This is a genomic window from Sphingobium sp. WR1 (genome assembly GCF_059693745.1).
In genome coordinates, this window is sequence record NZ_JCATID010000010.1 from 1 (window position 1) to 57,671 (window position 57,671).

The following is a 57,671-nucleotide window of genomic DNA, read 5'->3' on the forward strand; positions in this document are numbered from 1 at the left end:
GGTGATGATCGGCTTGCCCTTGTCGCCGATGGCGGTCAGCGCGACGCCGACGAACAGGGAGAAGACGACGATCTGAAGGATCTGGTTGTCCGCCATCGCCCCGATCATGGAGGTGGGGAAGACATGGAGGATGAAGTCGCGGAAGTTGAGCGCTTCGGTGCTCACCCCCGCATCCGCGCCCGACCGGACCAGGTTCAGCCCTTCGCCCGGCGCAAAGAAATTGACGAAGATCAGGCCCAGGGTCAGCGAAATCAGGCTGGCGATAATGAACCAGGCGAGCGCTCGCCCGCCGATCCGGCCCAGCGCCGCGCTGTCCCCCATATGGGCGATCCCCGCGACCAGCGTCGAAAACACCAAAGGCGCGATGATCATCTTGATCAGGTGCAGGAAGATGTCGGCCAGCAGGTGGAAATAACCCGCCACATCCTTCGCCAGCGCCTTGTCTCCACCGACCCAGAGATTGGCCACGAAGCCGGTGAGCACCCCCAGGACCATCCCAATGAGGATGAAGGCCGTCAGTCGCGATTTCATGAGATCACCAATATAGGAAGACTGCAATTGCCGGGCCAGCGATAAGCAAGGCCCGGCGCCGATGCAGGTCAGTCTTTTGCGGATTTGCGATAATCGAGCGAGGGTGCCTTGTCTCCCAGCAGCGAACGATAAACGAAGTCCGCTCCCCGGCGCTTGTCCAGCTCCGCCTTTGCCTCGACCAATGTGTCGGGACTTTGGAACAGCTGGGCAGCGGTCAGTGCTATCGTCTTCGCAGCCGTAACGGCGCCCTTCACGCCGACGCTGCTGCCGCTCGCCGCCACAGCCTGCCAACTGTGCGGCGGCGTCCCGGGCGCCCAGGTGGCCGCGACCATGCCCGCAGTGGGCGTCGTGTAGCTCACATCGCCCACGTCGGTCGATGCCGACGACACCTGTCCGCTGGTGTAGGGACCGACCGACCCGTCGCCCATGCGCGTCCCCTTGGGGAAAGTCGACTGGATCTTGCTGATGAAAGCCTGTTCCTCCGCCGTATGAGTCGGAAGGGTCAGGCTCTTCAGATTATCGTACATCACATGGCCGAGCGTGTCGTTGGGCAGCAGGTCGAACGTGCCGCCGACCTGGTCGAACTCGACCGTCGTGCCGGTCCCGAGAGCCGCGCCTTCCGCCGCCTTCTTCACGCGCTCCATGATGTCCGATACTATCTTCTGGTCCGGGTGGCGGACATAATAATAGACCTCAGCGGTATCCGGCACGACATTGGGCGCCTTGCCGCCATCCGTGATGACATAGTGAATGCGCGTTTCCTGCGGCACATGCTCCCGCATCATATTGACCATATTGTCCATCGCCTCCACGCCGTCCAGCGCGGAACGGCCGCGGTCGGGAGCGGCGGCGGCATGGGCGGCAATGCCGTGGAAACGAAATTTGCCGCTGATATTGGCAAGCGCCCGCCCCTGCGATGCGCTGTTGCTGTCGGCGGCATGCCAATGGAGCATGGCCGACACATCCTTGGTCAGCCCCTCGCGCACAAGGAAGACCTTGCCCGATCCGCCTTCCTCGGCGGGCGCGCCATAAAGGCGCAGTTCGCCCTTTATGCCGTGCGCGACCATCCATTTCTTGGTCGCGATCGCCGCTTCCACCGATGCCGCACCGAAGAGATTATGACCACAGCCATGGCCAGCAATGCCGGCAATTGGCTTGCGTTCGGGTTCGGCCGCCTGCGGCAGGCCGGGCAATGCGTCGAATTCCGCAAGAATGCCGATGACCGGGCCGTCACCCGTCTTGAAACTGGCGATGAAGGCGGTCGGCATACCCGCCACGCCCGCATTGATGGCGAAGCCGGCCGCCTTCAGTTCCTTCTGAAGCAGCGCGGAGCTTTTCGTCTCCTGAAAGCCGACCTCCGCATAGTTCCAGATCGCCAGCGCGTTCCTTTCCAAAGCGGGCGTGTTGCGATCGATGTCCGTCAGGATCGCCATGCGATCGCTTTCGGCAAGCGGACCGGCAAGCGCCGGAGCGGAAACACCTGCCGCGAGCAGGCTGAGCAAGGACCAGGCAATTGACTTCATGGACACGCACCCCTTGGATATTGGTTCGAAACAAAAAACGGCCTGCATGAGCAAAGCCCCATGCAGGCCTTGCCGGCAAGTCAGCGCGCGCCGAACGCCATGCGCAACTGCACGCCAATGACGCGCGGTTCATTATAGACCAGCGAAGTCGCCGTGATGGACGGCGTCACCACCCCGCCGGCGGCGGCATAAGTCACGTCGAACAGGTTGCGGACAAAGAGGCCAAGATCGATGCCCCGTCCTTCGATGTCATTCAGGTCGAACTTCAGATTGACCGTATCATAGGCCTTCTGGATGCCGTTGGTATCGAGCGGCCGTTCGACATACCAGACCTTGGAACTGTGGAACCAGTTGGCGTTGATGACCAGTTCCGCAAAATCGCCGAGTTCATGGGCGTAGCGCGCGCCCGCCCCCAGCGTCCATTTGGGCGTGTAGGAAAATTTGTTGTTGACCGGGTTGGTACCGAGCAGCGGCACGAAAGCCGCAGGCGCCGCATATTCGTCATATTTGGCATCGGTATAGGCGCCAAAGCCCGTCACGCTGAAACCGCGGACCGGCGTCACGGAGAAGTCGAATTCCGTCCCCTTGATGGTCGCTTTCGCCGCATTGATGATCAGATTGCCCGGATCGTTCGACGGATCATTGTCCCCGTCGAAGTTCGCGCCCGGGAAGATCGCGCGCTGGATATTGTTATATTTGCTGGTGTAGGCAGCGATGTTGAAGCGCCCCTTCACATCGCCGATCCGCCAGCTGCTCTTGATACCCGCTTCATAGTCCGTGACCTTTTCGGGCTTGAAGGTTTCAAAGCCGTCGAAATAGGAGGAAAGACCGCTCTGATTGAAACCGGCCGCGCGATAACCGCGACGGTTGGTAATGTAGAGGAAAAGATCCTCATTCACCTTATAGTCGAAGCCCAGGGTCCAGGTCGGCGCCTTCGACTTTTCGGCCCCCGTCTTGCCGCCCTGCTCTTCGCAAGCATCCGGGCCAATGCGATCGAGCGTGGACAGCATCGCCACCGAACAGCCCGACGACTTGTCCCATGTATAGCGGAAGCCGCCGTTGAAACGCAGGCCATCGGCAAAACCGCCAAAGGCATAGCCGATCTGGCCGAACAGCGCCTTGCTGGTCGCGTTGTTATAATTTTCATTATAGGTGAAGGTGCGGCCCGGAATGACCGCCGCATAGGTAACGCCGCCATTCACGCCTGTCGGATCGCTCTTCAGATAGAAGGCGCCTACGATCCAGTCGAGCTTGTCGTCGAACAGCTTGCCCATGATCTGGAACTCGTTCGAATATTGCTCGACGGCTGTGTTCGACAGGCTTTCGTTGAGCTGGAGATAGGTGCCATCCATGTCGCGCACGGCGTCGACCTTGCTGCTTCGATAGCCGAAGATATTCTTGAAGGTGACAGCGCCCACATCCAGCGTCGTGGTGTTCGCAATGCCCCAGAAGGTGCGGTTGGAGCGCGGTGCGATGCTGGTCGATACGTCACGCACGCCATTCGCCCGCTGCTCGGCTAGGGCGATGTCGATGTCGCAACCCGCGACGCCGCAATCGAAATAGGGGGCGTTGACCGCCGTGCGGGCATTGCCGCCGCCTGCGACCGCCGGGTTCGGATAGACGCCATTCAGGACGGTGCCGGTGCCATTTTCCTTTGCCTTATAATAGTCGAAGACCGTCACATTCTTGAGGCCATCGATCGGCTCCAGCAGCAACGAACCGCGGAAAGCATTGTTGTGACGATCGTCCAGATCGCCACCGACGCCATGATTCTTGGTATAGCCGTCGCGGCGGGCAATCTGCCCCGCCAGGCGCAGCGCCGCCTTGTCTGCGACGACCGGAACGTTCACCGCGCCTTCGAAGGTCCGCTCATTATAGGAGCCGAGCGTCAGCTGCCCATAGCCGCCAAAGTCGTAATTGGGCGCGACCGGATAGAGCAGCAGCGCGCCGCCCGTGGTATTCCGGCCGAACAAAGTTCCCTGCGGCCCCTTGAGCACCTGGATTGAGCCGACATCGAAGGTCGGCACGATGCTACCTTCATTGGGCAGCGGAACGTCGGCGAAATAGGTGACGACCGATGGAGCCGCCGCGCCCGCGGTGGCACGGCGCTGGCCGCGGATCACGATGCTCGGCGTGTCGCGCGAGGTTTGCGGCGCGACGTTCAGGCCCGGCGTGGTGTAGGTCAGGTCCTGGGTGCTGACCACGGCCTTTTCGCGCAGCATCTCTGCATTGAAGGCGGTAACGGAAACCGGAACGGTCTGCGCGCTTTCCTCACGGCGGCGCGCCGTGACGGTGATCTGCCCTCCCGGATCGTCGCTGACCTGCGGCGCGGTCTGGGCATGGGCGCCCGGCGCTGCGATTGCGACGAGTGAACTGGCGAGCAGCAATGCGGATGCTGTACGATAGGCCATAAGTCTGATTTCCCCTTATCGTGGCTCGGCCCTCATTTCGTTTTTCGGAAGGGCCGATGATCGCAAGACGCAACCGCGCGCCGATCATTCGGGGTCATGACAAAAATATTTCAGATGACGCTCTTCACCTCGCTCGGCTAAAGGGTCGGCACCGATCGACCGGAGCAAAGTGCCATTTTCTCGCTACGCAGGACATCGCCGGCCCCTGTCGCGCCCTCGCGCGATCTGTCGGCCTATGTGCCTGCGCTACGTCGTTATATCGCCAAGCGCGCCGATGCCGTCGATGTCGACGATCTGGTGCAGGACGTGCTGCTGCGTATGTATGTGCGCGGTCAGGCCGAAGCGATCGACAATATCGAAGGCTATCTGTTCCAGGTCGCAGCCAGCGTCCTGACCGACCGCGCACGGCGCGATCGGACCCGCGAGCGCAGCGCCCATTGCGAGTTGACGGACATTTTCCACCCGGTAGAGGATCGCACGCCCGAGCGCGTGCTGCGCGGGCGCGAGGATGTGGATCGGCTGGTCGAGGCATTGGAGGCGATGCCGGATCTGACTCGCGACGCCTTCGTCCTGCATCGCTTCGAGGAAATGTCCTACGACGCGATCGGCGAGCATCTGGGCATTTCAACGAGCGCTGTCGGGCGGCATCTGATGAAGGCCGTGCGTTTCCTCGCCGCGAGGGACTTACCATGAACAAGGCTTTCGACGCCCGCGCACTGGAACAGATCGATTCTCCGGAAGCGACCGCTGCGGCCTATTTCAGTCATTTCCGCTCTCCCAACGCCACGGCCGAGGATTATCTGACCTTCGAGCATTGGCATACTCGCGACGAGGCGCATCGCAAGGCCTGGGCGCGGGTCGAGCAGGCATGGGAGGAGGCCGGCAAGATGCGCGCCGACGCCCGGATCCTGGCCATTCGCGAAAGGGCGCTGGCCAATCGTCGTCCGCGCCGCAACTGGCGCCGCCCGGTCGCGGCGGCGGCAGCCATAGGAGCCTTGATCATCGGCGGCCTTGCCTGGCAGCGGCACCAGGATATGCCCTCCAAACTCGCCCAGGTGGAAGCGCGCACATTTTCCACCGGCATCGGTCAGCAAGCATCCTTCCGCATGTCCGATGGATCCATGATCACGATCAACACCGGATCCACCCTGTCGGTCAGCGAAAGCGACACGCGCCGCAGCACGCAGGTGAAGCAGGGCGAGGCTTTCTTCGAGGTGGCGAAAAATCCCCGCAAACCCTTTGTGGTGGAAGCGGAAGGCGTGACGGTGACGGCGCTCGGCACGGCCTTTGCCGTCCGTGATTTGGGCGAGGATGGCGTGCGGGTGACACTGGCGCATGGCCGTGTGCGCGTCGACATGCCCGCGGTGGCCGGACAGCCAGCCCAGTCGACCCTGCTTTCGCCCGACACCCAATTGACCTGGCGAGCCGGCCGCTACAGCATCGCGCCGGTGAATCTCCGCCAGCAGCTTGGCTGGCGGCAAGGCATGGTCGTCTTCGATCGCACGCCGCTCGCCCAGGCGGTTGCGGAGATCAACCGCTACAGCTCGCAGGAGATCGTGGTCGCCAGCGCCTCTCTTGCGCGCCGCCCGATCAGTGGCAGTTTCCGTGTCGGTGTCACGCGTGGCTTCCTCCAAAGCCTGGAGGCCAGCGGCATCGCCCGCGTCGCCAACGAAAGCGCCACAGGCGCCGAACTGGTGGAGCCCTGAACGCCACACGCCGCAAAGACTATTCGAAGCTATATCGCATCCGCAGGCCAAAGGTCCGCGGCGCCCCCGGAATGATCGTGGCGGCCGTAAATATCGGATTGAGCGTCCCGCCGGCGCTTGCATAATAACGATCCGTCAGATTGCGGCCCCAGATTTCCAGATCGAGCGGTCGCCCCCCTACCCGCTTCCAGCCGATGACCCCGCCCAGAAGACCATAGGTAGGCTGGATGCCGAAACGCTCATTCGCCCGCTCGGCGAAGCGGATCGTGCTGACATGGCTGTAGTCGACCCCCAGTTCCAGCCGCCCCAGATTGTCAGGCAGCGGAAATTCCCGAACCAGATTCACGATCCCGCTAAAGCGCGGCGTATAGGAAAAACGGTTGTTGATCGGGTCACTGCCCAGCAAGGGCGCCAGCAACGCAGGCGCATCGACTTTGGTATAGCGCGCATCGACATAGGACAGGCTGACCGTCGCGCGCAGATGAGACCCGATGCTGACCGCCAGTTCACTATCCATCCCCATCACGCGGGCGCGCGAGATATTGACGTAGAGGGAGATGGGATCATTGTCAGGATCGCCGTCGCCATCGAAGTCGGGATCGGGAAACAGCGCCCGCTGAATATTGCGATAGAGGCCTGCATAGACGGCGGTGGCGTAGGAGCCGTGGATTGGACCGATTGCCCACCGTCCCTTGGCTCCCACTTCGAGATCGGTGAAACTTTCCGGGCCAAACTGCTGGAACGGCGCAAGTCTGCCGCCCAAGGTCGGACTGTTATAGCCCCCCGACCGGAAAGCCCGCCGACTTGTCAAATAAAGGCTGCTTTCGCCCCGCCTCCGGGTCAGGGCGGCCGTCCAGGTCACTCGCCCGGATTGGAAGGAGGTCAAAGATCCTCCCATGTCGATGCAATCAGTCCGCGACAAGGGCTGTGCGTCCACGCTGCGCAAGGAACAGCCTCGCACCCGTTCTCCGGTATAGCGCAGTCCCAAATCCGCCGTCAGTCTGGGCGCCAGAGGAACAGTCACCTGGCCAAAGATGGCCGTACTTCGAAAGGTCTGATAGTTGGCGATGCTGCTGACCGGTTTCCCCGGTCGAACGAATTGCGCGCTCCTTTGCAACATGGTCCCCGCCGGCGCGCTTTCGAGGAAGAAGACCCCGGCGATATAACGCGCTCCGCCCAGCCGGCCCTGCACCTGAAATTCCTCGGTCAGCTGCCTCAGATTGGCGCGGCCGCTCAGGTCATTGATCGCCAGCGGCGTTCCGTCGCCATCCAGCGCGTTGACGATCCGGGTCGACCGCCAGCCTGCGATATTACGCAACAGCAAATCGTCATCGCCATATTCTGCGATGTTCGTCACCCCGCGGAAGCGCCGTCTGAAAAGCGGCGAAAGCCCCGATTGGGACGTCCTCCTCCCAAGCCCCTGTTGCCGTTCCAGCAAGGCATCGACATCACATGCCCCCTGACCACAATCGAAGTAAGGCGTATTTTCTGCCGTGCGAGCAGTCCCACCGTCATAGACGCCTGTCAGTATCTGGGCGGAACCCCGCTCGTCGGCATTGAGCATATCCAGCGTAAGGAGTGATCGAAACATCCCTTCCGGCGCGAAACGCAGCACCGCACGAGCGGCATCGCTATGCACGTCATCCGCCCTACCGCCCGATGCCATGTGGACGAAGCCATCCCTTCGCATCCGCTGCCCCGCAATCCGCAGCGACCATAGACCCATCGGGGGCAGTTCTACTGCTCCCTCGATCCGGTTCATGCCGTAATTGCCGACATCGGTCTCGACATAGGATGGCATGTTGTTGCCCGGCTGGACGGAATGGAGCAGAATCGCGCCGCTGGTCGTGTTGCGGCCGAACAATGTTCCCTGCGGCCCCCGCAGGATCTCGATGGAGGCCATGTCGTAAAGCGGTGAAAGGGCCGCCTGGTTAGGCAGCGGCACCTCTTCTTGATAGACCACCAGAGGAAGGCGGTTTTCGTCACTGATCGATCGCCGTTGCCCACGCATGACCAGTAGCGGCGTCGCGCTGGACGTCTGGCCGGTGGCGACAAATCCCGGTGTGACGCGCGCCAGATCGGCCAGCGTCCTGACCGCCTGCCGGCTGAACTCATCGGGACCATTGCGCGCCACCAGCAGCGGCACCTCTCCCCCCTTTTCCAGCCGCCGCCGCGCCGTGACCAGAATGTCAGTATCGCTCGCCGGGCCGGGGGCTTCCACACTTGCCGAACGGGATAGGGCCGGCTGCACGATATACAGGTTCCTGCCGACGCGAAGAATGTTTACGCCCAGCCCTCGGGTCATGTGCCTCAGCGCGCCCTCGGCCGCCATGGCTCCATGCACCGGCCTTGTGCGCTTGCCCTCCAATCCGGGGGCATTCAACAATATCTCGACCTGTGTCTGCCTGGCCAGTTCCGCGATCGCGGCGCTCAGCCTTTGCGAAGGCACATCCACTGCGCCGGTCCTTGCTCGGGCGTCCATGGCCATTGTCGCAGCGGCGGCCGTCAGGATGGAGGTGCAGACGATGCGAACGAACAACCGGCTCTATCCCTGATGTCCCCTGCTTGCCAGGTAAGACATATGTTATCCAGGGATCGGTATCGGCGAAACGGTCCGATCGCAAGCCGTCGCACGCCTTGCAACCCCGTCCAGATTTGGAGCGTCACGATCCACTTTGTCCTGACTGGCTTCCGGCTCCGGTCGATTGCGGTCAGGCAGCTTTGTTAGCGAACATCCAGCAAAGCTACCATCAAGGATGATCTGATCGTCATCCGGCAACTATTGACGCTTGAGAAGGCGTTCCGCCCAAAGGCCGAAGACGATGCCGATCGTGGCCCAGAGCAGCAGTTGCGTGGCAATCGACCCTATCCGGAAATCCCATAGCAGCGTTGCCGGGAAGTCTGCAGGCACCTCATCAATTGTCGGCAGCAGGAACTGACCCAGTCCGACCAATATGAGATAGGCCCCGGTCGCCAGCAGAGTTGCATCGAAACCCCGCCATGTGCGCAGCAGGGAGGAACGCAGCTTGCCGGCAATGACAGCCCCGCCCAGCGACAGGATTAGCATCCCGAAATAGGCTGCGGTGCGAACGCCCACGGTCTCATGCTTGCCGACGGCAGGGGGCGTCTGGGGATATTTGATCCCCGGAACGATCACGACCAACAGGAAAGCGAGGCCTGCAAGCAGGAGGGCGAAGCTGCGCGGCCCGAGCTGGCCGACGCGACCATAGCCATAAGCGAAAACCAGCGAGAATATGCCGCCAACCGCCGCTCCATAGAGGGCAAGGGCAGTGAACAGGCCCGCCCCCTTCTGCGTCTCGCGACTGACGAGTTCCTCCCCCCCGTTACCACCCATGGCGCTCATATCGTGCGCCGAATGGGACTGTTCATAGGCGATAGCCAGATCGATCTGGGGTTCGGCCACCATGCGCGCGCACAGGGTCGACAGCAGGGCCGCGAGAATGCCGGCGAGCATCCCGCGCCACAAAAGATCCTTCGTCATGGAAAGGCGGCATCAATGGCAGGGAAAGCCGAGGAGATGCCGGCCGTCATGCACATATTCATGCACATACATGCCGCCGAAAAGCGCATAAGCGCCTTGTTCCGTGCTCACAAAGTACAGGAAGATCATGGCGATCAGCGTGCCTAACACCCCCCAGGGCAGAATATCTTTCAGCGGGATCGAGCTGCTTCCGCGGACGGGAATGAAACCATCGTCGAACAGGGCGGCGGTTATTGCCATCATCATACTCCGTTGCGGGATTGCGCGTCCCGATAGGTCATCAACTCAGGCGAAGGTCTGACTCTCGACGCGGCAAGCCGACATCGATTACAGTGGCGCGACCGTCCCGGATTTTCACCGGCTTCTTCATCCTGAGCGCTGCCGCCCCTTTGAACCCTTAGGCAGACAGCGTCAACTTGTTCGGAGGCATTTCTGACCGCATCGCTCATCCTGCTTTGCGCCGCTTCCACCCGAATGAGCAGAATCGGTGGATTTGCCAACACCGATGAACCGCTCGATGCGCGCGGGCGCAAGGATGCCTCCGGCTTCAGACCGCCCAGGGCAAGCGATCGGTTCATCAGCAGTCCAGCCCTTGCAGCGGCGGAAACGGCCCTGGCCATGGGCGTGAGCGCCCAGCGCGAAGAGTCGCTTGCGGACATGGGTGCCGGGCGATGGGCGGGGCTGAGCTTCGCAGATATCCATGAGAAGGAGCCTGAATCATTGGCTGCATGGCTGGGCGATCCCGCGAATGGCGCGCCCGATGGCGAAACCCTGCCGTTCGCTCAAGAGCGGATCGGACGTTGGCTGGATCGGTTGGTCCATGATGACCGGGGCATATGCGCGATCACGCATCCCATGATGATTCGCGCGGCACTCATCCACATGCTGGGCCTAACCCAAAGCGCCGCGCTCGCAATCGATCTGGCACCGCTTTGCGCCGTTACCTTGTCCTATAACCGCATGTGGCGCCTGCAATCGATCGTGCCGAACAACTGATCTCTTGCGGCGCCCGGCCGCTCGCTGTAACAGCCCCGCGTTCGGCACGGCTCTGGGCTTTGCCGGATACAAGATCGCGCCGGTGTCCCGAAAGGGACTTAATAGGGAACGCGGTGCGGATGGCCTTCCGTATGGAATTCCATCCCAATCCGAGGCTGTCCCTGCAACTGTAAGCGGCGAGCGCGATGCACATGCGCGGCGGGGCAAAGCGTCCCACGCCGCTAGCCACTGGGCCGGACGCTAAGTCATGCGAGGCCTGGGAAGGCCGTGCATCAAGCGATGACCCGCGAGCCAGGAGACCTGCCGGCGTCTGGTCGCTCTTGCTTTGGTCCAGGGGATGGCCAAGGCACGGTGAACTCCGTTCGAGCGGCAAATAAGGTGGCGGCCTGGCCGCAACGGCGCATTGCGCCGGTCGCTTGCCTGCGTCCGGCTCACGCCCTTGCAACCGTTACGGAGGTTTTCCGTCACGGTGTCGGACCGTTCGTAACTTGCGACGGCAGTGGAGAGCGGAAAGCTCCCGATGTCAGATTTTGGGGGTTCGAACATGAAATCCATAACACAGATATTTTGCATAACCGCGTCCACCATCGCTTTCGCGACAATGGTCGGGATGGCCCATGCCGAAGAAGCAATATCCGATGGCGAAAGCATCGTCGTCACCGGCCAGAGCCTTGAAGAAACGCTGCCTCAAGAGCTGTCCGGTTACGGCCATGACATCGTGACGCTGGACGAAAAGCGCATCAAGGACAGCGGGGCAGTCGATCTGGCCCGAGTGCTGGAAGGCGTGCCCGGCCTTTATATCCGCTCGCGCAACGGTCCCTTCACCTATGTCGATGTGTCTCTCCAGGGATCGCGTACGCAGGACGTTCTTTTCACGCTTGATGGCATCCGCCTCAACAACCGCCTCTATGGCGGCACCTCACCCAACGACACGTTGCCAGCCAGCATGATCGAGCGGATCGAGGTGCTCAAGGGCGGTGAGAGCCTGTTTTACGGGACGCAGGCATCCGCCGGCATCATCAATGTCGTGACCCGCAGCTTCACCGACGATTTCAACGGTCAGGTCAACGCCGGTATCGACAGCCGCGCCGGCACGACGCTCGACGGCTATGTCCGCGGCGGTGTCAACGGACATCGCTTCGTCGCCTATGCCTCGCGCAGCCAGTCTGAAGGCTATACGCCGTTCAGCGCCTATCAGCCCAGCCTGACCGATACCAAGCTTGGGCACGACCTCTGGTCGGCCGGCGTCAAATATCAATATGAGTTCACGCCCGACCTGGCGCTGAACCTGCAATATCAGCACACCGAGGCAAAGCTCGACAATCTGTCGGCGACCCGGATCAGGGAAAGCCGGAACGATCGCAATGAGGAAATCGCCAGCGCCCGCCTCGACTATACCGCGGACGATGGCATCCAGTTCTTCCTGAAGGGCTATTTCCACGACTGGAAGACGGCCTATGTCCAGATCCGCAACCCCATTCCATCGGGACCGCCAATCGTGGTCTACCCGGCTGGAACATTCTGGGGCTATCAGGACTGGGGCGGCAGCGCCGTGGTCAAGCTGCACCTGCATCCGGGTCTCGAATATCTTCTTGGCTATGATTTCCAGAGTTTCAACGGCCGCGACGACGTCCTGCTGATCGCGCCGACCAATGAAAAGGTCCATGCCGGCATCTTCCAGGTCCGCACCACCGACGAATTGTCGGCGAAGGGCAAGCTGGCGGCGGGACTGCGCTACAACAAGACCGGCGGCGCCAAGAAGACGATCTGGAACGCCTCGGGTCGCTATGATTTCAGCAGCGCCTTCTTCATGGAAGCCAATGGCGGCACGTCCTTCATCCTGCCGGACGCATCGCAGCTTTACGGCAACGATCCCTGCTGCGAGATCGGCAATCCCAATCTCAAGCCCGAGCAGAGTCTGAACTTCAATGCGTCCGTGGGCGGCCTCCTTCCCGCAGGCGGGGCGGAGATTCGGTGGAAGGCGACCTGGTTCGAACGTCGGATCACCAACCTCATCGACTATGACTACGACAATCCGGCTTTCCCTGAAGGCACCTATTCCAACACGGAAGGCAAGGTGCGCTCGCGCGGCGCGGAGTTCGAGATCATCGCCAGCCTGGCTGGTGGCTGGAGCCTCAACGCGAGCTACACTTACGCACGCATCCGCAATCCGGGCGCCACAATCCAGCGCGATCGCAATCCCGAGCAATATGCCAAGGGGACGCTCGCCTATACGCCGGAAGACAGACCTTTCGGCGTGAACGTCGCCTTGAGCTGGATCGGCGACACCTGGTCGACGCTATCGGGCTTTGGCCGCCGCAACTATGGCAATTATGCGCTGGTTGATGCTGGCGCCTATCTTTACGTCGATGGCGATGCACGTCGGAACAGGTTCGGTATCAATGTCGAGAATATCTTCGACAAGGAATATGCGACACGGGGCTATTCCTCGGCTGTGACCGACGCGGGCGTGCTGGACGGGACCAATAGCCGCTTCTCCTTCTTCAACCGGGGCGTACCGCGCACGCTGCGTGTGACCTATGGCCTGAGCTTCTAAGGCCATGCTGAAGCCGATACTCTTCCTCCATCGCTGGCTGGGCGTCGTTATCGGGCTGCTCATGACGATCTGGTGCCTGTCCGGCTTTGTCATGATGTATGTGGATTATCCCCGCCTGATGCCGGCCGAGCAGCTGGAGGGGTTGGCGCCCCTCCAGCGGCCCGCACCGGAAATATGGCACAAGATCGACATGGCGCCCGAGAGCGCCCTGTCGTCCGTCCGCATCGAAATGATGGCAGGACGACCCGTGTTGCGGGTTACGCCGGCGCTGGACCCGACCCGGCCCATCGCGCAAATGCGCACCATCCCGGAAGCCATCGACCTGATCGACGGACAGCCGTTCAAGGGCGTCGGCAAACAGGATGTTCGGTCTATCGCCGGCGAATTTGCGGCGGGCAGGCATATTGAAGCCATGCCGGACGCTATCACCGAAACATCCATCGACCAGTGGACCGTGCAGACCTACCGCCGCAACGCGCCGCTCCATCGTGTGGATTATGCCGATCCGGCGGGCACGCAAATCTACATATCCGGCCGAACCGGTGAGGTCGTGCAGCAGACGAGCCGTTTCGAGCGCTTCTGGGGCTGGCTCGGCGCCGTACCGCACTGGCTCTACCCCACCTTGTTGCGTCAGGACGGAGCCTTGTGGAGCCAGGTGGTCATCTGGACATCCCTGATTGGCTGTTTCCTGACCGCCACCGGCCTCTGGGTGGGGGTTGCGCGGCTCAGGCGAAGGCGCGATGGCTCCATCGGATCGCCCTATCGCGGGATCTGGTGGTGGCATCATATGTTCGGCCTGTTCTTCGGCATCCTCACATTGACCTGGGTCGCGAGCGGCCTGTTCTCGATGAACCCATGGGGCTTTCTGGACAGCATGGCCGGCTTTGCGGAACGGAAGCAGCTTGCCGGCGAAATGCAGTGGAGCTCGGTTCGTTCTGCCCTGGAACATCTGCCCGGCTTGCCGAAAGAAACGGTTCGGGTCGAAACCGCGCCATTGGGTGGTAAGGTCTATCTCATCGTTATGGAACGGCAGGGCAAGTCGACGCGCTACGATAGCAACGGCCAGCTCTCGCCACTTGAGGAGGGCACCCTCAAATCCGTGATCGTCCGGTCCATGCCATTGACGAAGCTGGAACGGCTGACCCGCGAAGACAGCTATTATTACAGCCACAAATTCCCGGCGCCTCTGCCTGTCTGGCGCGCGCAGCTTGATGATCCTGAGCGGTCGTTGCTCTACATTGATGCCCGCTCCGGCCAGCTTGTCCGGGCCTTCGATCGCAACGGCCGGGGCTTCCGATGGCTGCAGGATGGGCTTCATAGCCTGGATTTCCCTGTCCTGCGCACTCGGCCAATCTGGGATCTGGTCGTCCTCCCCTTGCTGGCGATGGTCACGCTCATATGCGGAACCGGAACGTGGATGGCGTGGAAGAAAGCACAGCGCGACTTGCGCAGAATCCGCCGCCGGCTTCGTCCCCGGTTGTTGAAACAGTGAAGAGGCTGTTCCTTTGCAGCCTTGCGCAGGCCAAACCCCAAACCTCAAAGCGAAAGGTGGGCTTGCGCTGTAGCGCCTCGGTTGGCTGCAACGAGATACGCATGACACACCTGCGGCAATTCGCGGCGCAGACATGCAAAATTATCTTCGGAAGCGTCTGCTTCCATGACCACTCGGACGGAGCCTCCAAGCAAAGCTGCCAGCATGAAGGCGACCGAAGCCCGATCGGCAAAGTCCGCATCTGGTGCGACGGCGAGCAGGCTTTCGATCATCTGCGTCATGCATGTCGCCGCCCTGTTCATGAGTTCTGACAAATCGAACTCGGCGGCGATGCCATAGATGGCGCGGGACGCGACCATGTCCGCCATCTTCGCATCGAGCCAGGCCGTGGCAAGGCCTTCCGCAATCGCCTTGAGGCCGCATCCCATCAGACGCTCGGCTGCGTCCCGCATAGCGCTTTCAATCAGATCGAACTGGCGCTCGACCAGTGCAAACAGCAGCGCCTGTTTGTGCGGATAATATTGATACATCGTCCCCACCGATACGCCCGCCCGTTCAGCTACGCGCGTTGTCGTGAGCCGTCCTACGCCGCCCGCCAGCAAAACCTGAATGGTCGCGATGTGGATAGCCTCGATCGTCGCTGCGGAACGAGCCTGTCGCGGCGTTTTGCGGGGCCGGAGGACCGAAGGCTCGGGTCGGTTCATATGCGAATTCCAAAACTGAAGGATCGTTCATATCTTGGTGGCTCCGACGGTCCCCCGCAAGGAGTTTGACGATGAAGACGATATTCATAACCGGCTGCTCGACCGGATTTGGACGTGAAACGGCCCTCTATTTCCTCGACAAGGGCTGGAACGTCATCGCGACCATGCGCAATCCCGGCGCCAGCAGCTTGCCGACTTCAGACCGGATACGGTTGCTGCCGCTCGACGTTACCGATGCGAACAGCATTGCGGCCGCGGTCGCCGAGGCCGGCCCCATTGATGTGCTCGTCAACAATGCAGGCGTCGGCTGGCTCAACGCCGTCGAAGGCACGCCCATGGCAATAGTGCGGGATATCTTCGAGACCAATCTCTTCGGCGCCGTGGCGATGATGCAGGCGGTTCTGCCGGACATGCGCAAGCGAGGATCGGGCGTGATCGTGAATGTCAGTTCCAGTTCGACTTACAAGCCCTTGCCGCTGCTGTCCGTCTATCGCGCCAGCAAGGCTGCGATGAACGCGCTGACCGAATCTGCTGCGCTCGAACTGGCGCAGTTCGGCATCAGGGCGCGGGTTGTCATGCCCGGCATGGCCCCCTCGACCAGCTTCGCTTCCACGGCGCAGGGGCAGATCATGGAAGCAGGTGGCTTCCCCGAACCCTATGCCGAATTCGCGCAGCAGACGCTGACCATGATGCAGAGCGCCGGAACCGGCCCTGTCACCACGGCCCAGGACGTGGCGGAAGCCGTGTTTCGTGCGGCGACGGATCCTGATTGCCCTTCGGTATTGCCGGCTGGCGCAGATGCGATCGCCTGGTCGAGGGGCGAATGAAGGCGATCGGGAGCAGAGTTGCCGCCCGCGAAACCGTCACCATGCTGATCGATCAACTATTCGCCGAGCAACAACGGCGCATTTTCGCCGACACCGAACTGGACAATCATTCATCGATCGCCTTGCTCGCCTGAGACGGGCTGGCATCCTTGTCTATTTCGATGTCTATTTCGATGTCTGTGCGTGCCTTCCGAGCAGCAGCAGCGCCAGCGCGCCGACAAGCGAGCCGGTCGCCATCAACGCTGAAACCAGGTCAAGGCCGAAACCGGCGCTGAACAGGAAGCCTGCCACGATCGGCCCCAATGCCGCACCGCCCCGGCCAATGCCGATCACAAATCCTGTCCCGCCCGCGCGCACGGCGGTCGGGAAGACTTTCGCGAACAGAGCATAAAGGCCGACGACGCCCGCATTGGTGCAAAATCCTGCGACCCCCGCGACCAGCGCCAGTTCGGTCAGGCTATCCTGCCCCTGTCCGAACAGCGTCACCAGCGCAGTCGAAGCCAGCATGGCAATGATGACCAGCGCCCGAACGCCGATGCGGTAGGTCAGCAGGCTGAGGAAGGTCGCTCCGGCAAGTCCACCGACATTGGCCCACACCAGCACGTCGCCTGCCTGGGACGCGGCATGACCCATATCGACCACGATCTTCGGAATCCATTTCAGGATGAAATAGAAGGTCATGATGTGGCAGAAATAGGCGACGGTCAGCAGGATGGTGCTACGCGCAAGATCCGGTGCGAAGAGTTGGCGGATCGATGCCTTCGCCGCCTTCTCCGGCGCTGGGGGCAGGCCCGTCGCACGCTCATGCCCAAGCCGGCGCAAGGTCGCGTTGATCCGGTCCAGCGCATCAGGGCCGCGTTTCTGGACAAGGAAGCCGACCGATTCGGGCAGCAGGAACCATGCGATCGGCAGAAAGGCCGCCGTCACCACCGCGCCGAAGCTGAACACATCGCGCCAATGGCCCTCCGCCAGCAGGCCCGTGGCGATCGAGCCGCCAATGATAGCACCCATCGGATAGCCCGACGCCATGATCGCCACGGCGAGATTGCGGTGGCGATCATTGGAAAATTCCGCGACCAGCGCGTTGGTGCAGGCCAGCATTCCGCCTATGCCGAGGCCGGTGAGGAAGCGGATCGCCGACAGGCCCGCCACCGACGTCGCAAGCGTCGCCATCCCCATGCCGCCGGCCATGATGACGAGGCATCCCAAAACCGTGGGCCGCCGCCCGATCCGATCCGCGACATTGCCCAGAATGACCGATCCCAGGGCCATCCCGATCAGTTCCATCGACAAGACCAGGCCCAGCGCCGCACGATCGATGCCCCATTCGCTGGCGATGCCAGGCGAAGCGAAACTGATCGCGAGCACATCGAAGCCGTCGAGGGCGTTGAGCAGGATGCAAAGCGTAACCGCCGCAATCTGCAGCGGGCGCATCGCATTTCGGGAGAGGATGAATTGGGGATCTTGGGTCATATCATCTCTGAATCGACAGGGTGAAAATGGGCGCGGTCGATGCGGCCGTAGATCCTGTCGAGCAGCGCGCAGGAGAACAACAGCAACGGCGCGGGCAGGGAAAGGCAGAGCAGCACGGTTCCACTCGCCATTCCGATCATGACCAGATAGCCGACAAGCAAGGGGCCGCCCGCGGCGCCCAGCCGGCCTATGCCCAGCGCCCAGCCAAGGCCGGTCGAGCGGACGGACGGCGGGTAGAAGAGGGCCGCCGCCGCGATCACGCCCTTCTGCCCCCCGCCTATGCCGATCCCGGAGAGAAAGGCGGCGGCATGAAAGGGGAAACCGCCCCGTGCGGCGAAGCATCCAAGCAGGAGCACGCCCGCAAACCCCATGCCGCCCAGGGCGAGGAGCGCGCGGAACGGCCCCAGGCGATCGGACCACCAGACGGCCGGAACCGCGCCAAAGGCGGTGCCGAGGGTGAAGAAGCTCGTCGCAGCAACCCCGCTGCCATAGGATTGGCCTTCGCGCGCGCTCAATAAGGGCATCCATGCCTGCAGCGCGTAAAAGAGACCAAGCCCGATGGAGAAGATCAGCCAGAACAGCAGCGTCCCGACCCTTAACCGCGGCGCGAACAATATGGGGAGGGGCCTTGCAACCGGCCGGATTGGCGCGCCCGGCGGCAACATCTTCCACAGCAGCGCAGCGGAAATCAGCGCCACTGGAACGGAAAAACCCCATGGCGCCCGCCATCCCCAAAGCGGCACCAGCCAGCCACTCATCAGCCCGGCCACCAGAAAGCCGCTGGAGAAGGCCAGATAAATGCCGATGACCTGCGCGCCGCGCCATCGCCGCCTGCCATGGCGGCTGGCGATCGACACGGCACCGGGCACGGCGGCACCGACCGCCATGCCGGTCATGAGGCGGCCGAAAGCCAGCAGGGCCACGCCGGACGCCGCGAGACAGAGCAGGGTGGCGGCGGACAGGCCCAGCAGCGCGCCGCAGATCACCACCCTTTCCCCTACCCTGTCGGCCAGCGGCGCCACGAACAGATACCCCAGCAACAGACCGAAGATCGCAACGGACAACAACGGTCCCGCCCAGTTGCTTGCCAGGCGCCAGTCCCGCACCAGCCCCGGCATCGAAAAGCTCAGCGTCTGCAGGGCATAGCCGCTCACGAACAGCGTCATGGCGCAGCACAGGATCAATTTTGCGCTATCGGATCGCATCCCGACCACCGCACCTCTCTCCTCCCCTTTCCCGCAGCGCAACGGAGGACGGGCTCCTGTTCCGGCTGGCACGGTGATCGGCAACGGGACGGCGGCCACGGCGTCAGAACCGCAGGATCAACATTGTCTGGACAAACAGATTATCGCCATAACCCGCCCGGCGTAAGACTTTTCCGGCATCGGCATAATTCACGATGCCCGCCAGCGAGACATGGGGATTGATCGTCCAGTTCGCCTTGAGACGCGCAATATTGGCGACGTGCCTGCCCGCGACATTCTGCGTCCCGACATAGGGCTGCGCATTGCCGCGAAAGACGGCGTCACTTTCATCCGGCCGCCAGTATAAGCCAGCCTCACCCGTCAGTTGCAGGCCCTTCGCGACCGGCACCGCCAGCGTCGGCGCAACACCCATCATGTTGATCGCGCCCAGATAATTATCGTCGCTGAAGATGATGGTCGCATTGTAAAGGAAGTTGAACGCGCCGATCCTGCCGTCGCTGTCGAACGTGCCGCCGCCCGACGCAAAATCGGCATGGAAACCCAGCCGGGGCGCGGCGCCGCCCTTGCCGATCGCGATCGACTGGTTGGTGCTGACCGCCCAGGCGTCGACGGTGCGATGGCCGAAGCGGCCATCCTGCTTCATGGCCGTCCAATCGAAGGCGAAGCGCCCCACCCGTCCCCACAGACGCGCGCCATAGGTCTCACGCCGCTCCGAACCGGAAAGCTTGCCCAGCGTGCGGTCGTCATTCTCGAAATGATAGTAGAAGGGATCGAAATAGATTCTCCCCTTCCCTCCCATGATCGGGCCGTCGGCCGCGACGAAGCTGCCGTAGACGCCGCTCAGCGTTTCGCCGTTGCCGATCGCATCGTCAAACAGGGCAGCACCCTGCCGCGTCGGTTCGAACCGGAAGGCGCTGAAGCGGAAACGCCGCCAGTCCATCGACAGCCGCGCGCCGTTCATCGATACGCGGATATTGGGGTTCTCGCGCGGGCTGATGATGAAGCGCGGGCCGTCGAAAAATTCCTGCCGCCCGATCGTCACCCGCGCCACGCCGGATCCCACCGGCGCACGGAATTCACCGAACAACTGCTGCACGATGAGGTCATTGCGCTGGATCGGAATGGCATTGCCCTCATTCTTCCCGAAAATCTGCCCCGAAGCAAGTTCGCCATAGATGCGCACCGCCGGTCCGATCCGCAGATCCGCCGCAATGGCCGTGCGCGAGAGAAACTCGATCCGGTCCGCCTTGTCGTTGAGCAGCGGCCGGGTGGACAGGCTGACGCTGCTGCGATGATCGCCGTTCAGCGACAAGGACATGCTGCCCTCATCGTTCAGCGGGATATATTTGAGCGGCGACGCCCAATCTCTCCTGGCCTTCGGATCCTTCAGGAAACGCCAATCCTCGGCATTGCGCAGCATGAAATAATGGGGACCAAAACGGGGCCCCTGCCCATCCGCTTCGGCCGGATAGGGCGAGGTCAGCGGGTTGCGTTGCTGCTGCGCCGGGGCGACGGCCGGTTGCGCCGACACGCCTTGCCCGCCCGCAGCCGCCAAGGCGCAGCCCGGTAGGAACAAGGCAATGGTCAGGCATCCGGCAAGGCCCCGATCGCGCAGCCGGCATATCCGGTTGCGCATCGTCATCCTCTCGTCCGTTTATTTCAACGGGATTTCCATGAGATCGCGACCCACCACGATCTCGCCCCCATAATGTTTGGCGACCTCGTCGCGCCACATCGCGTCGGTAATCCAGTCCATGTCTCCAGGCACGAAATGGCTGAGCACCAGCTTCTTGGCCCGGGCGCGGGTCGCGATCCGGCCGACCTGCTCGGCCGTGGTGTGGCTTTCGATCAGATGGTTGCGAAAGGCAGGCGTCCCGTTGGCAAGCTTCACCAGCTGGTCGACGCCAGGAACATAGAGAACCTCGTGCACCAGCACGTCGACGTCGCGGGCGAAGTCCGCGAGCGCCGGATTGAAGGCTGTGTCGCCGGAATAGACAACGCTCCCATATTGCGTTTCGAACCGGTAAGCCAGATTGTCGAGCGGCGGATGGGGCGTGGTGAAGACGGTGACGCTCACGCCGTCGGCCGACATGACCGATCCCTGCCTTGCCGCAAGGTCATGCGCGCGCAGCAGCGTCGCCGGGTCGGCGCGCCCTTCATCAGCCATGCGCGTGGCGACATCCATGCGGTTGAGACGCCAGAAATCGGCCGCCATCGCCTCGATCCCGACCGGCCCATAGGCGTCGACCGGGCGACGCAAGGCGCCGGCCGCCCACATATTATAGACCAGATTGCCGAATTCGAGTTGATGGTCGGAATGCATGTGCGAGATGAAGATCGCGCGGATGTCGGCAAGGTTGAGCCCCGCCTTAACGATCTGCGCCGTCACGCCCATGCCTGTGTCGATAACATAGACATTGCCGTCCACCATCAGCGCATTGGCGGGGTTGGACCGGCTTCCGCCGACGCGCGGGCCGCCCTTCGTTCCCAGCAGCACCAGTTTCGCGCCCGAGGCGGACACGGCCTTTGGTGTGGTCGCCTGCGCGATCAGGGATTGCCCGGTGCAGGCCAGAAGCCCTCCCGCGGTGACGGCCAGGGTCGTTCGCAGCATCGAGCGACGGTCGGCCATGGGATTGAACGAGGCTGTCTTCATGCGATCCTTCTCCATCGAATCCCGATGCGGTCGGGCTCGTTGACGTCCGCCTATCATCGGATGCGGCATCTCGTCAATACGAATGAGATTCTTATTCTGTTTTTGGCCCCGATGGACAATCCGTGCGGGATCGGCAATGCAGAGCGGATGACCAAGGCCATTCTAGCACCCGATATCGACGAAGATCTTGTGCGGGTCGGGGTCATTCCCGCGCTTCAGTTGCGCAGCCGCACCTTGCGAGACCGGCTGATCCGGGAATCGCTGGCGATTGCGCGGAAACATGCCTTTGACGATATCGGCATCAGCGACATCTGCGCCGCCGCGGACTGCTCGACCGGCGCCTTCTATTCACGATTTCCCGACAAGATCACCTTGTTCAAGGCGGTGATGGTCTTTGCTGCCGCCGAGTCAGGACCATTGCTTGAAAATATCGTTCGAACTTCGCCGTTCCGGGAAATCCTGCCACGCCTGGTCGAGGCGCAGGTGGCCCGCTATATCGAGCAGGAGACGTTTTTCCGCTCGGCCTTCAAGGTCAGCCTGGATGCAAGCGAAGCCTGGGAGCCGTTCCGCCGCAATGCGCACAATCTTGCCAGCACTTATATCGAGCGATTGATGGGAGAGCAGGATATTGATCAAGGCAGCATCAGCACCGACAGCGTTCGTTTCGCCTTTCAGGTCATGTACGGCGTACTGAACAATACGCTCAGCAACCGCCCTGGGCCATTCATGCTCGATAGTGCGGAGTTCCCCCGATTGCTGGAAGAAGCGGTGGTCGCCACGATGCGCATACCGGGCCTTTCGGCCTAGCGCATTTCAGTTGCCCTGAGATCCGCTGTAGCACCGCGCGTAATCTTGGCGATGCCGGCCTCATATTTGAGATTATGGACCGAAATGGACGCCTCGACCCGCTGCACGCCGGGCAGCAGCCGAATATGGTCGGTGATCAAATCATTCAACTGCTCGATATTGGTGAACAGTCCCATGGCCAACAGGCTGTAACGCCCCAGCAGCGCCACCACGCAGGTGATTTCCGGAATATCCGACAGACGGTGCGCCAGATCGGAAATATGGGAGGGGTCCGCGTCGATCCCCAACATGCAAAGATTGGGCGCGCCAGCCATGCGGAAATCGGTCACGACGGTGAACTGGATCAGGCCTTCGCTCTGCAATTTCCTGATCCGCGTTCGGATCGTTCCTTCGGTCACGCCCAGTTCCGCAGCGATGGCGCGGTTGGAAATGCGCGCGTCGCGCGCGAGCTTTTCGACGATCCCCCGATCCAGCTTGTCCAGGCGTGCCCAACCTTCCGGCAAGCTCACAAGGGCACCACGTTGAATTCGAACTTCACAATGTCGACCGCGATGCCCGACGCGATGTGCGCCACTCCCTCGATTGCGGCGATATGGTCGAACAGAAATGTCTGAACCTCGGAGAAATCGTGGAGCACAACGAGCAGTTCGATGTCATGCTCACCGTTCATGATATTGACGCTGAGTATTTCCGGCAGCTCCGCCAGGTCGCGCCCGACATCACGAACATTGCGCCCCTGCACCTTTACCCCCAGGGCGATGATGACATTATAGCCATGGGCGGCAAAGTCGGTCACCGCCACGACGCGCATCACCCGCGCATCCTCCATCTTCTGGAGGCGGGCGGACACGGTCGCCGCCGTCACCGATAGCCGCTCGGCAATTTCCTGGTTGGTCGCGCGGCCATTGACCCGCAGTATATCGATGATGCTGGTGTCGAGACTGTCCAGCGACGGGGACATCGCCATCCGTCCGCTCCTGATCTGCATATAACCCCGTCCTTCCCCGAAGCCGCCTCGCCCCTAGCTGCACCGGAACGGAAAGCGCCTGACCCCGGCGCCCGCCTACTGGCATGATCGAGCGCCCATTCCCTCCTTGCACAAGAAAAACGTCGTTCGTCAAATATTCTACGACGAGCGGAGATTTTCTCCAAAAAATTGCTGCATATGCGTATTCTTTAATGGAATGGGAGACGCAGAAATGATCTCCGACAGGGCGCGGCGTGACCGGATGAGCATGTCCCCCCAACCCGTTCCAAGTCGTGAAAAATGGAGGGCGGCGGAGCGGGAAAGAGGATGGACCGCCGCCCCGTCCGTCAGGCCGGCACCGCCGGTTCGGCGACTGGCCGCAGGACATAGTCTTGCCAAACGGGCGCAGCCATGGCCTCGGCGAACGCCTCATAGCTCCAGGGCCAGCTGGCCGGGACGCCGGTCGCATCGAGATACCAGCTTGAGCAACCCGAACCGAAAATGGTGGTGCGCGCCGCCGTCACGCGCCGCTCCTCATAGGCCTCATGCGCGGCGATGCTCGGCTCCACCGTCCGCGACTGGCCATCCCACAGGGGCTGGAGCAACTGCGCGATATAGTCCCACTGCCGCTCGGCAATGTCGATCAACGAGAAATTGCCGACCGGCCCGGTCGGGCCATTCAACATGAAGAAATTGGGGAAGCGCGGGATCGTGACCGCATAATAAGCGGTAGGACGCGGCGACCAGACATCGTCCAGCGACAGGCCGTCCCGACCCAGAACCTCGGTCGGCCGGATGAAGCGGTCGGCCTGAAAACCGGTCGCCAATATCAGCGTATCCAGTTCCCGCAGTCGCCCATCCTTCAACCGGACACCGTTTGGCTCGATATGGGATATGCCTTCGCGCTCCACATCGACATTGGGCTCCTGCACAGCATCATAATAGCGCCAAGAGTAGATGAGACGTTTGCAGGCCGCGCGATAGTCCGGCCGCAATTTCTCCTTGAGAACCGGATCGCGCACGCTGTTTTCCAGATTGTCCAGACACAATGTTTCGATCATCGCGATATCCGGCCCGTCAACTTCCGTGATGGCGCGGGTAAAGCGATGAATATTGTTCCAATATTCCTCGTCATAGCGGATCGCGTCGATCAAACCCGGATCGCGGCGAAATGCCTCACGCTCCTCTTCGCTATAGCGGAAATAGGGGACGGGCATGATCCATTGCGGCGACCGCTGGAAATGCACCAGTGTATCGGCGCGATCGTGCAGCGCGGTGATGATCTGGACCCCGGTCGATCCGTTGCCGACCACCCCGACCCGGGCGCCGTCGATCCGCGCGTCGTCCTGCCAACGGGCGCTGTGGAAGACGTCGCCGGCAAAATTGTCCAGCCCGGCGATGTCGGGCATCCGGGGATGATGGAGCACGCCCGAGGCCGCGATGACGATATCGGCTTCCACAGTTTCTCCGGTGGAAAGGCCGAGGAGCCAGCAGCCGTCCGCCTCGTGCCAGACGCAGGATATGACTTCACGACCGAACTGGATGTCGGGCATGATCCCATGTTTGGCGGCGGTCAGTTCGAAATAGGTCCGCACCTCATCGCCCCGGGCATAATAAGCTTCCCATTCGGCATAAGGCTCGAAACTGTAGGTATAGGCGTGGGCCGGCACATCGCAGGTCAGCCCCGGATAGCGGTTGTCGCGCCAGGTGCCGCCCAGCCGGTCCGCCTTTTCATAGATGACGAACCTTTTCCCCGCTTCCTTGAGCTTGATGCCGGCCAGGATGCCGGCCATGCCGGCGCCGATGACGACATGGCGAAGGGGCTGACGGTCGATTGGGGTGGACAACATACTCTCCTGCCGATGGTTATGATTCGTGCCTACATCCCCCTGTTTCTTACGCATCCTCCAATTGGATTAACCGTTGCATGGTTGTCTGAGACGCTTCGGCGTTCCCGCCCGTCTTTGTCCGGACGCCGCCGTTCGGCTCAATTTTTTCCGACCTTGAGCGCATCTATAACCGCACGCAGGCCCGCCGAGAGATATTTGCGGGTCGGATAATATAGGTAGAGCCAGTCCTCCGGGACGATCCAGTCTTCCAGGCACGCAACCAAACGCCCGCTCTCGATATAGGGTCTGGCACGATCCTCCCAGATATAGGCCAGCGCAACCCCGGCGAGTGCCGCCTCGATCATCAGTTCATGATCATGAAGGGCGAGCGGCCCTTTCACCTCGATATCGATCTCTTCGCCGTTCCGCCCGAACGACCAGGGATAGCCGACGCTGCTCGGATACATGTTGCGGATACAGATATGATGGATGAGCTCGGCCGGGGATCTGGGGGCAGGCCGCTGCGCGAAATAGGCGGGCGAACCAACTACCGCGAAGCGCAATCGCGGGTTGATCTTCACGGCGGTCATCCCGTCGCGCAGACTCTCGCCCAGTCGAATCCCGGCGTCGAAACCTTCCTCGACGATGTCGACGAGGCGATCCGTCGCGACGATCTCCAGCTCAAGATTGGGGTTGGAGGCAATCAGCGGACCGATCGCCGGTCCCAGGACGAACGGAGCGATCGAATTGGGAGCATTGATCCGCACCTTTCCGAACGGCGTGTCGCGGAACTGGTTGAGTGCATCGAGCGCCGAGCCGATGTCGCAAAACGCCGGCGACAATTGTGTCAGCAGCATTGCCCCCGCATCCGTCAGCGAGACACTGCGCGTCGTGCGGTTGAGCAGTCGGATGCCGACCCTGGCCTCGAGATTGCTCACCGCATGGCTGACTGCCGATGCGGTCACGCCGCGCTCCTCGCTCGCGCGGCGAAAGCTGCGATGCCGCGCCACGGCGTCGAAGGCGGCCAATTCGGAGAGGTCGGTTGCACGCATTAATGATTCTCACTCAGTATTGATGCGAAAACTATTACCCTAATCGACGCAGTCGAAAAGGCGCAAATCGTCCCTGCCGCCAGCGAATGGCTGGCAACATTCAAGGGGACAACCGATGGCAAGAATCGCAGACAGTATGACCACCGATCAGGCCGCCCGCGTGATCGCCGCTGCCATGAACCAAGCCACCATCATGGGCGTCGCGGCCAATATCGCAGTGCTCGATGCCGGAATTCACCTCAAGGGCTTCGTCCGGATGGACGGCGCGGTGCTCGGCTCGATCGACATCGCTTGTGGCAAGGCCCGCACCGCCGCGCTGTTCGCCATGAGCAGCGAAGCCGTGTGGGATTATTGCCAGCCCGGTGCGCCGGCACATAATCTGGAGGCCAGCAATGGCGGCCTGATGCCCTTCGCAGGCGGCCTTCCGCTCGAAGCCTCCGACGGCACGCTGATCGGCGCGGTCGGCGTCTCGGGCGGCGCCCCCTCCCAGGATTTCGCGATCGCCGAGGCCGCAATCGCCGCGCTCAACGGCTGAGTCAGTTCGATCGACCACCATCCACATTGCATGAAAGGATTCTCAAGATGACCAAGACCATCCTCATCACCGGAGCCGGATCGGGTTTCGCCGAAGCCGCCGCGATCGGCTTGGCACAGGCCGGCCACTCCATCATCGCCACCACGCAGATCAGCCCCCAGGTGGCCGCGCTGCGCACCAAGGTCGCCAGTCTCGGCCTCGACAATATCCGTGTCGAGAAACTCGACCTCACCGACCCCTATGACGTCGCCTTTGCGCAGAGCTTCGACATCGACGTGCTGTGGAACAATGCCGGCTATGGCGAGAGCGGCCCGGTCAGCGAAATCCCGCTCGACCTGTTCCGCAAAAATTATGAGATCAACGTCTTCAAGCCGCTCGAACTGACACAGGGCTTCATCAAGAAATGGGTCGCCCAGGGCAAGAAGGCGAAAATCGTCTTCACCTCGTCAATGGGTGGTCTGTTCACCCCGGCGGGCTGGGGCACGTATGTCTCGACCAAGCACGCGCTGGAATCCGTTGCCGAGGCGATCGCGCAGGAAGTCGCCGCCTTCGGAATCAAGGTCCAGACGATCAACCCCGGCGCATATCTGACCGGCTATAACGAGACGATGGCGGACACCGCCTTCCGCTGGCTCGACGACGCGAAGAACTTCACCAAGCGTGATGAGTTGCGCGCCACGTTCGACGCGCTGCTGGCGTCTCCGCAAGGTCATCTCGATCCGCAGGAGATGATCGACCGCATGATCAGGATCGTTCCCGCCGATACCGGCAAGGTCCGCAACGTCTGCCCGCAATTCGTCGAGGATATGTTGAAGGACGCGCAGGCCGCCGCCTGGACTGCGCAAATCTAACGCCCCATCGGAGCGGCGACCAGCCATCGCCGCTCCCACGATTTCGGAGATTCATCATGACCAGCAACATCCGTTTCCTGCCGCGCTTCGTTGCGCACGCCGCGCTTGGCCTGATCGCCACCGGCATCGGTATCCTCACCCTCACGCCCCGCGCACAAGCGCAGACCTCGGCAGAGAATAAGGCGGCGGTCGCAGCCAGGTTCGATGCGTGGAAAGCCGGAACCGGCACCCCGTTCGAACTGCTCGCTGACGAGGCCAGCTGGACGATCGAGGGTCATTCCGCCGTCTCGAAGACCTATCCGACCAAGGAGGATTTCCTCCGCGATGTCATCCGCCCGTTCAACGCACGGATGTCGGTCGGGATCAAGCCGGCAGTGCGCAGCATCACGGCCGAGGGCGATCGCGTCATCATCCTGTTCGACGCACGCGGCACCGCTCGCGACGGTCAAGCCTATGCCAACAGCTACGCCTGGTTCTTTCGCATGAAGGGCGGCCGCGTCGTCGAGGCCAACGCCTTCTTCGATGCCCATGCCTTTGACGATCTCTGGCGCCGCGTCATGCCCGCCGGATGACCGCTGCTGACCACTACCCACTTTAATGCACCGGAGGCGGCCTTGGGCCGCCTCCCTTTTGATGTAGGCTCAGGCGAACCAGGCGCCGCCGTTCACCGTGACGATGCTGCCGGTGGCAAAGCTGCCGTCATCGCCCGCCAGAAAGGCCACCGCGCCTGCAATTTCATCGGGATGGGCCAGTCGCCGCATCAGGCTGTCGGCCGCGATCGCATCCTTCAGTTCGGATGGCAGAGTGGCGTAGATTGGCGTTTCGGTGGCGCCGGGATTGACCGCATTGACGCGGATGCCGCGCCCGGCCAGTTCGCGCGCCATCGCCCGCGTCATGCCCAGCACCGCCGCCTTGGCCGCGCAATAGGGCACCGGGCCGTCGCCCTTCACCCCGGACGTGGAGGCGATGTTGACGATCGCGCCGCCCCCGCCCTGCCCGGCCATCAGACGCACCGCCGCGCGGCTGCACCGGAAGGCGCCATCGAGCGTCACCGCCATCACCCCCGCCCAGCCTTCATCCGAACAATGGATCGTCTGGTCGATGAAAACCTCTTCACCAGCCGCCTGTCGTGCCTGGGCGGCATAATATTCGGCCATGCCGTCGCCCGGCGCGCTGCCGCGCCCGGCATTGTTGACCAGCACATCGACACCGCCCAGCGCAGCCGTCACCTGCGCAAAAGCCGCATCGACAGACGCGCTGTCCCGCACATCGCCGGCGATGCCGACATGCGGCGCGGGCAGCACCGATCCCGCCGCCGCCGCGTCGAGATCCAGCACCGCGACTGTCGCCCCCTCCGCCGCCAGCCGCCGCGCGATGGCGGCGCCGATCCCCTGCGCGCCGCCGGTCACGACCGCACGTTTTCCCTTCAGCCTCTCCATGCGATCAATCCTCCACTTCGGGCCGCCAGGCGACGCCATTGATATGGCCACCGCCATCGGCGAAGAGGGTATTGCCGGTCATGTAGCCGCCGCCCTCGCTCGCCAGGAACAGAGCTATGGGGCCGATATCCGCCTCTGCATCGCCGAAGCGCCCCGCCGGCACCTGTTGCAGGATCGCGTCCGCCATGGCCGGATTGGCGGCGAAATAATCCTGCGCCTGCGGGCTGGTGGCGGAAGGGCAGATGATATTGCAGGTGATGCCGAACGGCCCCCATTCGACCGCCGCCGTCCGGGTCAGCGCGCGCATCGCTTCCTTGCTGGCATTATAGGCGACGGTGAACATATGCGCATTGACGCCGTTCAGCGACCCCAGGTTGATGACGCGGCCATAGCCCTGCGCCTTCATGATCGGGAAGGCCGCCTTCATCGCCCGGAAGACCGCATAATAGTTGAGCGCGAAGGCCCCTTCCATGTCCGCGTCACTATGCTTTTCGATGCGCTTGGGGAAACTGCCCCCGGCATTGTTGACCAATATGTCGAGCCGACCGAACCGGTCATGCGCGGCCTCGACCATCGCCTCCACATCCGCGCGCTGCGTCACGTCGGTCTGGAGGAAGACGGCGTCGACGCCATAGGTATTGCGCAGATGACGCGCTTCTTCTTCGCCCTGATCCGCCTTGCGCTGGGCGATGGCGACATGCGCGCCGGCCTGGGCCAGCGCACGGGCGATGCCCTGCCCCACACCCTGCCCGCCGCCGGTGACGAGCGCAGTGCGCCCTTCGAGCAATTGGCCCATCTGTCTCTCCTTCCTGGGATTGCGGTCGTCCGGCTCAGGCTTCCAGCGCCGGATAGTCGGTATAGCCTCTGCGGTCGTCGCCTGCGCCGGTATAGAAATGGGCGCGATCGCCCCTGGCCAGCGCCGTGCCGCGCCGGAAGCGATCCGGCAGGTCGGGATTGGCGATGAAGAGATAGCCGAAGGACACAGCCTCCGCCTTCCCTTCCGCCAGCACGGTCCGCGCCTTGTCCAGCGTCAGTCCGTTATTTTCGATGACCGCGCCACGCCAGTTTTCGCGCACGAGATCCAGCGCATCCCGCCCGTCGAGCGGAATATGGATCAGGTGGCAATAAGCAAGGCCCAGACCGTCCACCGCCTTCAGCAAAGCGGCATAGGTTTCGTGCGGGTCTGCATCGTCCATGCCGTTGAAGGTGACGCCGGGACAGATGCGAAAGCCCACGCGCCCCGGTCCGATCGCGGCCGCCAGCGCCTCCAGCAGTTCGACGACGAAACGGATGCGATTTTCCACCGACCCGCCATAGCGGTCGGTGCGCCGGTTACTGTTGGAGGAAAGGAACTGCATCGGCAGATAGCCGCTGGCACAATGCAGCTCTACCCCGTCCATTCCCGCCGCCATCGCATTGCGCGCGGCCGCCACATATTCGACAACGACCTGGACAATCTCGTCGGTCGTCAGCGCGCGCGGCAAAACGGTGTCGACCGGCACCCCGTCCGGCCCCGCTATCCTGTCCGGGCAGGGAATGGCGGAGGGCGCGACGGTGTCCGCATCGGCATCCTTGTTGGCCTGCACCGCGGCACGACCGACATGCATGATCTGCATCACGATCCGGCCGCCCGCATCATGCACCGCATCCGCGACCCGGCGCCAGCCGGCCACCTGCGCATCGCTGTGAATGCCGGGGGTGCGCCAATAGCCCTTGCCCGTGGGCGAAGGCTGCGTTCCTTCCGTCACGATCAGGCCAGCCCCGGCGCGCTGGCGATAATAATCGACCATGATGTCGGTCGGCACATCCCCCGGCCCCGCCCGGTCGCGGGTCATCGGCGCCATGACGATGCGGTTGGACAGGGGAATGTCGCCGAGCCTGATCGGCGAGAAAATGTCAGCCATGGCGCTCAGCTCCGCACGCGCGGGCGCGGCAAGGGCGCGCCACGGCGCATCGTTTCGATGAATGTCTCCAGCGGCGCGGGCGGCTCGACCGGTCCGTCATGCGGCTGACCCTGCCGGTCCCAATAGCGTTTCCAGCTGGGAAACAGATCGTGGAAGCTGCCATGATAGGGCGGCACACCGGGCCAGCGCATCTTGCGATCGCCGATCGGCGGCCTGTTGAGGTCGGTCGCATACCAGTAGAGCGGCAGGCGGCGACGGAAATACCAGCGTCCCTCGATGCGCTCATACTGGTCGAAATACATCATCTGCATGATGACCCAGTCCGCGCCGCTTTCATGCTCATTCTTGGAATAGACGATGCCCTGCGCATGATCGGGATCGTCGAAATCGATGATGTGACCGCCGATATGGTGCGACGTGCCGTCGAACTGCATCGAATGGGTTTCGTCGAACCAGTCGCGCAGCGCCTTGCGCCCGGTCTTGCCGCCGCCCACACGGACATCCAGCGGGAACAGGTTCACCCAGGCATCGGAATCGCGCATATCGAGCGCCAGCGCATATTTGGCCGGCAACTGGCGGATCGCATCCAGCGATTCCAGCCGGTCGATCCGCGCCAGCAGGCTTTCCGTGTCGCCCATCCTCTCATTCCCTTATGATTGCCCTCCCTCTTTCTCCCATTTCAGCCCTGGCTGGAACGCCGAATTAGCTCAAAGGCCATGACAAAATAGCTCATCATATTCCGACGGGGACGGCCTATCCGCCCCCTTTTCCGCAAGTCAGACGCCGAAGCCGCCGGCGACCGAAATCGTCTGCCCGGTGACATAATTGGCGTCGTCGGACGCCAGGAACACGGCGGCCTTGCCGATATCCTCCGCCTTGCCCCAGCGCTTGATCGGCAGCAGCTTTTTGACCTCGCGCTCCCAATTTTCGTCAAAATAGCCTTCTGCCTGGCCGACCTTGAACTGGCCCGCGTCGATCACGCCGACCAGCACCGAGTTGGCGCGGATCTCATGCACGCCTTCTTCCTTGGCGATGCCCTTGACGAGGGATTCGTTGCACGCCTTGGGCGCGACCGACAGCCCGTCGAGATGCGGCCACCAGTCATGCCCCCCCGATCCCAGATGCACGAAAGACCCGCCACCTTTCGCGCGGAAATGCGGGATGGCGATGCGGGCGGCATGATAGAAACCGAATGCCTCGATCTCCATGGACGCGCGAAACTGGTCAAGCGTCCAGTCGGCGATCGGAACCTGCGCGACGATCGGTCCTGCGCCCCAGACGATGCTGTGGACGCGCCCATGCGCTTCCACCGCGCCCGCAAAGCCGGATTCCAGTTCGTCATAGCTGCGGGCGTCCGCCCGGTGGATACTCGCCTTGCGACCCAGCGCGCGGATCTCGTCGGCAACGGCCTCCGCCACCGCCTGCTTGGAGCGATAGAAGATCGCGACGTCGGTGCCGGCCTTCGCGAACTCCAGCGCGACGCCCTTGCCGATGCCGCCGCTGCCGCCGAACACCGCGACGGCGCCTTCGGGAAATGCCCTGCTCATTCTCATCCTTCCTTTGCGATTATCCGATGTCATCCGGCCGCGTCGACCAGCCCGGGCGCCCCAGCTATGCCGTTCGTATGGTGCACGCCATGGGCGCGCGCCTGATAGTCCGCCGCTTTCGCACGCGGATTGTAGAATTGCCGGTACCAAGCCCGGTTGCGATGAAAGGGACCGTCGGTCGGCAGGCGCAATATCGCAAAGGCCGGGGCCTTGGTCTTCCAGATCGCGAAATCCTGCGAGAATGCAGCCAGACCCGCGCCATGATATTGGTCGCGCAGTTCGATGTCGTCGGCCGTGGGCGGGGTGTTGCGCGCGCGCGTGATGATGCCGTGCCAGACCTGCGTCACCCCATCCTCTTTGGGCGTGTGGCAGATGATCTGCACCGCGTCCGTCTCGCCGGAAAAGCGGGCGATGAGGATGCCGGGACCGGTGTAGAAGGCATCGACGTCCAATATGCCGTCCTTGCTGGTCATCGTCTCATGCCCGCCGCCGGACAATTGCCTGCCGGTCACGCCATCGAAGACGGAGTCGAAATAGGCAAGCTTCTGTCCGTGGATCGGCCCGAAATGGCGCGTGTCGACCAGATTGTCGATTATTTCCTGCGGATGGACCGGCAGCGTTCCCAGATCGTCATAATCGCCGCGAACCCACCCGGTATCCGCCCATTCGGGCAAGTCGGGCAGCGCATGATCGGGCGCCTCGCCTTCGGGATCATGCCAGGCGAAGATGCAGCCGAACGCTTCCTCGACCGGATAGGCCCGCACTTTGGCGGCCGCGGGAATGGCCCCTTCGAAATAGGGGATATGATCGCAGCGTCCGTCGGGTCCGAAGCGCCAGCTATGATAGGGACAGCGGATGGAATCCCCTTCGATCCGGTGCGCGGCGGCACCCGATGTCTGGTCGGCGGCCAGATGCGCCTGCATGTGCGGGCAATAGGCGTCCAGCAACACGATGCGTCCCGACGCACCGCGATAGAGGACCAGATCGCGGCCGAACATCCTGATGGCGGTCAGCGCGCCGGTCACATCGCTGGCGCGCGCCACCATCAGCCAGCCGCGCGGAAAGGTGAATGCGCCCAGATTATAGTCCGCCGTCTTCGCCATCCTCTTTCTCCCCGGCGAGGCGCATCGCTCGCCCTTGTCGTTCGCCGGAACGATGACGGCGTGAAAGGCCGCTGACAATCTGCTTGTCCTTTTTTCTATCCCTATATGATAGGATCACATCTTTTACCGATAGGATGGGGAAATTGACCAAGACGCGCCGGCCGGGGATAGCCACCATCCTCTCCGAACTGAGGCGGGAACTCAAAGCGCGCGGCCTGCGCGTCAGCCATCTTGCCGAGCAACTGGACGTCGCCGAACCCACCGTCTGGCGATGGCTGCGCGGCGACGGGCTGACGCTCGACCGGCTGGACGCGATCTGCGCCATCGCCGACATCGATCTGCGCGATCTGCTGGGGCGCGGCGACGACGAGCGGCAGGAGCGTTTCACCCTGGCGCAGGAGCGAATCCTGGCGGCCGACCGCGCGCTGGCGCTGGTCTTTTTCGCGCTGCTCCACGGCGCCCAGCGGCGCGATATCGAACGGGAGTTCGGATTGCCCGCGGAACGGCTGGACAGCCATCTCGACCGGCTGAAGCGGCTGGGCCTGATCGACAGCCCGCCGCGCGGGCGCATCCGCCCGAAGGTCCGGCGGTCGGTCCGCTGGCGGCAGGGCGGTCCCCTCTCGATCGCGTTCGAACGGACGATAAAGCCGCTCTTCATGTCGATGGACTTCGGATCGGCCGATGCCCTCTATGTGTCGGACATGGTGCCGATGAGCGCAAACGGACGCGCCCGCGTCCAGGCCCTGTTCGAGGCCTTGCGCGACGACATTCACATGATCGGGGAGCAGGAACAGGCTGCTCATCTGGAAGAGCGGCAATGGAGCGGCCTGCTGATGATGGTGCGCCCGTTCGACATCGACGAAATGACATCGGAATGGCGGGCATGACGATACCACCGCAGGCAATGGTTAACCGGTGTTCGGTTGCCAGGATTCTGCGCGCGGCCATTATTTGCCGTCGTTCGCGCGGCAACTGCGCTCCAAAGCCGTCATTTCCTCAACTGTCACCCCGGATTTGACCCGGGATCCATCCAGCCCTTCCTCTCGACGTCGAACGTAGCGCCGAATGGATCCTGACTTTCGTCAGGATGACGGTCGAGGGTAAATGGCGACAAGCGACCAAGAGCGGACCTTCATAGCCCCTCCCCTTCAGGTTCAAACGAGCCACGTGCCTCGTTTTAAGGGTTGGGGTGGGGGCGTGCCTCATAAAGCAGCGCTGGTGGGATAGCCCCCACCCCCGGCCCCTCCCCTGAAGGGGAGGGGAGAATGAAAAGCCGTCAATCGCTTAACCACCCTTCCCGTCACCCCCCGCTGCTCCGCCGCACCACCAGCCGCGCCGGCAGCATGTTCGGCGGCAGCGGCCGGTCCTCCACCTGGGCCAGCACCGTGCCGACCAGCAACTCACCCGCGCCCTTCATGTCCTGCATGACCGTGGTGAGCGGCGGGCTGGTCAGGCTGGCGGCGGGAATATCGTCGAAACCGACGATCGCCACATCCTGCGGCACCGTCAGTCCCGCCTCGGCCAGCGCGCGCATCGCGCCGATGGCGATCAGGTCGCTAGCGGCGAAGATCGCGTCGAACGCCGGGCCACGCGCGATCAAGGTCCGGGCGGCGGCATGGCCCGCATCCTCGGCGGTCAGCGCGTCCACCTGCAGCGCCGGGTCGGGCGCGATCCCCTGTCCCGCCATCGCCTCGCACAATCCACGATAACGATCGGCGAACTCGGGATAATGTTCGTCGGCATGTCCGAGGAAAGCGATCCGACACCGTCCCAAAGCCAGCAGATGTTCGCCCGCCAGCCGCCCCGCGCCGACATTGTCCGACCCCACGGTCGCGCCGATATTGGCGTCGCCCACCGATCCCCAGCGCACGAAATGTGTGCCTTGGCCCACCAGTTGGTCCAGCCGGCTCTTGTAGAGCGTATAGTCACCATAGCCGAGCAGGATCAGGCCGTCGGCGCGATGGCTGTCCTGGTAGCGAACATGCCAGTCATCCTCCATCTTCTGAAAGGAGATCAGCAGGTCCAGCCCCCGCGCCGCGCATTGGCGGGTGATCGATCCCAGCATCGACAGGAAGAAGGGGTTGATGTTGGATTCGTCGGGCGTCGGGTCTTCGAAAAAGAGCAGCGCAATCGTGTTAGACCGCTGCGAACGGAGCGAGGAGGCGTTCTTGTCGACCGAATAATTGAGTTCCCGCGCGATCGCCTCGATCCGCTGGCGCGTGGCGAGACTCACCGAGCGTGATCCGCGCAGCGCGCGGCTGACCGTCGGCTGCGACACCCCCGCCAGATAGGCTATGTCGAAGCTGGTCGGCTTGCTGCTGCGCTGGCGGCCCATCTGTGTCTCCCGCGCGATGTCTGCGCCGCAGCCATGGTAGAAGCCCAGCGAAAACAACGCAATTGCGTCCTTTCGCGCCGGTTCGCCCGTTGCATTCCGGTCACAGCCCGACAGCCTGCATAATATGCGTATACGTATGCCTTCTGGTCGCCTCGATCGAACGCAGCGTAAGAACGCCGTCACCGCGGGAAAGTGGCGCTGCACGACCACGCCCGCGACAGAAGATTTCGCACCGGCACAGAGGGTCCGTCCGGTGTCTCAGGGGAGAGGATAAGTGGCCAACCAGTTCGACCGCGCCCGCATGTTGGGCGCTTCCATCTTTGCCATCGTCGCGGCGACCGGCGCGACATCGGCCATGGCGCAGGATGCGCAGGGCGCTCCCCAGGCGGATGCCGCTGCGCCGCAGGGCGACGCCAACGACACGATCGTCGTCACCGGCTTCCGCGCCGCGTTGCAAAGCGCCGTCAACGTCAAGAAGAACGCCCAGACGATCGTGGAATCGGTGTCGGCCGAGGATATCGGCAAGCTGCCCGACGCATCGATCGGCGAATCCATCGCCCGCCTGCCGGGCCTGACGTCGCAGCGCCTGTTCGGCCGCGCCAATTCGATCGCGATCCGCGGTGCCAGCGCCGACCTGTCCTCGACCACGCTGAACGGCCGTCCGCAGACCTCGACCGGCGAACAGCGCAATGTCGAGTTCGACCAATATCCCGCCGAAGTCGTCAACCGCGTCGACGTCTACAAGACGCCGCAGGCCAACCTGATCCACCAGGGTCTGGTCGGCACCGTCGACATCCGCACCATCCGCCCGCTCGATTATGGCAAGCAGATGATCGCCGTGGGCGCGCGCGGCGTCTATACCGACCTGGGCAAGGTCAATGCCGACAGCAAGGACAAGGGCTATCGCCTGACCGGCACCTATGTCGACCAGTTCGCCGGCGACCGGATCGGCGTCGCCCTGTCGGTCGCCTATAGCGACGAACCCTATCAGTCGAAGGAGTTCGAGGCCTGGGGCTATGCCGACACCAGCGACGGCCGCAAGGTGATCGGCGGCGTGAAGCCCTTCGGCGTGTCGACGCAGCTCAAGCGCCTGGGCGTCCAGGGCAGCGTGCAGGTGCAGGCCACCGACACGCTGATGCTGACCTTCGACGGCTTCTACGGCGATTTCAAGGACAAGCAGATCAAGCGCGGCGTCGAAGTCCCGCTGTTCTGGAGCAGCGCCGTGCCCGTCGTCGGCAGCGAGACGACCGACGGCAATTTCATCAACAGCGGCACCTTCACCAATGTCGAGGCCGTGGTGAACAACCATGGCTATGAGCGCAAGTCGACCATCTTCTCGGGCGGCTTCAACGCCAAATATACCGGCGACGACGGCTGGTCGGCCAGCTTCGACTTCGGCTATTCGCGCACCGACCGCAACGAACTCTCGCTCGAATCCAACGCCGGCACCGGGCCGGGCGCGGGCAACGGCGCCACCGACACGCTGGATTTCGTCAGCGACCGCAAGGGCACGCATTTCACCAGCCATCTGCTGGACTATAGCGACCCCAATCTGATGGTGCTGACCGATCCGCTCGGCTGGGGCGCGGGCGCGCCGCTCGGCCATCAGGAAGGCTATTACAATAACCGCATCATCGACGACGAGATCAAGAGCTACCAGATCGAGTTCGGCAAGGAGAATGAGGGCAGCTTCCTGTCGAAGGTCACGGTGGGCCTTGGCTATACCGACCGCACCAAGTCGAAGACGCCCGAAGAATATGTGCTCAATCTGGCGAACGGTGCGACATCGCTGGTCCTGCCGGAACAATATCGCATGGACCCGACCGATCTCGGCTTCATCGGCCTCGGCCCGATCCTGAGCTACGATCCGTTCAAGCTGCTGGAGGATGGCGTCTACCAGAAGGTTTTGAACCCCAGCAAGGACGTGCCGGCCAAGGCCTATTCGGTGACGGAGCGCGTCATGTCCGCCTATCTGATGGCGAATATCAAGCAGTCGGTCGGATCGGCCGAACTGACCGGCAATATCGGCGTGCTCGCCCAGAATACCGAGCAGAAGTCGCGCGGTTTCATCAACCTCGCCGCCGCCGATCTGGTGCCGACCACGCGCGGCGCCAATTATTGGGACGTGATGCCCAGCGCCAATCTGTCGCTGCGCTTCCCCAGCGACTTCGTCATCCGCCTGTCGGGCGCGCGCGAAATCCAGCGCCCCCGGTTCGAGGATATGAAAGTCAGCCTCGACTATGGCTATAACACCGCCAGCGGGGTCATCACCGGCACCGGCGGCACGCCGACGCTGCGCCCCTATCGCGCCTGGGCGGCGGACCTCAATTTCGAGAAATATTTCGGCACCAAGGGCTATCTCGGCCTCCAGCTCTTCTACAAGAAGCTGGAAAGCTATGTGTATCGGGAAACCGTGCCGTTCGACTATACCGGCCTGCCCATCACCCTGCCGCCGGGCGTGACCGACTTCAACGGCACCATCACCAGGCCGCTCAACGGCCAGGGCGGCAAGCTCTATGGCTTCGAGATCGCGGGCACAGTGCCGTTCGAGGTGGTGACACCCGCTCTGGAAGGGTTCGGCCTGACCGGCGGCCTTGGCTATACCAAGACCAGCATCAAGCCGGGTGCCAGCGCCTCGTCCGAAGACCTGCCCGACTATTCGCGCTGGGTCGCCAACGGGACGCTCTTCTTCGAAAAATGGGGCTTCTCGGCGCGCGGTTCGGTCCGCTACCGTTCCGCCTTCGTCGGCCAGTTCGTGGGCTTCGGCGGCGAGCGGGAGTTGCGCCGGGCGCTCAGCGAAACCATCGTCGACGGGCAGATCGGCTATGATTTCCAGGAAGGCAGCGCGCTCCACGGCCTGTCGGTCTTCCTCCAGGGCCAGAATCTGACCGACGAGCCGTTCGTGTCGGTGGACCCCGGCGCGTCGATCCAGATCCGCAACTACCAGACCTATGGCCGCCGCTTCATGGCGGGCTTCAACTACCGCTTCTGATGTGTAGAGTGGCCCGGCGGCCTCTCAGCCGCAGGGCCCTCACGGGTTCAAGCAAAGGGATGCCCCTCATGGGTCGAACGGCCACGAACTTTCTCGTGACGGCCGCCGGGATGGCTGCGGCCTTGATGGGCACCATGACAGCACGCGCGGACACGCTGTCCGACCTGCGCGCCCGCACACCCGAACAGGAGATCGTCTATTTCGTCCTGCCCGATCGCTTCGCCAATGGCGATCCGACGAACGACCGGGGGGGCCTCAAGGGCGGCCCGCTCCAGACCGGCTATGATCCGACCTCGCGCGCCTTCTTTCATGGCGGCGACCTCAAGGGGCTGACGGCGAAGCTGGACTATATTCAGGGCCTCGGCGCGACCGCCATCTGGCTCGCGCCCATCTTCAAGAACAAGCCGGTGCAGGACGCCAAGGGGCAGGAAAGCGCCGGCTATCACGGCTATTGGGTGACGGACTTCACCAAGGTCGATCCCCATTTCGGCACCGACGCGGATTTCAAGGCGCTGGTCGACGCCGCCCATGCGCGTGGGCTGAAAGTCTATATGGACATCATCGCCAATCATACGGCCGATGTAATACGGTATAAGGAAAGCCCGACCAGCGCGGCGCCCTATCGCAGCAAGGCCGACTATCCCTGGTCGCGCCGGGGCGGTGCATCGGGCAAGCCGATCAACGATGGCTTCTCCGGCGACCATGACGGCAGCGCCGCCAACTGGGCGAAACTGGCCGATCCGTCCTTTGCCTACACGCCGGTCGTGCCCAAGGGCGAGGAAAAGGCCAAAACCCCCGCCTGGCTCAACGATCCCCTCTATTATCACAACCGGGGCGACACCGACTGGAAGGGCGAGAGTTCGCAATATGGCGATTTTGTCGGCCTCGACGATCTCGCCACCGAAGACCCGCGTGTGGTCGCGGGCTTCATCGACATCTATAAGGGCTGGATCGACCGCTTCGGCATCGACGGTTATCGCATCGACACCGCCCGCCATGTGAACGCTGAATTCTGGCGCGCCTTCATCCCCGCCATCCGCGCCCATGCGGCGGCGAAGGGCATTCCCAATTTCCATATCTTCGGCGAGGTGGCGACCGGCGACTATGACCCGGCGCTGCTCGCCAGCTGGACCCACAACGCCGCCTTCCCCGCCGTGCTCGATTTCGCCTTCATGCGCGCCGCCGTCGACGCGGCCAGCGGCAAGACCGGCACCGACATGCTCGCGCGCCTTGGCGATGATGATGTTCTTTACGAAGGCGGCAAGGCAGCGGCGCTGCAACTGCCGACCTTCCTTGGCAATCATGACGCCGGCCGCTTCGCTTATTTCCTGCGTCAGGCCAAACCCGACATGAGCGCGGACGAGGAACTGGCGCGCGTCCTGTTGGGTCATGCGATGCTGCTGACGCTGCGCGGCGTGCCGACCCTCTATTATGGCGACGAACAGGGCTTCGCCGGCACCGGCAACGACCAGCAGGCACGGCAGGATATGTTCGCGTCCAAGGTGGCCGAATATAATGCGGACCGGCTGGTCGGCACGCAGGCGACCACGGCGACCGATAATTTCAGCACTGACCACCCGCTCTATCGCGCAATCGCGAAGCTCGCGAAGGTCCGCCGCGCCACCCCCGCCTTGTCGCGCGGCGCGACGATCCTGCGCGCCAGTTCGGACAAGCCCGGCCTCTTCGCCGTTTCCCGCATCGATCCCGATACGGGCCGCGAGATACTGATCGCGTTCAATACGTCCGCAACGCCTTTTTCGGGCAATGTCGCGGTCGATCCGGCAAGCGGCGGCTTCACGTCGCTGGCCGGCGCCTGCCCGGCCGCGCCGCAAGCGCCGGGAAGCCTTGCCCTCTCCCTCCCCGCCTTCGGCTATGCCGTCTGCGCCGCCAAACCCTGATGGAAGACGCGATGACCTCTGAACCGACTGCCGCCACGACCTCAGCCGACCTCCCCTGGTGGAAAGGCGCGGTAATCTACCAGATCTATCCGCGCAGCTTTCAGGACAGCAATGGCGACGGCATCGGCGACCTCAACGGCATCACCCAGCGACTGGACCATGTTGCAAGGCTGGGTGCCGACGCCATCTGGATTTCGCCCTTCTTCACCTCCCCGATGCGCGACTTTGGCTATGACATTGCCGATTATTGCGATGTCGATCCGATCTTCGGCACGCTCGCCGATTTCGACGCGCTGGTCGCCCGCGCGCATGACCTTGGCCTCAAGGTCACGATCGATCAGGTCTACGCCCATACGTCCGACCTGCACGACTGGTTTGCGCAGAGCCGCGCCAGTCGCACCGGCGACAAGGCCGACTGGTTCGTCTGGGTCGATCCCAGAGAAGACGGTACCCCGCCCAACAACTGGCAGTCGGTCTTCGGCGGCCCGGCCTGGACCTGGGACGGCCGCCGCCGCCAATATTATATGCACCAGTTTCTGAGCAGCCAGCCGCAGCTCAACCTCCACAATCCGCAAGTTCAGGACGCGCTGCTGGACGCGATGCGCTTCTGGCTGGATCGTGGCGTCGACGGCTTCCGCCTCGACGCGCTCAACCATTCGATGCACGATCCACTGCTGCGCGACAATCCGCCCGCGCCCGACACCGGCAAGCCGCGCACCCGATCCTTCGACTATCAGATCAAGAAGTACAGCCAGTCGCACCCCGGCGTGGTCGACTTCATCAAACGCATTCGTTCGCTGTGCGACGAATATGGCGCGATCTTCACCGTGGCCGAAGTCGGCGGCGACCTCTCCGAAAAGGAGATGAAGGCCTATACGGCGGGCGAGAGCCATCTCAACAGCGCCTATGGCTTCAACTTCCTCTATGCTGACAAGCTGACGCCCGCGCTGGTCGCCGAAACGATCGAGCGCTGGCCCGACGAGCCGGGCCTTGGCTGGCCGAGTTGGGCGTTCGAAAATCATGACGCCCCGCGCGCGCTGTCGCGCTGGTGCGCGCCCGACGATCGCCTCGCCTTCGGACGGCTGAAGGCGATGCTGCTGGTCGCGCTGCGCGGCAACGCCATCCTCTATCAGGGCGAGGAACTGGGCATCACCCAGGTCGATATCCCCTTCGAACGGTTGCAAGACCCCGAAGCGATCGCCAACTGGCCGCTGACCCTGTCGCGCGACGGCGCGCGCACGCCCTTGCCGTGGACAGCAAATGCGGCGCAGGCGGGCTTTTCCGACGCCGAACCATGGCTGCCGGTCGGCGACGACAATCTCGCCCGCGCGGTCGACGCGCAGGAGGCGGACGCCGCTTCCCTGCTCCATCACACCCGCGCGATGCTGGCGCTGCGCAAGGCCCATCCGGCGCTGCGTCATGGCAATCTGGAGATATTGGTCGCGGACGAGCAACGCCTGCTCTTCCGCCGCAAGGCCGACGGCCAGTCGCTGCTCTGCCTGTTCAACCTGTCCGGGGAACCGGCCGCATGGCCCGAAGAAATCGCGCCGACCAACAAGGTGCTCAGCGCCGTCAATGGCGCCGCGCCGGGCACCCTGCCGCCCTTCGGCGCGCTGATGATCGAAGAATAAGGAGTTAGACCATGCCCCGTCCGATGCTGCGCGCCTGCGCGCTGGCCCTGCCGTTCATCCTCATGACTCCGGCCCTCGCGCAGGAAGCCCGCCCCTCCGTGACGGCCGCCTCGCCCGATGGTTCGATCGTCCTCACCGTCTCGACCGACAATGACAGCCGGCCCACCTGGTCGCTCTCGCGCAAGGGCAAGCTGCTGATTGCGCCGTCCAAGCTGGGCTTCATCCTGACCGACGGCCTCAACATGGTGCGCGGCTTTGCGATTGCCGGGTCGGACAAGGGCCAGGGCAATGACCGCTGGGAACAGCCCTGGGGCGAGCGCCGCTTCGTCACCGACCGCTATAATGAGGTGACGGTGCGCTTCCGCCAGTCGGACGTGCAGGGCGCGCGGCTGATGAACGTGCATTTCCGCCTGTTCGACGACGGGTTCGGCTTCCGCTACGAACTGCCGGAGCAACCCGGCCTCAAGACGATGAAGATCGCCGATGAGACAACCGAGTTCGACATCGCGCCCAAGGGGACGGCCTGGTGGATTCCGGGCGGCGAATGGAACCGTTATGAACAGGTATATCAAAAGACGCCGATCGACGCCGTTTCGACCGCGCACACGCCCATCACCATGCGGCTGGACGACGGCACGCATCTGAGCTTCCACGAAGCCGCTCTGGTCGACTATTCGGCCTATTGGCTGAAGCGCGCCTCGGGCCAGACCTTCCGCACTACCCTCTCTCCCTCGTCGCAGGGCGCGCGGGTGATCCGCGACCTGCCTTTCAACACGCCCTGGCGTTCCATCCGCATCGCCGACAGCGCGGCCGGGCTGGTCGAGAATGATCTGGAACTCAACCTCAACGAACCCAACAGGCTGGGTGATGTCAGCTGGTTCAAGCCCGCCAAATATGTCGGCATCTGGTGGGGCATGATCCGCGGCGACTGGACATGGGCCGAAGGGCCGAAACATGGCGCCACCACTATCCGCACGAAGCAATATATCGACTTCGCCGCCAAGCATGGCTTCCGTGGCGTGCTGGTCGAAGGCTGGGACAAGGGCTGGAACGGCGACTGGTTCGGCCATGGCGACGAATTCAGCTATACGGAGGCGACCCCCGACTTCGACCTGCCGGGCCTCGCCGCCTATGCGAGGAAGAAGGGCGTCCACCTGATCGGCCATCATGAAACCGGCGGCAATATCGCCAATTATGAGGCGCAGTTGGACGATGCGATGAAGCTCTATGGCGGCCTTGGCGTCGATGTGGTCAAGACCGGCTATGTCGCCGACGCCGGCGGCATCATCGCGCCGGGCGATCGGCCGGGCGAGACGCGCATGGAATATCATGACGGGCAGCGCATGGCGCAGCATCACCTGCGCGTCGTGGAAACAGCGGCCCGATATCATGTCGCGGTCAATGCCCATGAGCCGATCAAGGACACCGGCCTGCGCCGCACTTACCCGAACTGGGTCGGACGTGAAGGCGCGCGCGGCATGGAATATAATGCCTGGGGCGCCTTCGCCAACGGACCGGACCATGAACCGACCCTGGTCTATACGCGGATGCTGTCCGGCCCGATGGACTTCACGCCGGGCGTGCTGAGCCTGGAGGGCGCGGACCATGCGCCGCTCGCCTCGACTCTGGCCAAGCAGCTCGGCCTCTATCTCGCCCTCTATTCGCCGATCCAGATGGCGGCGGACTTTGTCGAGACGCTGGCGAAATATCCGAAGGAACTGGACTTCATCACCAAGGTGCCGGCCGACTGGAGCGAAAGCCATCTGATCGCGGGCGAAGTCGGCGACTATGCCATCTTCGCGCGCAAGGATCGCAATAGCGAGAATTGGTATGCGGGCGGCGTCAATGACGCGACCGCGCGGACGGTGACACTCGCCTTCGATTATCTGGAACCGGGCAAGAGCTACATCGCCACCATCTATAAGGATGGCGAGGGCGCGACCTATCTGACCGACGCGCGCCACAAGATCGCCTATGAAACCCGCACCGTGCGCAAGGGCGACCACTACGACCTGTGGCTGGCGCCGGGCGGCGGTGCGGCGATGCGGCTGGTGGCCTCTGGCAAGTAACTTCCTGAATCCGGCCTTTGAGGCCGGTCTCCCCAGCCGCCGGATCGGACTGCACGCCGATCCGGCGGCACCCTTTTTTCAGGGCCGGTCCGACAGCACCCTGCGCGCCGCCGTCACGATCGCGGGCGGCGATGCCGCCATCGCCTCGGCCGTCGCGGCATAGATGAGGCCGATCGTCCGCCGCAGGTCGAACCCCGCCAGTTTCGGTCGAGCGACATCCGGCGCCTGATAGATGTCGGGCATCAGCGTGATCCCCACCCCCGCCGCGACCATCTGCATCACCCGTTCGTCATTGACCGACCGATAGGCGAAATGCGGCCGCACGCCGCGCTCGGTGAAGAAGCGGCTGGTGTCCGACAGCGCTTCGCAATGGCGCCGCACGATCATCACATCCTCGTTCAGCGTTTCGGCCGCGACCGACGCCTGCCCCGCCGCCGGATGATCGATCGGCACCGCCAGCGCATAGCCTTCCTGCCTGAGCGGCTCCTCCAGAAAGCGGTCGCTGCCCCGTTCCACCAGGGTCAGCGCGCAATCGACCCGCCCTCGCGCGACATGGCCGAGCAGTTCCCGCTCCGTCCCCTCGACCAGTTCCAGCCGCGCCGCCGGATCGAGCAGCCGCGCTTCCCGCGCGATCGCCGCGATGGTCGCGCCGGGCAGGCTTTTCAACACCCCCATGCGCGTCAGCGGCCCCTGCCCCGTGCCCGCCATCGCCTGCTGCGCCAGGTTGAACTCGCCCTCGATCCGTCGCGCATGGGCCAGCAGCCGCGATCCCGCCTGGGTCAGTTCGACCCGATGGCCCGAGCGAAGGAATAAAGGTCCGCCCAATGCGCGTTCCAGCTTGGCGATGCCCACCGACAGGGTCGGCTGCGCGACATTGCAATGGGCGGCCGCGCGGGAGAAATTGCCCTGATCCACCACGGCCAGGAAATAACGGAGCTGATAGCGTTCTATCATAGATGCCATCTATAACAGACCCGAAAATCTTTCAATTTTGATTTGAGTCGCGGCTGCGCTAGCCTGACGGGCAAAGGAGAGAGCCATGAGCAATTTCGACTTCGCCCTGGGCGAAACGGCGGACATGATCCGGGAGAGCACGGCCCGCTTCGCCGCCGACCGGATCGCGCCACTGGCGGCGGAGATCGATGCGAAGGACTGGTTTCCCCGCGACCTCTGGCCCGAAATGGGCGCGCTGGGCCTGCACGGCATCACCGTGGAGGAAGAGTTTGGCGGCCTCGGCCTCGGCTATCTGGAGCATGTCGTCGCGCAGGAGGAGGTCGCCCGCGCCTCCGCCTCGATTGGCCTGTCCTATGGCGCCCACTCCAACCTGTGCGTCAACCAGATCCGCCGTTGGGGCAATGCGGAGCAGAAGGCCCGCTACCTGCCCAAGCTCATCTCCGGCGAGCATGTCGGCAGCCTCGCCATGTCGGAGGCGGGCGCCGGTTCCGATGTCATCTCGATGAAGCTGAGGGCGGAAAAGCAGGGCGACCGTTACATCCTGAACGGCACCAAATATTGGATCACCAACGCCACTTATGCCGACACGCTGGTCATCTACGCCAAGACCGGGGAAGGATCGAAGGGCATCACCACCTTCCTGATCGAAAAGGACATGATGGGCTTGTCCATCGGCCAGAAGATCGACAAGGTCGGGATGCGCGGTTCCCCGACCGCCGAACTGGTCTTTGACGATTGCGAAGTGCCGGAGGAAAATATCATGGGGCCGCTCAATGGCGGCGCGGGCGTGCTGATGTCGGGTCTCGACTATGAGCGCACCGTGCTGGCGGGTATCCAGCTCGGCATCATGCAGGCCTGCCTCGACACCGTCATCCCCTATGTCCGCGAACGCCAGCAGTTCGGCAAGCCGATCGGCGCGTTCCAGCTGATGCAGGCCAAGGTCGCCGACATGTATGTCGCGCTCAATTCGGCCCGCGCCTATGTCTATGCCGTCGCCCGCGCCTGCGACGCCGGCAAGACGACCCGCTTCGACGCGGCCGGTGCGATCCTGCTCGCCAGCGAGAATGCGATGAAAGTCGCGCTGGAAGCCGTGCAGGCGCTGGGCGGTGCGGGCTATACCAAGGACTGGCCGGTCGAACGCTATATGCGCGACGCCAAGCTGCTCGACATCGGCGCGGGCACCAACGAGATCCGCCGGATGCTGATCGGCCGCGAGTTGATCGGCGCATGAGTGCCCCCGTCCTCGACACGAAGCTGTCGCCCGACAGTGAGAGCTTCCGCGCCAATGCCGCGCATAATCGCGCGCTGGCGGAGGAATTGCGCGCGAAGGTCGACGCCGCGGCGCAGGGAGGATCGCACGCCGCCCGCGACAAGCATGTCGCGCGCGGCAAGCTGCTCCCCCGCGATCGGGTGGAACGACTGCTCGATCCCGGCTCCCCTTTTCTGGAAATCGGCCAACTCGCCGCCAATGGCCTGTATCATGATGAGGTGCCGGGCGCGGGCATCATCGCCGGTATCGGCCGCGTCTCCGGCCGGCAGGTGATGATCGCCTGCAACGACGCCACGGTGAAGGGCGGCACTTATTATCCGCTCAGCGTCAAGAAGCATTTGCGCGCGCAGGAAATCGCGCTCGAAAACCGCCTGCCCTGCATCTATCTGGTCGACAGCGGCGGCGCGAACCTGCCCAACCAGGCGGAGGTTTTCCCCGACCGCGACCATTTCGGCCGCATCTTCTACAATCAGGCGAATCTCAGCGCGCGTGGCATCCCCCAGATCGCCTGCGTCATGGGCAGTTGCACCGCGGGCGGCGCCTATGTCCCCGCCATGTCCGACGAGACGGTGATCGTCCGCAATCAGGGCACGATCTTCCTCGCCGGCCCGCCGCTGGTGCAGGCGGCCACGGGCGAGGTGATCAGCGCCGAGGATCTGGGCGGCGGCGATCTCCACGGCCGCAAGTCGGGCGTGGTCGACCATGTCGCGGAAAATGACGACCATGCACTGACCATCGTGCGCGACATCGTCTCGACGCTCCAGCCTGATCGCAGGCCCGATCTCAACCTGCGTGATCCGCGCCCGCCCAGGTTCGACGCCGCCGATCTCTACGGCATCATCCCCGACGATGTCCGCGCACCCTATGATGTGCGCGAAGTCATCGCGCGGATCGTCGACGGCAGCGAGTTTCATGAGTTCAAGCCGCTCTACGGCACCACGCTCGTCTGCGGCTTCGCCCATATCTGGGGGATGCCGGTGGCGATCCTGGCCAATAACGGCGTCCTGTTCAGCGAAAGCGCCCTGAAAGGCGCGCATTTCATCGAACTGGCCTGCCAGCGGCGCATTCCCCTGCTCTTCCTCCAGAATATCTCCGGCTTCATGGTGGGCGGCAAATATGAGGCGGAAGGGATCGCCAAGAATGGCGCAAAGCTCGTCACCGCCGTCGCCACCGCGCAGGTGCCGAAGGTCACGCTGCTGATCGGCGGCAGCTTCGGCGCGGGCAATTACGGCATGTGCGGCAGAGCCTATCAGCCGCGCTTCCTCTTCACCTGGCCCAATGCCCGGATCAGCGTGATGGGCGGCGAGCAGGCGGCGAGCGTGCTGGCCACCGTCCACCGCGACGCATCGAAATGGACGCCGGACGAGGCGGAGGCGTTCAAGGCACCGATCCGCCAGAAATATGAGCATGAAGGCAATCCCTATTACGCCACCGCGCGCCTGTGGGACGATGGGGTCATCGACCCTGCCCAGACCCGCGACGTCCTTGGCCTCGCCTTCGCCGCCACGCTGAACGCGCCGGTGGAAGACCGGGCGCAGTTCGGCATTTTCAGGATGTAAGGCTGATGATCACTTCTCTCCTCATCGCCAATCGCGGCGAAATCGCCTGCCGCATCATCCGCACCGCGCGGGCCATGGGCATCCGCACGATCGCCGTCTATTCGGACGCCGATGCCCATGCGCTCCATGTCCGGGATGCCGATGAAGCCGTGCATATCGGCCCTTCCCCCGCGCGCGAATCCTATCTTGTCGGCGAGAAGATCATCGCCGCCGCCAAGGCCACCGGGGCGGAGGCGATCCATCCCGGCTATGGGTTCCTGAGCGAGAACGCGGCGTTCGCGCAGGCGGTCATCGACGCCGGGCTGATCTGGGTCGGTCCCAACCCGTCCAGCATCACCGCCATGGGCCTGAAGGACGCGGCCAAGGCGCTGATGCAGGCGGCCGGCGTCCCCACTACGCCGGGCTATCTCGGCGAGGATCAGTCCCCCGAGCGCCTCGCCGCGGAAGCCGATGCGATCGGCTATCCCGTCCTTATCAAGGCGGTGGCCGGCGGCGGCGGCAAGGGGATGCGCAAGGTGGACGGCCCCGCCGACTTCGCCGATGCGCTCCTCTCCTGCCGGCGCGAGGCGGCATCCAGTTTCGGCAACGACCATGTGCTGCTCGAAAAATGGATCACCAACCCGCGCCATATCGAGGTGCAGGTGTTCGGTGACAGCCATGGCAATGTCGTCCACCTGTTCGAACGTGACTGCTCGCTCCAGCGCCGCCACCAGAAGGTAATCGAGGAAGCCCCCGCGCCGGGGATGACCGAACACACGCGCGCCGCCATCTGCGATGCCGCCGTCCGCGCCGCCAAGGCGGTCAACTATGTCGGCGCCGGCACGATCGAGTTCATCGCCGATGGGTCCGCCGGCTATATAAAGCCCGATCGCGTCTGGTTCATGGAAATGAACACCCGGCTTCAGGTCGAACATCCGGTGACGGAGGAAATCACCGGGCAGGATCTGGTCGAATGGCAATTGCGTGTCGCGTCGGGCGAAAAGCTGCCGAAGAAACAGCATGAACTGTCCATCAACGGCCATGCGATCGAGGCCCGCCTCTATGCGGAAGATCCCGCCAAGGGGTTCCTGCCTTCGATCGGCAGGCTGGAGCAGTTCGAACTCGACGGCAGCGTGCGTATCGACAAGGGCGTCTGTCAGGGCGCGACCATTTCGCCCTTCTACGACCCGATGATCGCCAAGATGATCGCCCATTGGAGCGATCGCGAAGGGGCGCGCGAGGATCTGGTCCGCGCCCTCAACGACAGCAGGATATGGCCGGTCCGGACCAATGCGGCTTTCCTCATGAACCTGCTGGATCATCCGGATTTCGTCGCGGGAACGGTTGATACCGGATTGATCGAGCGGGCCGGCGACGCATTGATGCCGCCCGCCATGCCGTCCGACGAAGCCCTCTCTGACGCCGCACAACATTATGGGCGGCAGGCGCTGGCGGGGTTCCGGCTGAACGCCCCGCGTCGGCAGGATATTGTGCTTTCGGTCAACGGCCAGACCATGTCCGCGCACATGCCGATCTTCGACTATGTGGATCAGAAGCCGCTTGCCGGTCCCGCGGAACCGCCGACCGCCTCCTGGCTGAGCGAGGAGGGCCAGACCTGGCATATCGAACCGATCCGGGCGTCGGGCACCGCCACCGGCGCCGCCTCCGACGGTGCGATCCTTTCGCCCATGCCCGGCCGCATCATCGCCGTCGCGGTGGCGGCGGGGGACAAGGTCGCCAAGGGTCAGAAGCTGCTGACGCTGGAAGCGATGAAGATGGAGCATAGCCTGATCGCGCCGTTCGACGGCATCGTGGCGGAAATCGACGCCGAAGAGGGCGGGCAGGTCAGTGAAGGCGTGCTGCTGGCGAAGATCGAGAAGGAAGAGACAGCCTGATGGCGGGCAAATTTTTCGACCAGTGGAGTATCGGCGATCATATCGTCCATGACATCCGCCGCACCGTGACGGAGACGGACAATCTCCTCTTCACGACGATGACCCATAATCCCCAGCCGCTGCACCTGGACGCCGAGTTCGCGAAGGCCAGCGAGTTCGGGCAGATCCTCGTCAACGGCACCTTCACCTTCGCACTGATGATCGGCCTGTCGGTCGGCGATACCACGCTGGGCACGCTGATCGCCAATCTGGGTTACGACAAGCTGGTCATGCCCAAACCCGTCTTCATCGGCGACACGCTGCGCTGCGAAAGTGAAGTGACTGACCTCAAGCCGAGCAAGTCGCGCCCCGGCGCGGGCATCGTCACCTTCACCCACCGTCTGCTGAACCAGCGCGACGAAATCGTCTGCCAGTGCCTGCGCATGGCGCTGCTCCAGGACAGCGGCGGCATGTGACGTAAGAAAATGGCGCAATGACTCCATAAAAGGAATAATATGTTTCACAGGCTCGCCCCAGCCTGTAGAGGGGCCGCGAGTTTTACCCGAAGGACCCGAGTCATGCCTGCCTATCGTTCCCGCACTACCACCCACGGCCGCAACATGGCGGGCGCCCGTGGCCTCTGGCGCGCGACGGGCATGAAGGATGAGGATTTCGGCAAGCCCATCATCGCCATCGCCAACAGCTTCACCCAGTTCGTGCCGGGCCATGTCCACCTGAAAGACCTGGGCCAGCTCGTCGCGCGGGAGATCGAGGCGGCGGGCGGTGTCGCCAAGGAATTCAACACCATCGCGGTCGATGACGGCATCGCCATGGGCCATGGCGGGATGCTCTATTCGCTGCCCAGCCGCGATCTGATCGCCGACAGCGTCGAATATATGGTCAACGCCCATTGCGCCGACGCGATCGTGTGCATTTCCAACTGCGACAAGATCACACCCGGCATGTTGATGGCCGCGATGCGCCTCAACATCCCCGTCGTTTTCGTGTCGGGCGGGCCGATGGAAGCGGGCAAGACGGTGGTGCGCGGCAAGAAGGTGGCGCTCGACCTGGTCGACGCGATGGTGGTCGCCGCCGACGAAAGCTACACCGACGAGGAAGTGCAGACGATCGAACGCTCCGCCTGCCCGACCTGCGGCAGCTGCTCGGGCATGTTCACCGCCAACTCGATGAACTGCCTGACCGAGGCACTGGGCCTGTCGCTACCGGGCAATGGCTCGACGCTCGCCACTCACGCCGATCGCGAGCGGCTGTTCCGCGAGGCCGGCCATTTGATCGTCGACATCACCAAGCGCTATTATGAGCGGGATGACGAAAGCGTCCTGCCGCGCAGCATCGCCAATTTCGCCGCGTTCGAAAACGCGATGAGCCTGGACATCGCCATGGGCGGCTCGTCCAACACGGTGCTCCATCTGCTCGCCGCCGCCTATGAAGGCGGGGTCGACTTCACCATGGCCGACATCGACCGGCTGTCGCGCCGCGTGCCGTGCCTCTGCAAGGTCGCGCCGGCCAAGAACGACGTCCATATGGAGGATGTCCACCGCGCCGGCGGCATCATGGCGATCCTGGGCGAACTGGAGCGCGCGGGCCTGATCGACGCCAGCTTGCCGACCGTCCACAGCCGCACCATGGCCGACGCGCTCGCCCGCTGGGACATTGGCCGCACCAACAGCGAGGATGTCCGCAATTTCTACCGCGCCGCGCCCGGCGGCGTGCCGACGCAGGTTGCCTTCAGCCAGTCGGAGCGCTGGGAAGAACTGGACACCGACCGCGAAAAGGGCGTGATCCGCTCGGCAGACCATGCCTTTTCCAAGGATGGCGGGCTTGCCGTGCTGTTCGGCAATCTCGCGCCCGAAGGCTGCATCGTGAAGACTGCCGGCGTGGATGAAAGCATCCTCGTCTTCCACGGCACCGCGCGCGTCTATGAAAGCCAGGATGCGGCGGTCGCGGGCATATTGGGCAATGAGGTCAAGGCGAACGACGTCGTCGTCATCCGCTATGAAGGACCGAAGGGCGGGCCGGGGATGCAGGAAATGCTCTACCCGACCAGCTATCTGAAGTCGAAGGGGCTGGGCAAGGCCTGCGCCCTCATCACCGATGGACGCTTTTCCGGCGGCACGTCGGGCCTGTCGATCGGCCATGTCTCGCCCGAAGCGGCCGAAGGCGGCCTGATCGCGCTGGTCGAGACGGGCGATCCGATCGTCATCGACATCCCCGCGCGCGTCATCAAGGTCGATCTGGACGACATGGTGCTGGCGGCCCGCCGCACGGAGATGGAAGCGCGTGGTGCCAAGGCCTGGAAGCCCTTCGGCCGCAAGCGCGAGGTCTCGCCGGCCCTGCGCGCCTATGCCGCGATGACCACCAACGCCGCCAAGGGCGCGGTCCGCGACGTCAGCCAGATCGAGCGCTGAGGGGTGGGGCTGCGCGGCGTCCACCATGTCGCCATCATCGGCTCGGACTATTCGCGCTCGCGCCATTTCTATACCGACATTCTGGGCCTTCCCGTCCTGCACGAAGTCTATCGGGAAGCCCGGGACAGCTGGAAATGCGATCTGGACGCCGGCAATGCGCGGATCGAGCTTTTTTCCTTCCCTTCGCCGCCAGCCCGGCCTTCGCGCCCGGAGGCTTGCGGTCTGCGCCATCTGTCCTTCATGGTCGCCGACATCGACGCCGAAGTCGCGCGGCTGGCGGAGCATGGCGTGGAATGCGAACCGGTCCGCGTCGACGAATATACTGGCCAGCGTTTCACCTTCTTCGCCGACCCCGACGGCCTGCCGCTGGAATTGTACGAGGACGCCTAGCCCGCGCTGAGCGCCAGCGGCAATTCGCGCCGCAACAAAAACTTTTGCCAGAAGCCCCCTTTATCACCCGACAGCAGAAGCGCTAGGTCCACATCACGCCATCAGGAGACATCGCATGAAGACCCGCGCCGCCGTCGCGTTCGAAGCCAGGAAGCCGCTGGAGATCGTCGAACTGGATTTGGAAGGCCCCAAGGCAGGCGAGGTTCTTGTCGAAATCATGGCCACGGGCATCTGCCATACCGACGCCTATACGCTGGACGGGTTCGACAGCGAGGGCATCTTCCCGTCGGTGCTGGGCCATGAAGGCGCGGGCATCGTGCGCGAAGTGGGTGCGGGGGTGACCAGCGTGAAGCCGGACGACCATGTGATCCCGCTTTACACGCCCGAATGCCGCCAGTGCAAAAGCTGCCTGTCGGGCAAGACCAACCTCTGCACTGCGATCCGCGCGACGCAGGGCAAGGGGCTGATGCCCGATGGCACCACCCGTTTCAGCTATAAGGGCCAGTCCATCTATCATTATATGGGCTGCTCCACTTTCTCCAACTTCACCGTCCTGCCCGAGATTGCGGTGGCGAAGATCCGCGACGATGCGCCGTTCAAGACGAGCTGCTATATCGGCTGCGGCGTGACCACGGGCGTCGGCGCGGTCGTGAACACCGCGAAGGTGCAGGCGGGCGAGAATGTCGTCGTCTTCGGCCTGGGCGGCATCGGCCTCAACGTTATCCAGGGTGCGAAAATGGTCGGCGCCGGCAAGATCATCGGCATCGATATCAACCCTGACCGCGAGGCATGGGGCCGCCAGTTCGGCATGACCCACTTCATCAACTGCAAGGGCCTGTCGCGCGAGGAAACTGTCGCGCAAATCCTGGAAGTGACCGACGGTGGCGCAGACTATAGTTTCGACGCGACCGGCAATACCGACGTGATGCGCACCGCGCTCGAATGCTGCCATCGCGGCTGGGGCGAGAGCATCATTATCGGCGTGGCGGAAGCGGGCAAGGAAATCAGCACCCGCCCCTTCCAGCTCGTCACCGGCCGCGTCTGGAAGGGCACGGCCTTCGGCGGCGCGAAGGGCCGGACCGACGTGCCCAAGATCGTCGACTGGTATATGAACGGCAAGATCGCGATCGATCCGATGATCACTCACGTCCTGACGCTGGAGGAGATCAACAAGGGCTTCGACCTGATGCACGCGGGGACAAGCATCCGCAGCGTCGTGGTCTTCTGATGGAAACGCTCTTCGCCAACCGCGCTTTCGACGGAGAACAGGGCGTCTATCGCCATGCCTCCACCAGCACCGGCACCGACATGACCTTCTCGGTCTATGTCCCGCCGCATGAAAACGGGGCAAGCCTGCCGGTGGTCTGGTATCTGTCGGGCCTGACCTGCACCCATGCCAATGTGACGGAGAAAGGGGAGTTTCGCCGCGCCTGCGCGGAACTCGGCCTGATCTTCGTCGCGCCGGATACATCGCCCCGCGGGGAAGGCGTTGCGGACGATCCGGCCGGCGCTTATGATTTTGGCCTTGGCGCGGGCTTCTACGTGGATGCGACGCAGGCCCCCTTCGCCGCCCATTACCGCATGTGGTCCTATGTGACGCAGGAATTGCCCGCGCTGGTTGCGGCGCATTTCCCCGCCGACATGGATCGCCAGTCGATCATGGGACACAGTATGGGCGGCCATGGCGCACTGACCATCGGCCTGTCCATCCCCGATCGCTTCAAGGCGGTGTCCGCCTTCGCCCCGATCGTCGCGCCGGGGCAGGTGCCATGGGGCCAGAAGGCGCTGGGCGGCTATTTGGGTGATGACAAGGCCGCGTGGCGCAGGCATGACGCGGTGGCGCTGATCGAGGATGGCGCGCGCCTGCCGGCACTGCTGGTGGATCAGGGGACGGCGGACCAATTTCTGGCCGAGCAACTCAGGCCCGAATTACTGGAAGCCGCCTGCTCGAAAGCGGGGATCGACCTTAATCTCCGTCTTCGGACCGGCTATGATCACAGCTATTATTTCATCTCGTCCTTCATGGAGGATCATCTGCGTTGGCACGCGGCGCGGCTCTGACCTTTCCCTTTCCTCTCGACCGAAGCGCGCCAGCGCCCTATCAGCGAATCGACCACTATCCAAATAGTGCGGGACAGGCATTGTTCGAAAAACTGCGAATAGGCAGCAGAGCCGCCCGGAGAATATGGACAAGATTTCCTTTACCGTAAATTGGTGGCCCGACGTCAGCCCATATTGGTGAATCACCAATCTCCCTGTCGAACTCCGCGTCGGACGGAATCATGTGATCTTGATCAAAAAGCCTCCGTTCATCGCTAGATCTCTTGACTCATTGCCCTTCAATGTTGCTTTGCAGCAAGGATTTCGTTACTCGTATTGGCTAACGAGCGCCAGGGCTGGAGGCTGTTAACCCGTCCTATTCACCAGGTTTGCTTGTCAAGCGAGGTTGCTGCGTTTCACCGGCGCCCGATTGAATCGAGCGGACAGGACCGTGGCGTCTCTTCCACCGCGGTATTTCGATAGGCTTGTCAGGCTGAGGTACAAGGTTGGGTTACTCGGCGGCACAGCCGCGCGGGCGTGAGGTGGGCGACGACGGCACGGAAGGTATCAGCGTCTGGACAGGCTGACGCAAAAGCAACGCGGATTCTGGAGGCAGTCTCGATGACGCGTGCGGCGACTTTGAGAAGCCGCAGGCGCAGGGTCGCGAACTGGGCGGTGGCGAGCGCGGTGGCCTTGGGGATGGCCTGCTGGATGCGCCACATCAACCAGTAGGCGGCAGTGTGGAGGATCAACCGCATCATGGAAAGTGAAGAGTTCGCCGCCAAGCATGTCGTCCAGTAAACGGCTTTTCTCCACCCGGCGCATATCGCGCCGGGTTTCGTAAGCCTGGGCTGATGCTCAACTAACCGCTCGGCGCCTCAAGCGAGCGGCTCGCAATGTTCGGCTTCTCTGGTCCGCAGCTTCCGATCATCGACCATTATCGGTCAGGCTGGAAAGGCGTCGACGAGCTTCTCCACCTGCTGTCGGTCCGGTTCAACGGGTCGGACATGGGGACGCCCCATCTTTTGGACATCGCCATAGCGCAGCGCTTGTCCTCCGATTTCGAACGGTCAATCCCATATTCAGATGTCGGGCAGGTGCTGGGCGGCGAAGCCCCAGCCCTTGAGGCCGTTCGCTCGATCGAGCAGGGTTTCGATATCGTCGATGGCATAGGGATGGGCGTCCTTGATCGCGTCCAGTTCGTCCCACTCGATCGGCACGGCGACGGGCGCGCCTGCGCGGGCGCGCGCGGAATATGGCAGGATCGCGGTGCTGCCGCGCTGGTTGCGCAGCCAGTCGATGAAGATTCGGCCCTTGCGCTTGGCCTTGCTCATGGTCGCGACGAAGCGATCCGGCTCGGCGGTGCTCAATGCCTGGGCGAAGCGGGAGGCGAAATCCTTATGCGCCGCCCAGTCATGACCGGGGGTCAGCGGCACCACGACATGCACGCCCTTCCCGCCCGAGAGCATGGCGAAGGAGACGAGGCCAAGATCGCTCAGCGCATCGCGTATATCGAGCGCCGCGCGCTTCACCCGGTCAAAGTCCATCCCCTCGTCGGGATCGAGGTCGAAGATCATGCGGTCGGGCCGTTCGACCGCATCGGCGCGGCTGGCCCAGCCATGGAATTCGATCGTCCCCATCTGCACGCAGGCAAGCAGACCGTCGGCATCCTCAATATAAAGATAATCCTCCGCACCGCCATCCTTCTCCCGGATCGCCACCTGATGCACCGCCTTGCCGAAGGCGCCGCTGTCATGCTTCTGGAAGAAGCATTTCTTGGCGCGTCCCTGCGGGCAGCGGACCAGGCTGATCGGACGATTGGCGGCGAAAGGCAGCATCAAGGACGCGATGTGGGCATAATAGTCGGCCAACTGCCCTTTGGTCTGGCCGCTTTCGGGGAAGATGACGCGATTCCCGCTGCTGATCCTGACCCCGCTTCTGGAAGCGGGTGTCGGCGCGGGTTGTTCGGGCGTCACGTCCTTCGCCTTTTTATCCATGCGCAGGCCGAGGAAGCTGCCGTGGCGGACGCGGCCTTCGGCGGTGAATTCGGCGAAGGCGACCTCCGCCACCAGTTGCGGCTTGATCCAGTGCGCGCCGCGAGCCTCCGCGGCGGGCACCTCGACCGGCGCCTCGTCGGTCGCGATCCGGTCCATCGCCTCGGCCAGGTCGCCCATATTGGCGGCGTTGAAGCCGGTGCCGACCTTGCCCTTGTAGACGATCGCCTTGCCCTCCTTCTGCGCCAGCAGCAGCGAACGGAAGGGACGGCCCTTGGCATTGCTTCTGATCCAGCCGACAAGAATGAATTCCTGTCGTCGGGTGCATTTCACCTTGACCCAGTTTTTCGTCCGCGCCGATCGATAGGGAGCGTCGGCGCGCTTGGAGATGATGCCCTCCTGCCCCGCGTCGCACATGGAGCGATGAAGTTGCTCGCCCGCGCCGATGACATGGTCGGCGACGTGGATCGGCGGCACCGCGTCGCGCAGCAGCGCCTCCAGCCTTTCCTTGCGCTCGATGGTCGACAGCGGCTTCAGGTCCATGCCCTCCAGCGAGAGCAGGTCGAAGGCGAACAGGCTGAGCGGCGCATCCTCGCGCTCGGCGCCATGGCCGCGTTTCAATACGGCCTGTAGCGCGGAGAAA

At 63.3% G+C, this 57,671-nt stretch carries 48 protein-coding genes, 1 pseudogene and 1 riboswitch (1 of these 50 running past the window's edge); of the genes and pseudogenes, 24 read left to right on the plus strand and 25 right to left on the minus strand.

Annotation, left to right across the window (positions count from 1 at the left end; translation table 11 throughout):
• The 3 genes from AC58EF_RS13135 to AC58EF_RS13145 all read right to left on the minus strand — a co-directional run.
• Window positions 1-531, minus strand: a 531-nt coding sequence (locus tag AC58EF_RS13135) for a dicarboxylate/amino acid:cation symporter (RefSeq protein WP_497276779.1), incomplete at its 3' end; no start/stop codon positions are given.
• A 68-nt stretch (window positions 532-599) separates the two neighbouring features.
• On the minus strand, window positions 600-2,054 hold the full coding sequence (locus tag AC58EF_RS13140; RefSeq protein ID WP_497276780.1) for an amidohydrolase: 1,455 nt from the start codon (window positions 2,052-2,054) through the stop codon (window positions 600-602).
• Between the two features lie 80 nt (window positions 2,055-2,134).
• Window positions 2,135-4,465: a TonB-dependent receptor gene (locus tag AC58EF_RS13145; RefSeq protein WP_497276781.1), complete on the minus strand. Its 2,331-nt coding sequence runs from the start codon at window positions 4,463-4,465 to the stop codon at window positions 2,135-2,137.
• A gap of 237 nt (window positions 4,466-4,702) precedes the next feature.
• Here AC58EF_RS13145 and AC58EF_RS13150 point away from each other — a divergent pair, with 237 nt between their 5' ends.
• Window positions 4,703-5,158, plus strand: a complete 456-nt coding sequence (locus AC58EF_RS13150; RefSeq protein WP_497276782.1) for an RNA polymerase sigma factor — start codon at window positions 4,703-4,705, stop codon at window positions 5,156-5,158.
• A complete protein-coding gene (locus AC58EF_RS13155) occupies window positions 5,155-6,171 on the plus strand; it encodes a FecR family protein (RefSeq protein ID WP_497276783.1) in 1,017 nt (338 codons plus the stop codon). Before AC58EF_RS13150 ends, AC58EF_RS13155 begins: the two co-directional genes overlap by 4 nt.
• A 19-nt stretch (window positions 6,172-6,190) precedes the next feature.
• Here AC58EF_RS13155 and AC58EF_RS13160 read toward each other — a convergent pair whose 3' ends face one another.
• The 3 genes from AC58EF_RS13160 to AC58EF_RS13170 form a co-directional block, all read right to left on the minus strand.
• The gene (locus AC58EF_RS13160; protein WP_497276784.1) at window positions 6,191-8,710 is read right to left on the minus strand and encodes a TonB-dependent receptor; all 2,520 of its coding nucleotides are present in this window, start codon (window positions 8,708-8,710) and stop codon (window positions 6,191-6,193) included.
• Window positions 8,711-8,950: 240 nt separating this feature from the next.
• Complete coding sequence (locus AC58EF_RS13165; RefSeq protein ID WP_497276785.1) at window positions 8,951-9,673, minus strand: CbtA family protein; 723 nt, start codon at window positions 9,671-9,673, stop codon at window positions 8,951-8,953.
• 12 nt (window positions 9,674-9,685) lie between these two features.
• Window positions 9,686-9,913, minus strand: a complete 228-nt coding sequence (locus AC58EF_RS13170; RefSeq protein WP_497276787.1) for a CbtB domain-containing protein — start codon at window positions 9,911-9,913, stop codon at window positions 9,686-9,688.
• A gap of 234 nt (window positions 9,914-10,147) precedes the next feature.
• Between AC58EF_RS13170 and AC58EF_RS13175 the strand changes: the two genes are divergently transcribed.
• The 3 genes from AC58EF_RS13175 (at window position 10,148) to AC58EF_RS13185 (ending at window position 14,718) form a co-directional block, all read left to right on the plus strand.
• Entirely contained in the window at window positions 10,148-10,669 is a 522-nt protein-coding gene (locus tag AC58EF_RS13175; RefSeq protein WP_497276789.1) for a histidine phosphatase family protein, read from the plus strand.
• Window positions 10,670-10,732: 63 nt separating this feature from the next.
• Window positions 10,733-10,991: riboswitch (cobalamin riboswitch) on the plus strand.
• Between the two features lie 222 nt (window positions 10,992-11,213).
• Window positions 11,214-13,226, plus strand: a complete 2,013-nt coding sequence (locus tag AC58EF_RS13180; RefSeq protein WP_497276790.1) for a TonB-dependent receptor plug domain-containing protein — start codon at window positions 11,214-11,216, stop codon at window positions 13,224-13,226.
• Between the two features lie 4 nt (window positions 13,227-13,230).
• Window positions 13,231-14,718 (plus strand): PepSY domain-containing protein, encoded by a 1,488-nt coding sequence (locus AC58EF_RS13185; protein WP_497276792.1) that lies wholly within the window; start codon window positions 13,231-13,233, stop codon window positions 14,716-14,718.
• Window positions 14,719-14,762: 44 nt separating this feature from the next.
• Here the strand turns inward: AC58EF_RS13185 and AC58EF_RS13190 are convergent, their stop codons facing one another.
• The gene (locus AC58EF_RS13190; RefSeq protein WP_497276794.1) at window positions 14,763-15,422 is read right to left on the minus strand and encodes a TetR/AcrR family transcriptional regulator; all 660 of its coding nucleotides are present in this window, start codon (window positions 15,420-15,422) and stop codon (window positions 14,763-14,765) included.
• Between the two features lie 71 nt (window positions 15,423-15,493).
• On the opposite strand from AC58EF_RS13190, the gene AC58EF_RS13195 reads away from it, so the two are divergent.
• Window positions 15,494-16,249: an SDR family oxidoreductase gene (locus tag AC58EF_RS13195; protein WP_497276796.1), complete on the plus strand. Its 756-nt coding sequence runs from the start codon at window positions 15,494-15,496 to the stop codon at window positions 16,247-16,249.
• The gene (locus AC58EF_RS13200) at window positions 16,246-16,383 is read left to right on the plus strand and encodes a hypothetical protein (RefSeq protein WP_497276798.1); all 138 of its coding nucleotides are present in this window, start codon (window positions 16,246-16,248) and stop codon (window positions 16,381-16,383) included. Before AC58EF_RS13195 ends, AC58EF_RS13200 begins: the two co-directional genes overlap by 4 nt.
• A 31-nt stretch (window positions 16,384-16,414) precedes the next feature.
• Here AC58EF_RS13200 and AC58EF_RS13205 read toward each other — a convergent pair whose 3' ends face one another.
• From AC58EF_RS13205 to AC58EF_RS13220, 4 genes are all read right to left on the minus strand, one after another.
• A complete protein-coding gene (locus AC58EF_RS13205; protein ID WP_497276799.1) occupies window positions 16,415-17,722 on the minus strand; it encodes an MFS transporter in 1,308 nt (435 codons plus the stop codon).
• Complete coding sequence (locus AC58EF_RS13210; protein WP_497276800.1) at window positions 17,719-18,888, minus strand: MFS transporter; 1,170 nt, start codon at window positions 18,886-18,888, stop codon at window positions 17,719-17,721. Before AC58EF_RS13210 ends, AC58EF_RS13205 begins: the two co-directional genes overlap by 4 nt.
• Window positions 18,889-19,030: 142 nt before the next feature.
• Window positions 19,031-20,569: an alginate export family protein gene (locus tag AC58EF_RS13215; protein WP_497276801.1), complete on the minus strand. Its 1,539-nt coding sequence runs from the start codon at window positions 20,567-20,569 to the stop codon at window positions 19,031-19,033.
• A gap of 12 nt (window positions 20,570-20,581) precedes the next feature.
• On the minus strand, window positions 20,582-21,580 hold the full coding sequence (locus AC58EF_RS13220) for an MBL fold metallo-hydrolase (protein WP_497276803.1): 999 nt from the start codon (window positions 21,578-21,580) through the stop codon (window positions 20,582-20,584).
• A 60-nt stretch (window positions 21,581-21,640) separates the two neighbouring features.
• Here AC58EF_RS13220 and AC58EF_RS13225 point away from each other — a divergent pair, with 60 nt between their 5' ends.
• Complete coding sequence (locus AC58EF_RS13225; RefSeq protein WP_497276805.1) at window positions 21,641-22,387, plus strand: TetR/AcrR family transcriptional regulator; 747 nt, start codon at window positions 21,641-21,643, stop codon at window positions 22,385-22,387.
• On the opposite strand, the gene AC58EF_RS13230 is transcribed toward AC58EF_RS13225, so the two are convergent.
• From AC58EF_RS13230 to AC58EF_RS13245, 4 genes are all read right to left on the minus strand, one after another.
• The gene (locus AC58EF_RS13230; protein WP_497276807.1) at window positions 22,384-22,896 is read right to left on the minus strand and encodes an Lrp/AsnC family transcriptional regulator; all 513 of its coding nucleotides are present in this window, start codon (window positions 22,894-22,896) and stop codon (window positions 22,384-22,386) included. The two genes, AC58EF_RS13225 and AC58EF_RS13230, sit on opposite strands and share 4 nt — an antisense overlap.
• Window positions 22,893-23,354 (minus strand): Lrp/AsnC family transcriptional regulator, encoded by a 462-nt coding sequence (locus AC58EF_RS13235; RefSeq protein WP_497276809.1) that lies wholly within the window; start codon window positions 23,352-23,354, stop codon window positions 22,893-22,895. The genes AC58EF_RS13230 and AC58EF_RS13235 overlap by 4 nt, the downstream gene beginning before the upstream one ends.
• Window positions 23,355-23,701: 347 nt before the next feature.
• Entirely contained in the window at window positions 23,702-25,201 is a 1,500-nt protein-coding gene (locus AC58EF_RS13240; protein ID WP_497276810.1) for a flavin-containing monooxygenase, read from the minus strand.
• 140 nt (window positions 25,202-25,341) lie between these two features.
• Window positions 25,342-26,235, minus strand: coding sequence for a LysR family transcriptional regulator (locus AC58EF_RS13245; RefSeq protein WP_497276811.1), 894 nt, complete (start codon window positions 26,233-26,235; stop codon window positions 25,342-25,344).
• A 115-nt stretch (window positions 26,236-26,350) separates the two neighbouring features.
• Between AC58EF_RS13245 and AC58EF_RS13250 the strand changes: the two genes are divergently transcribed.
• Genes AC58EF_RS13250 through AC58EF_RS13260 form a run of 3 tightly spaced genes read left to right on the plus strand, consistent with a single transcriptional unit; the run spans window position 26,351 to window position 28,193 of the window.
• Window positions 26,351-26,770 carry a GlcG/HbpS family heme-binding protein gene (locus AC58EF_RS13250; RefSeq protein ID WP_497276812.1) on the plus strand — a complete coding sequence of 140 codons (420 nt, stop codon included), beginning with the start codon at window positions 26,351-26,353 and terminating at the stop codon, window positions 26,768-26,770.
• A gap of 47 nt (window positions 26,771-26,817) precedes the next feature.
• Complete coding sequence (locus tag AC58EF_RS13255; RefSeq protein ID WP_497276813.1) at window positions 26,818-27,621, plus strand: SDR family oxidoreductase; 804 nt, start codon at window positions 26,818-26,820, stop codon at window positions 27,619-27,621.
• Window positions 27,622-27,677: 56 nt separating this feature from the next.
• The gene (locus tag AC58EF_RS13260; protein ID WP_497276814.1) at window positions 27,678-28,193 is read left to right on the plus strand and encodes a nuclear transport factor 2 family protein; all 516 of its coding nucleotides are present in this window, start codon (window positions 27,678-27,680) and stop codon (window positions 28,191-28,193) included.
• Window positions 28,194-28,262: 69 nt separating this feature from the next.
• Here AC58EF_RS13260 and AC58EF_RS13265 read toward each other — a convergent pair whose 3' ends face one another.
• The 6 genes from AC58EF_RS13265 to AC58EF_RS13290 all read right to left on the minus strand — a co-directional run bounded on the left by AC58EF_RS13265 (window position 28,263) and on the right by AC58EF_RS13290 (window position 33,614).
• The gene (locus AC58EF_RS13265; RefSeq protein ID WP_497276815.1) at window positions 28,263-29,060 is read right to left on the minus strand and encodes an SDR family NAD(P)-dependent oxidoreductase; all 798 of its coding nucleotides are present in this window, start codon (window positions 29,058-29,060) and stop codon (window positions 28,263-28,265) included.
• 4 nt (window positions 29,061-29,064) lie between these two features.
• Entirely contained in the window at window positions 29,065-29,856 is a 792-nt protein-coding gene (locus tag AC58EF_RS13270) for an SDR family NAD(P)-dependent oxidoreductase (RefSeq protein ID WP_497276816.1), read from the minus strand.
• Window positions 29,857-29,890: 34 nt separating this feature from the next.
• A complete protein-coding gene (locus tag AC58EF_RS13275) occupies window positions 29,891-30,964 on the minus strand; it encodes an alkene reductase (RefSeq protein ID WP_497276818.1) in 1,074 nt (357 codons plus the stop codon).
• A gap of 5 nt (window positions 30,965-30,969) precedes the next feature.
• Entirely contained in the window at window positions 30,970-31,602 is a 633-nt protein-coding gene (locus tag AC58EF_RS13280; RefSeq protein WP_497276819.1) for a nuclear transport factor 2 family protein, read from the minus strand.
• A gap of 138 nt (window positions 31,603-31,740) precedes the next feature.
• Window positions 31,741-32,511, minus strand: coding sequence for an SDR family NAD(P)-dependent oxidoreductase (locus tag AC58EF_RS13285; RefSeq protein WP_497276820.1), 771 nt, complete (start codon window positions 32,509-32,511; stop codon window positions 31,741-31,743).
• A gap of 29 nt (window positions 32,512-32,540) precedes the next feature.
• Complete coding sequence (locus AC58EF_RS13290; protein ID WP_497276821.1) at window positions 32,541-33,614, minus strand: Rieske 2Fe-2S domain-containing protein; 1,074 nt, start codon at window positions 33,612-33,614, stop codon at window positions 32,541-32,543.
• A 143-nt stretch (window positions 33,615-33,757) separates the two neighbouring features.
• On the opposite strand from AC58EF_RS13290, the gene AC58EF_RS13295 reads away from it, so the two are divergent.
• Entirely contained in the window at window positions 33,758-34,501 is a 744-nt protein-coding gene (locus tag AC58EF_RS13295) for a helix-turn-helix domain-containing protein (protein ID WP_497276822.1), read from the plus strand.
• Window positions 34,502-34,914: 413 nt separating this feature from the next.
• On the opposite strand, the gene AC58EF_RS13300 is transcribed toward AC58EF_RS13295, so the two are convergent.
• Window positions 34,915-35,949: a LacI family DNA-binding transcriptional regulator gene (locus tag AC58EF_RS13300; protein WP_497276823.1), complete on the minus strand. Its 1,035-nt coding sequence runs from the start codon at window positions 35,947-35,949 to the stop codon at window positions 34,915-34,917.
• A gap of 274 nt (window positions 35,950-36,223) precedes the next feature.
• On the opposite strand from AC58EF_RS13300, the gene AC58EF_RS13305 reads away from it, so the two are divergent.
• The 4 genes from AC58EF_RS13305 (at window position 36,224) to AC58EF_RS13320 (ending at window position 44,539) form a co-directional block, all read left to right on the plus strand.
• Complete coding sequence (locus tag AC58EF_RS13305; protein WP_497276824.1) at window positions 36,224-38,941, plus strand: TonB-dependent receptor; 2,718 nt, start codon at window positions 36,224-36,226, stop codon at window positions 38,939-38,941.
• Between the two features lie 125 nt (window positions 38,942-39,066).
• Complete coding sequence (locus tag AC58EF_RS13310) at window positions 39,067-40,839, plus strand: alpha-amylase family glycosyl hydrolase (protein WP_497276959.1); 1,773 nt, start codon at window positions 39,067-39,069, stop codon at window positions 40,837-40,839.
• A gap of 11 nt (window positions 40,840-40,850) precedes the next feature.
• Window positions 40,851-42,470, plus strand: coding sequence for an alpha-amylase family glycosyl hydrolase (locus AC58EF_RS13315; protein WP_497276825.1), 1,620 nt, complete (start codon window positions 40,851-40,853; stop codon window positions 42,468-42,470).
• Window positions 42,471-42,481: 11 nt separating this feature from the next.
• Window positions 42,482-44,539: a glycoside hydrolase family 97 protein gene (locus tag AC58EF_RS13320; RefSeq protein WP_497276826.1), complete on the plus strand. Its 2,058-nt coding sequence runs from the start codon at window positions 42,482-42,484 to the stop codon at window positions 44,537-44,539.
• Window positions 44,540-44,617: 78 nt separating this feature from the next.
• Here the strand turns inward: AC58EF_RS13320 and AC58EF_RS13325 are convergent, their stop codons facing one another.
• Complete coding sequence (locus AC58EF_RS13325; protein ID WP_497276960.1) at window positions 44,618-45,493, minus strand: LysR family transcriptional regulator; 876 nt, start codon at window positions 45,491-45,493, stop codon at window positions 44,618-44,620.
• Between the two features lie 85 nt (window positions 45,494-45,578).
• On the opposite strand from AC58EF_RS13325, the gene AC58EF_RS13330 reads away from it, so the two are divergent.
• The 8 genes from AC58EF_RS13330 (at window position 45,579) to fghA (ending at window position 55,055) form a co-directional block, all read left to right on the plus strand.
• Entirely contained in the window at window positions 45,579-46,724 is a 1,146-nt protein-coding gene (locus AC58EF_RS13330; protein ID WP_497276827.1) for an isovaleryl-CoA dehydrogenase, read from the plus strand.
• Window positions 46,721-48,322 carry a carboxyl transferase domain-containing protein gene (locus AC58EF_RS13335; RefSeq protein ID WP_497276828.1) on the plus strand — a complete coding sequence of 534 codons (1,602 nt, stop codon included), beginning with the start codon at window positions 46,721-46,723 and terminating at the stop codon, window positions 48,320-48,322. Before AC58EF_RS13330 ends, AC58EF_RS13335 begins: the two co-directional genes overlap by 4 nt.
• Before the next feature lie 5 nt (window positions 48,323-48,327).
• Window positions 48,328-50,196 (plus strand): acetyl/propionyl/methylcrotonyl-CoA carboxylase subunit alpha, encoded by a 1,869-nt coding sequence (locus AC58EF_RS13340; protein ID WP_497276829.1) that lies wholly within the window; start codon window positions 48,328-48,330, stop codon window positions 50,194-50,196.
• On the plus strand, window positions 50,196-50,651 hold the full coding sequence (locus AC58EF_RS13345) for a MaoC family dehydratase (RefSeq protein ID WP_497276830.1): 456 nt from the start codon (window positions 50,196-50,198) through the stop codon (window positions 50,649-50,651). Before AC58EF_RS13340 ends, AC58EF_RS13345 begins: the two co-directional genes overlap by 1 nt.
• Before the next feature lie 102 nt (window positions 50,652-50,753).
• Window positions 50,754-52,604, plus strand: a complete 1,851-nt coding sequence (ilvD, locus tag AC58EF_RS13350) for a dihydroxy-acid dehydratase (RefSeq protein WP_497276831.1) — start codon at window positions 50,754-50,756, stop codon at window positions 52,602-52,604.
• 9 nt (window positions 52,605-52,613) lie between these two features.
• Window positions 52,614-52,994, plus strand: coding sequence for an SMU1112c/YaeR family gloxylase I-like metalloprotein (gloA2, locus tag AC58EF_RS13355; protein WP_497276961.1), 381 nt, complete (start codon window positions 52,614-52,616; stop codon window positions 52,992-52,994).
• Between the two features lie 115 nt (window positions 52,995-53,109).
• A complete protein-coding gene (locus AC58EF_RS13360; RefSeq protein ID WP_497276832.1) occupies window positions 53,110-54,222 on the plus strand; it encodes an S-(hydroxymethyl)glutathione dehydrogenase/class III alcohol dehydrogenase in 1,113 nt (370 codons plus the stop codon).
• The gene (gene fghA, locus AC58EF_RS13365) at window positions 54,222-55,055 is read left to right on the plus strand and encodes an S-formylglutathione hydrolase (protein ID WP_497276833.1); all 834 of its coding nucleotides are present in this window, start codon (window positions 54,222-54,224) and stop codon (window positions 55,053-55,055) included. Before AC58EF_RS13360 ends, fghA begins: the two co-directional genes overlap by 1 nt.
• A 467-nt stretch (window positions 55,056-55,522) precedes the next feature.
• Here fghA and AC58EF_RS13370 read toward each other — a convergent pair.
• A pseudogene (locus AC58EF_RS13370) lies at window positions 55,523-55,828 on the minus strand (transposase); the annotation flags it as partial.
• Between the two features lie 288 nt (window positions 55,829-56,116).
• On the minus strand, window positions 56,117-57,671 hold the 3' portion of the coding sequence (ligD, locus tag AC58EF_RS13375; RefSeq protein WP_497276834.1) for a DNA ligase D. Its footprint extends 950 nt past the window's final position; the window shows 1,555 of its 2,505 coding nt (coding positions 951-2,505); its start codon lies beyond the right edge, outside the window; the stop codon is at window positions 56,117-56,119.

What these genes read in the sequence shown, in the direction of transcription:
- AC58EF_RS13140 (WP_497276780.1), bottom strand. Translation starts at nt 2,054, where the DNA reads ATGAAGTCAATTGCCTGGTCCTTGCTCAGCCTGCTCGCGGCAGGTGTT.
- AC58EF_RS13145 (WP_497276781.1), bottom strand. Translation starts at nt 4,465, where the DNA reads ATGGCCTATCGTACAGCATCCGCATTGCTGCTCGCCAGTTCACTCGTC.
- AC58EF_RS13155 (WP_497276783.1), top strand. Translation starts at nt 5,155, where the DNA reads ATGAACAAGGCTTTCGACGCCCGCGCACTGGAACAGATCGATTCTCCG.
- AC58EF_RS13165 (WP_497276785.1), bottom strand. Translation starts at nt 9,673, where the DNA reads ATGACGAAGGATCTTTTGTGGCGCGGGATGCTCGCCGGCATTCTCGCG.
- AC58EF_RS13170 (WP_497276787.1), bottom strand. Translation starts at nt 9,913, where the DNA reads ATGGCAATAACCGCCGCCCTGTTCGACGATGGTTTCATTCCCGTCCGC.
- AC58EF_RS13175 (WP_497276789.1), top strand. Translation starts at nt 10,148, where the DNA reads ATGAGCAGAATCGGTGGATTTGCCAACACCGATGAACCGCTCGATGCG.
- AC58EF_RS13180 (WP_497276790.1), top strand. Translation starts at nt 11,214, where the DNA reads ATGAAATCCATAACACAGATATTTTGCATAACCGCGTCCACCATCGCT.
- AC58EF_RS13185 (WP_497276792.1), top strand. Translation starts at nt 13,231, where the DNA reads ATGCTGAAGCCGATACTCTTCCTCCATCGCTGGCTGGGCGTCGTTATC.
- AC58EF_RS13190 (WP_497276794.1), bottom strand. Translation starts at nt 15,422, where the DNA reads ATGAACCGACCCGAGCCTTCGGTCCTCCGGCCCCGCAAAACGCCGCGA.
- AC58EF_RS13195 (WP_497276796.1), top strand. Translation starts at nt 15,494, where the DNA reads ATGAAGACGATATTCATAACCGGCTGCTCGACCGGATTTGGACGTGAA.
- AC58EF_RS13200 (WP_497276798.1), top strand. Translation starts at nt 16,246, where the DNA reads ATGAAGGCGATCGGGAGCAGAGTTGCCGCCCGCGAAACCGTCACCATG.
- AC58EF_RS13205 (WP_497276799.1), bottom strand. Translation starts at nt 17,722, where the DNA reads ATGACCCAAGATCCCCAATTCATCCTCTCCCGAAATGCGATGCGCCCG.
- AC58EF_RS13210 (WP_497276800.1), bottom strand. Translation starts at nt 18,888, where the DNA reads ATGACGCTGTTCGTGAGCGGCTATGCCCTGCAGACGCTGAGCTTTTCG.
- AC58EF_RS13215 (WP_497276801.1), bottom strand. Translation starts at nt 20,569, where the DNA reads ATGACGATGCGCAACCGGATATGCCGGCTGCGCGATCGGGGCCTTGCC.
- AC58EF_RS13220 (WP_497276803.1), bottom strand. Translation starts at nt 21,580, where the DNA reads ATGAAGACAGCCTCGTTCAATCCCATGGCCGACCGTCGCTCGATGCTG.
- AC58EF_RS13225 (WP_497276805.1), top strand. Translation starts at nt 21,641, where the DNA reads ATGCGGCATCTCGTCAATACGAATGAGATTCTTATTCTGTTTTTGGCC.
- AC58EF_RS13235 (WP_497276809.1), bottom strand. Translation starts at nt 23,354, where the DNA reads ATGGCGATGTCCCCGTCGCTGGACAGTCTCGACACCAGCATCATCGAT.
- AC58EF_RS13245 (WP_497276811.1), bottom strand. Translation starts at nt 26,235, where the DNA reads ATGCGTGCAACCGACCTCTCCGAATTGGCCGCCTTCGACGCCGTGGCG.
- AC58EF_RS13250 (WP_497276812.1), top strand. Translation starts at nt 26,351, where the DNA reads ATGGCAAGAATCGCAGACAGTATGACCACCGATCAGGCCGCCCGCGTG.
- AC58EF_RS13255 (WP_497276813.1), top strand. Translation starts at nt 26,818, where the DNA reads ATGACCAAGACCATCCTCATCACCGGAGCCGGATCGGGTTTCGCCGAA.
- AC58EF_RS13260 (WP_497276814.1), top strand. Translation starts at nt 27,678, where the DNA reads ATGACCAGCAACATCCGTTTCCTGCCGCGCTTCGTTGCGCACGCCGCG.
- AC58EF_RS13265 (WP_497276815.1), bottom strand. Translation starts at nt 29,060, where the DNA reads ATGGAGAGGCTGAAGGGAAAACGTGCGGTCGTGACCGGCGGCGCGCAG.
- AC58EF_RS13270 (WP_497276816.1), bottom strand. Translation starts at nt 29,856, where the DNA reads ATGGGCCAATTGCTCGAAGGGCGCACTGCGCTCGTCACCGGCGGCGGG.
- AC58EF_RS13275 (WP_497276818.1), bottom strand. Translation starts at nt 30,964, where the DNA reads ATGGCTGACATTTTCTCGCCGATCAGGCTCGGCGACATTCCCCTGTCC.
- AC58EF_RS13280 (WP_497276819.1), bottom strand. Translation starts at nt 31,602, where the DNA reads ATGGGCGACACGGAAAGCCTGCTGGCGCGGATCGACCGGCTGGAATCG.
- AC58EF_RS13285 (WP_497276820.1), bottom strand. Translation starts at nt 32,511, where the DNA reads ATGAGCAGGGCATTTCCCGAAGGCGCCGTCGCGGTGTTCGGCGGCAGC.
- AC58EF_RS13290 (WP_497276821.1), bottom strand. Translation starts at nt 33,614, where the DNA reads ATGGCGAAGACGGCGGACTATAATCTGGGCGCATTCACCTTTCCGCGC.
- AC58EF_RS13300 (WP_497276823.1), bottom strand. Translation starts at nt 35,949, where the DNA reads ATGGGCCGCCAGCGCAGCAGCAAGCCGACCAGCTTCGACATAGCCTAT.
- AC58EF_RS13310 (WP_497276959.1), top strand. Translation starts at nt 39,067, where the DNA reads ATGGGCACCATGACAGCACGCGCGGACACGCTGTCCGACCTGCGCGCC.
- AC58EF_RS13315 (WP_497276825.1), top strand. Translation starts at nt 40,851, where the DNA reads ATGACCTCTGAACCGACTGCCGCCACGACCTCAGCCGACCTCCCCTGG.
- AC58EF_RS13320 (WP_497276826.1), top strand. Translation starts at nt 42,482, where the DNA reads ATGCCCCGTCCGATGCTGCGCGCCTGCGCGCTGGCCCTGCCGTTCATC.
- AC58EF_RS13325 (WP_497276960.1), bottom strand. Translation starts at nt 45,493, where the DNA reads ATGATAGAACGCTATCAGCTCCGTTATTTCCTGGCCGTGGTGGATCAG.
- AC58EF_RS13330 (WP_497276827.1), top strand. Translation starts at nt 45,579, where the DNA reads ATGAGCAATTTCGACTTCGCCCTGGGCGAAACGGCGGACATGATCCGG.
- AC58EF_RS13335 (WP_497276828.1), top strand. Translation starts at nt 46,721, where the DNA reads ATGAGTGCCCCCGTCCTCGACACGAAGCTGTCGCCCGACAGTGAGAGC.
- AC58EF_RS13340 (WP_497276829.1), top strand. Translation starts at nt 48,328, where the DNA reads ATGATCACTTCTCTCCTCATCGCCAATCGCGGCGAAATCGCCTGCCGC.
- AC58EF_RS13345 (WP_497276830.1), top strand. Translation starts at nt 50,196, where the DNA reads ATGGCGGGCAAATTTTTCGACCAGTGGAGTATCGGCGATCATATCGTC.
- ilvD (WP_497276831.1), top strand. Translation starts at nt 50,754, where the DNA reads ATGCCTGCCTATCGTTCCCGCACTACCACCCACGGCCGCAACATGGCG.
- AC58EF_RS13360 (WP_497276832.1), top strand. Translation starts at nt 53,110, where the DNA reads ATGAAGACCCGCGCCGCCGTCGCGTTCGAAGCCAGGAAGCCGCTGGAG.
- fghA (WP_497276833.1), top strand. Translation starts at nt 54,222, where the DNA reads ATGGAAACGCTCTTCGCCAACCGCGCTTTCGACGGAGAACAGGGCGTC.